General features: G+C 66.6%; 59 protein-coding genes and 3 tRNA genes (1 of these 62 running past the window's edge). 36 read left to right on the forward strand and 26 right to left on the reverse strand.

The window, feature by feature from the left end:
- Nucleotides 1–408: 408 nt before the first annotated feature.
- The 3 genes from AM590_RS18915 to AM590_RS18925 form a co-directional block, all read right to left on the reverse strand.
- Entirely contained in the window at nt 409–840 is a 432-nt protein-coding gene (locus tag AM590_RS18915; protein ID WP_058828827.1) for an SRPBCC family protein, read from the reverse strand.
- A gap of 43 nt (nt 841–883) precedes the next feature.
- On the reverse strand, nt 884–1,108 hold the full coding sequence (locus AM590_RS18920; RefSeq protein ID WP_004043755.1) for a hypothetical protein: 225 nt from the start codon (nt 1,106–1,108) through the stop codon (nt 884–886).
- A 61-nt stretch (nt 1,109–1,169) separates the two neighbouring features.
- Complete coding sequence (locus AM590_RS18925; protein ID WP_004043756.1) at nt 1,170–1,352, reverse strand: hypothetical protein; 183 nt, start codon at nt 1,350–1,352, stop codon at nt 1,170–1,172.
- Nucleotides 1,353–1,504: 152 nt separating this feature from the next.
- Between AM590_RS18925 and AM590_RS18930 the strand changes: the two genes are divergently transcribed.
- Both AM590_RS18930 and AM590_RS18935 read left to right on the forward strand, forming a co-directional pair.
- Complete coding sequence (locus AM590_RS18930; RefSeq protein WP_058828828.1) at nt 1,505–2,689, forward strand: LEA type 2 family protein; 1,185 nt, start codon at nt 1,505–1,507, stop codon at nt 2,687–2,689.
- A gap of 185 nt (nt 2,690–2,874) precedes the next feature.
- A complete protein-coding gene (locus AM590_RS18935) occupies nt 2,875–3,318 on the forward strand; it encodes a hypothetical protein (protein WP_082256464.1) in 444 nt (147 codons plus the stop codon).
- Between the two features lie 56 nt (nt 3,319–3,374).
- Here the strand turns inward: AM590_RS18935 and AM590_RS18940 are convergent, their stop codons facing one another.
- Nucleotides 3,375–4,406 carry a phosphate uptake regulator PhoU gene (locus AM590_RS18940; RefSeq protein ID WP_058828829.1) on the reverse strand — a complete coding sequence of 344 codons (1,032 nt, stop codon included), beginning with the start codon at nt 4,404–4,406 and terminating at the stop codon, nt 3,375–3,377.
- Nucleotides 4,407–4,725: 319 nt separating this feature from the next.
- Here AM590_RS18940 and AM590_RS18945 point away from each other — a divergent pair, with 319 nt between their 5' ends.
- Nucleotides 4,726–5,100 (forward strand): carboxymuconolactone decarboxylase family protein, encoded by a 375-nt coding sequence (locus AM590_RS18945; RefSeq protein WP_082677786.1) that lies wholly within the window; start codon nt 4,726–4,728, stop codon nt 5,098–5,100.
- Between the two features lie 78 nt (nt 5,101–5,178).
- On the opposite strand, the gene AM590_RS18950 is transcribed toward AM590_RS18945, so the two are convergent.
- The 6 genes from AM590_RS18950 to AM590_RS18975 all read right to left on the reverse strand — a co-directional run bounded on the left by AM590_RS18950 (nt 5,179) and on the right by AM590_RS18975 (nt 9,927).
- Nucleotides 5,179–6,243, reverse strand: coding sequence for an ATP-NAD kinase family protein (locus tag AM590_RS18950; protein ID WP_058828831.1), 1,065 nt, complete (start codon nt 6,241–6,243; stop codon nt 5,179–5,181).
- A gap of 306 nt (nt 6,244–6,549) precedes the next feature.
- Complete coding sequence (locus AM590_RS18955; RefSeq protein WP_058828832.1) at nt 6,550–7,242, reverse strand: molybdopterin-binding protein; 693 nt, start codon at nt 7,240–7,242, stop codon at nt 6,550–6,552.
- 88 nt (nt 7,243–7,330) lie between these two features.
- Nucleotides 7,331–8,086 carry a DUF5803 family protein gene (locus AM590_RS18960; RefSeq protein ID WP_058828833.1) on the reverse strand — a complete coding sequence of 252 codons (756 nt, stop codon included), beginning with the start codon at nt 8,084–8,086 and terminating at the stop codon, nt 7,331–7,333.
- Nucleotides 8,087–8,090: 4 nt separating this feature from the next.
- The gene (locus tag AM590_RS18965; protein WP_004977408.1) at nt 8,091–8,768 is read right to left on the reverse strand and encodes a DUF2110 family protein; all 678 of its coding nucleotides are present in this window, start codon (nt 8,766–8,768) and stop codon (nt 8,091–8,093) included.
- Nucleotides 8,769–9,299 carry a transcription factor TFIIE subunit alpha gene (locus tag AM590_RS18970; RefSeq protein WP_004977409.1) on the reverse strand — a complete coding sequence of 177 codons (531 nt, stop codon included), beginning with the start codon at nt 9,297–9,299 and terminating at the stop codon, nt 8,769–8,771.
- An 85-nt stretch (nt 9,300–9,384) separates the two neighbouring features.
- Nucleotides 9,385–9,927 carry a tRNA (cytidine(56)-2'-O)-methyltransferase gene (locus tag AM590_RS18975; protein WP_004970839.1) on the reverse strand — a complete coding sequence of 181 codons (543 nt, stop codon included), beginning with the start codon at nt 9,925–9,927 and terminating at the stop codon, nt 9,385–9,387.
- Nucleotides 9,928–10,068: 141 nt separating this feature from the next.
- On the opposite strand from AM590_RS18975, the gene AM590_RS18980 reads away from it, so the two are divergent.
- The 3 genes from AM590_RS18980 to AM590_RS18990 all read left to right on the forward strand — a co-directional run bounded on the left by AM590_RS18980 (nt 10,069) and on the right by AM590_RS18990 (nt 12,401).
- Complete coding sequence (locus AM590_RS18980) at nt 10,069–11,016, forward strand: NAD-dependent epimerase/dehydratase family protein (protein ID WP_058828834.1); 948 nt, start codon at nt 10,069–10,071, stop codon at nt 11,014–11,016.
- 148 nt (nt 11,017–11,164) lie between these two features.
- Nucleotides 11,165–11,911 (forward strand): DUF2797 domain-containing protein, encoded by a 747-nt coding sequence (locus AM590_RS18985; protein ID WP_058828835.1) that lies wholly within the window; start codon nt 11,165–11,167, stop codon nt 11,909–11,911.
- 58 nt (nt 11,912–11,969) lie between these two features.
- Nucleotides 11,970–12,401, forward strand: a complete 432-nt coding sequence (locus AM590_RS18990; RefSeq protein ID WP_058828836.1) for a hypothetical protein — start codon at nt 11,970–11,972, stop codon at nt 12,399–12,401.
- Nucleotides 12,402–12,429: 28 nt separating this feature from the next.
- Here AM590_RS18990 and AM590_RS18995 read toward each other — a convergent pair whose 3' ends face one another.
- Together AM590_RS18995 and AM590_RS19000 are read right to left on the reverse strand one after the other, a co-directional pair.
- Nucleotides 12,430–13,536 (reverse strand): glycosyltransferase family 4 protein, encoded by a 1,107-nt coding sequence (locus AM590_RS18995; protein WP_058828837.1) that lies wholly within the window; start codon nt 13,534–13,536, stop codon nt 12,430–12,432.
- A 125-nt stretch (nt 13,537–13,661) separates the two neighbouring features.
- The gene (locus tag AM590_RS19000) at nt 13,662–14,723 is read right to left on the reverse strand and encodes a glycosyltransferase family 4 protein (protein WP_058828838.1); all 1,062 of its coding nucleotides are present in this window, start codon (nt 14,721–14,723) and stop codon (nt 13,662–13,664) included.
- A gap of 95 nt (nt 14,724–14,818) precedes the next feature.
- Here AM590_RS19000 and AM590_RS19005 point away from each other — a divergent pair, with 95 nt between their 5' ends.
- The 3 genes from AM590_RS19005 (at nt 14,819) to AM590_RS19015 (ending at nt 16,359) form a co-directional block, all read left to right on the forward strand.
- Nucleotides 14,819–15,094, forward strand: a complete 276-nt coding sequence (locus AM590_RS19005; RefSeq protein WP_058828839.1) for a ribonuclease P protein component 4 — start codon at nt 14,819–14,821, stop codon at nt 15,092–15,094.
- A gap of 111 nt (nt 15,095–15,205) precedes the next feature.
- Nucleotides 15,206–15,454: a YhbY family RNA-binding protein gene (locus AM590_RS19010; protein WP_058567245.1), complete on the forward strand. Its 249-nt coding sequence runs from the start codon at nt 15,206–15,208 to the stop codon at nt 15,452–15,454.
- A complete protein-coding gene (locus AM590_RS19015) occupies nt 15,451–16,359 on the forward strand; it encodes a mechanosensitive ion channel family protein (RefSeq protein ID WP_058828840.1) in 909 nt (302 codons plus the stop codon). The genes AM590_RS19010 and AM590_RS19015 overlap by 4 nt, the downstream gene beginning before the upstream one ends.
- A gap of 83 nt (nt 16,360–16,442) precedes the next feature.
- On the opposite strand, the gene AM590_RS19020 is transcribed toward AM590_RS19015, so the two are convergent.
- Both AM590_RS19020 and AM590_RS19025 read right to left on the reverse strand, forming a co-directional pair.
- Nucleotides 16,443–17,255: an HD domain-containing protein gene (locus AM590_RS19020; RefSeq protein WP_058828841.1), complete on the reverse strand. Its 813-nt coding sequence runs from the start codon at nt 17,253–17,255 to the stop codon at nt 16,443–16,445.
- 78 nt (nt 17,256–17,333) lie between these two features.
- Complete coding sequence (locus tag AM590_RS19025; RefSeq protein WP_058828842.1) at nt 17,334–17,834, reverse strand: redoxin domain-containing protein; 501 nt, start codon at nt 17,832–17,834, stop codon at nt 17,334–17,336.
- A gap of 261 nt (nt 17,835–18,095) precedes the next feature.
- On the opposite strand from AM590_RS19025, the gene AM590_RS19030 reads away from it, so the two are divergent.
- From AM590_RS19030 to AM590_RS19070, 9 genes are all read left to right on the forward strand, one after another.
- Entirely contained in the window at nt 18,096–18,374 is a 279-nt protein-coding gene (locus AM590_RS19030; protein ID WP_058828843.1) for a twin-arginine translocase TatA/TatE family subunit, read from the forward strand.
- 78 nt (nt 18,375–18,452) lie between these two features.
- Nucleotides 18,453–18,525: transfer RNA gene (locus tag AM590_RS19035), tRNA-Arg, on the forward strand.
- A 549-nt stretch (nt 18,526–19,074) separates the two neighbouring features.
- Nucleotides 19,075–22,389 (forward strand): ATPase, T2SS/T4P/T4SS family, encoded by a 3,315-nt coding sequence (locus tag AM590_RS19040; protein WP_058828844.1) that lies wholly within the window; start codon nt 19,075–19,077, stop codon nt 22,387–22,389.
- Nucleotides 22,390–24,432, forward strand: a complete 2,043-nt coding sequence (locus tag AM590_RS19045) for a type II secretion system F family protein (protein WP_058828845.1) — start codon at nt 22,390–22,392, stop codon at nt 24,430–24,432.
- Nucleotides 24,432–24,941 (forward strand): hypothetical protein, encoded by a 510-nt coding sequence (locus AM590_RS19050; RefSeq protein ID WP_058828846.1) that lies wholly within the window; start codon nt 24,432–24,434, stop codon nt 24,939–24,941. The genes AM590_RS19045 and AM590_RS19050 overlap by 1 nt, the downstream gene beginning before the upstream one ends.
- The gene (locus tag AM590_RS19055) at nt 24,935–25,570 is read left to right on the forward strand and encodes a hypothetical protein (RefSeq protein ID WP_058828847.1); all 636 of its coding nucleotides are present in this window, start codon (nt 24,935–24,937) and stop codon (nt 25,568–25,570) included. Before AM590_RS19050 ends, AM590_RS19055 begins: the two co-directional genes overlap by 7 nt.
- A complete protein-coding gene (locus AM590_RS19060) occupies nt 25,558–26,550 on the forward strand; it encodes a hypothetical protein (protein ID WP_058828848.1) in 993 nt (330 codons plus the stop codon). Before AM590_RS19055 ends, AM590_RS19060 begins: the two co-directional genes overlap by 13 nt.
- Nucleotides 26,547–27,053, forward strand: coding sequence for a hypothetical protein (locus tag AM590_RS19065; RefSeq protein WP_058828849.1), 507 nt, complete (start codon nt 26,547–26,549; stop codon nt 27,051–27,053). The genes AM590_RS19060 and AM590_RS19065 overlap by 4 nt, the downstream gene beginning before the upstream one ends.
- Nucleotides 27,050–27,826, forward strand: coding sequence for a hypothetical protein (locus tag AM590_RS19070; RefSeq protein ID WP_058828850.1), 777 nt, complete (start codon nt 27,050–27,052; stop codon nt 27,824–27,826). The genes AM590_RS19065 and AM590_RS19070 overlap by 4 nt, the downstream gene beginning before the upstream one ends.
- 48 nt (nt 27,827–27,874) lie before the next feature.
- Here AM590_RS19070 and AM590_RS19075 read toward each other — a convergent pair whose 3' ends face one another.
- On the reverse strand, nt 27,875–29,386 hold the full coding sequence (locus AM590_RS19075) for a hypothetical protein (RefSeq protein ID WP_058828851.1): 1,512 nt from the start codon (nt 29,384–29,386) through the stop codon (nt 27,875–27,877).
- Between the two features lie 157 nt (nt 29,387–29,543).
- Between AM590_RS19075 and AM590_RS19080 the strand changes: the two genes are divergently transcribed.
- On the forward strand, nt 29,544–30,281 hold the full coding sequence (locus AM590_RS19080) for an HNH endonuclease (protein WP_058828852.1): 738 nt from the start codon (nt 29,544–29,546) through the stop codon (nt 30,279–30,281).
- Nucleotides 30,282–30,687: 406 nt separating this feature from the next.
- On the opposite strand, the gene AM590_RS19085 is transcribed toward AM590_RS19080, so the two are convergent.
- Nucleotides 30,688–30,759 (reverse strand) — tRNA-Ala (locus AM590_RS19085).
- 104 nt (nt 30,760–30,863) lie between these two features.
- Nucleotides 30,864–31,499 carry a VRR-NUC domain-containing protein gene (locus tag AM590_RS19090; RefSeq protein ID WP_082677787.1) on the reverse strand — a complete coding sequence of 212 codons (636 nt, stop codon included), beginning with the start codon at nt 31,497–31,499 and terminating at the stop codon, nt 30,864–30,866.
- A 132-nt stretch (nt 31,500–31,631) separates the two neighbouring features.
- Between AM590_RS19090 and AM590_RS19095 the strand changes: the two genes are divergently transcribed.
- Complete coding sequence (locus tag AM590_RS19095) at nt 31,632–31,844, forward strand: hypothetical protein (protein WP_058828854.1); 213 nt, start codon at nt 31,632–31,634, stop codon at nt 31,842–31,844.
- 497 nt (nt 31,845–32,341) lie between these two features.
- On the opposite strand, the gene AM590_RS19100 is transcribed toward AM590_RS19095, so the two are convergent.
- A tRNA-Ala gene (locus AM590_RS19100) sits at nt 32,342–32,413 on the reverse strand.
- Between the two features lie 244 nt (nt 32,414–32,657).
- On the opposite strand from AM590_RS19100, the gene AM590_RS19105 reads away from it, so the two are divergent.
- The 4 genes from AM590_RS19105 to AM590_RS19120 are packed head-to-tail and all read left to right on the forward strand — an operon-like array spanning nt 32,658 to nt 35,142.
- Entirely contained in the window at nt 32,658–33,125 is a 468-nt protein-coding gene (locus AM590_RS19105; RefSeq protein WP_004977438.1) for a 30S ribosomal protein S15, read from the forward strand.
- Nucleotides 33,126–33,129: 4 nt separating this feature from the next.
- Nucleotides 33,130–34,251 (forward strand): hypothetical protein, encoded by a 1,122-nt coding sequence (locus AM590_RS19110; protein WP_058828855.1) that lies wholly within the window; start codon nt 33,130–33,132, stop codon nt 34,249–34,251.
- Nucleotides 34,248–34,490: a KEOPS complex subunit Pcc1 gene (locus AM590_RS19115; protein WP_058828856.1), complete on the forward strand. Its 243-nt coding sequence runs from the start codon at nt 34,248–34,250 to the stop codon at nt 34,488–34,490. The genes AM590_RS19110 and AM590_RS19115 overlap by 4 nt, the downstream gene beginning before the upstream one ends.
- Nucleotides 34,483–35,142: a 30S ribosomal protein S3ae gene (locus AM590_RS19120; RefSeq protein WP_058828857.1), complete on the forward strand. Its 660-nt coding sequence runs from the start codon at nt 34,483–34,485 to the stop codon at nt 35,140–35,142. Before AM590_RS19115 ends, AM590_RS19120 begins: the two co-directional genes overlap by 8 nt.
- A gap of 120 nt (nt 35,143–35,262) precedes the next feature.
- Here the strand turns inward: AM590_RS19120 and AM590_RS19125 are convergent, their stop codons facing one another.
- Entirely contained in the window at nt 35,263–35,709 is a 447-nt protein-coding gene (locus AM590_RS19125) for a plastocyanin/azurin family copper-binding protein (RefSeq protein WP_058828858.1), read from the reverse strand.
- Between the two features lie 165 nt (nt 35,710–35,874).
- Between AM590_RS19125 and AM590_RS19130 the strand changes: the two genes are divergently transcribed.
- Complete coding sequence (locus AM590_RS19130) at nt 35,875–36,546, forward strand: protein sorting system archaetidylserine synthase (RefSeq protein WP_058828859.1); 672 nt, start codon at nt 35,875–35,877, stop codon at nt 36,544–36,546.
- Between the two features lie 28 nt (nt 36,547–36,574).
- Here the strand turns inward: AM590_RS19130 and AM590_RS19135 are convergent, their stop codons facing one another.
- Entirely contained in the window at nt 36,575–36,850 is a 276-nt protein-coding gene (locus tag AM590_RS19135; protein WP_058828860.1) for a hypothetical protein, read from the reverse strand.
- A 124-nt stretch (nt 36,851–36,974) separates the two neighbouring features.
- Between AM590_RS19135 and AM590_RS19140 the strand changes: the two genes are divergently transcribed.
- Entirely contained in the window at nt 36,975–37,298 is a 324-nt protein-coding gene (locus AM590_RS19140) for a hypothetical protein (protein WP_058828861.1), read from the forward strand.
- Nucleotides 37,299–37,301: 3 nt separating this feature from the next.
- Here AM590_RS19140 and AM590_RS19145 read toward each other — a convergent pair whose 3' ends face one another.
- Complete coding sequence (locus tag AM590_RS19145) at nt 37,302–38,444, reverse strand: acyl-CoA dehydrogenase (RefSeq protein WP_058828862.1); 1,143 nt, start codon at nt 38,442–38,444, stop codon at nt 37,302–37,304.
- A 117-nt stretch (nt 38,445–38,561) separates the two neighbouring features.
- On the opposite strand from AM590_RS19145, the gene AM590_RS19150 reads away from it, so the two are divergent.
- Entirely contained in the window at nt 38,562–39,638 is a 1,077-nt protein-coding gene (locus AM590_RS19150) for a phytoene/squalene synthase family protein (RefSeq protein WP_058828863.1), read from the forward strand.
- Between the two features lie 221 nt (nt 39,639–39,859).
- Nucleotides 39,860–40,708, forward strand: a complete 849-nt coding sequence (locus tag AM590_RS19155) for a heme-copper oxidase subunit III (RefSeq protein ID WP_058567216.1) — start codon at nt 39,860–39,862, stop codon at nt 40,706–40,708.
- 261 nt (nt 40,709–40,969) lie between these two features.
- On the opposite strand, the gene AM590_RS19160 is transcribed toward AM590_RS19155, so the two are convergent.
- The gene (locus AM590_RS19160) at nt 40,970–42,628 is read right to left on the reverse strand and encodes a TrkA family potassium uptake protein (RefSeq protein ID WP_058828864.1); all 1,659 of its coding nucleotides are present in this window, start codon (nt 42,626–42,628) and stop codon (nt 40,970–40,972) included.
- A 53-nt stretch (nt 42,629–42,681) separates the two neighbouring features.
- Here AM590_RS19160 and AM590_RS19165 point away from each other — a divergent pair, with 53 nt between their 5' ends.
- Both AM590_RS19165 and AM590_RS19170 read left to right on the forward strand, forming a co-directional pair.
- Nucleotides 42,682–43,032, forward strand: coding sequence for a hypothetical protein (locus AM590_RS19165; protein WP_058828865.1), 351 nt, complete (start codon nt 42,682–42,684; stop codon nt 43,030–43,032).
- Nucleotides 43,033–43,198: 166 nt separating this feature from the next.
- Entirely contained in the window at nt 43,199–44,020 is an 822-nt protein-coding gene (locus AM590_RS19170; RefSeq protein ID WP_058828866.1) for a CDP-alcohol phosphatidyltransferase family protein, read from the forward strand.
- Here AM590_RS19170 and AM590_RS19175 read toward each other — a convergent pair whose 3' ends face one another.
- Nucleotides 44,021–44,926: a hypothetical protein gene (locus AM590_RS19175; RefSeq protein ID WP_058828867.1), complete on the reverse strand. Its 906-nt coding sequence runs from the start codon at nt 44,924–44,926 to the stop codon at nt 44,021–44,023. It lies immediately after the preceding gene.
- 162 nt (nt 44,927–45,088) lie between these two features.
- Between AM590_RS19175 and AM590_RS19185 the strand changes: the two genes are divergently transcribed.
- Nucleotides 45,089–47,287, forward strand: a complete 2,199-nt coding sequence (locus tag AM590_RS19185) for a hypothetical protein (protein WP_058828869.1) — start codon at nt 45,089–45,091, stop codon at nt 47,285–47,287.
- A 286-nt stretch (nt 47,288–47,573) separates the two neighbouring features.
- Here AM590_RS19185 and AM590_RS19190 read toward each other — a convergent pair whose 3' ends face one another.
- Nucleotides 47,574–47,879 (reverse strand): hypothetical protein, encoded by a 306-nt coding sequence (locus AM590_RS19190; protein ID WP_004043804.1) that lies wholly within the window; start codon nt 47,877–47,879, stop codon nt 47,574–47,576.
- Nucleotides 47,880–48,111: 232 nt separating this feature from the next.
- On the opposite strand from AM590_RS19190, the gene AM590_RS19195 reads away from it, so the two are divergent.
- From AM590_RS19195 to AM590_RS19205, 3 genes are all read left to right on the forward strand, one after another.
- Entirely contained in the window at nt 48,112–49,443 is a 1,332-nt protein-coding gene (locus AM590_RS19195; RefSeq protein ID WP_058828870.1) for an adenylosuccinate synthase, read from the forward strand.
- A gap of 108 nt (nt 49,444–49,551) precedes the next feature.
- Nucleotides 49,552–49,737 carry a methytransferase partner Trm112 gene (locus AM590_RS19200; RefSeq protein WP_049905248.1) on the forward strand — a complete coding sequence of 62 codons (186 nt, stop codon included), beginning with the start codon at nt 49,552–49,554 and terminating at the stop codon, nt 49,735–49,737.
- Between the two features lie 62 nt (nt 49,738–49,799).
- A complete protein-coding gene (locus AM590_RS19205) occupies nt 49,800–50,381 on the forward strand; it encodes a hypothetical protein (protein ID WP_058828871.1) in 582 nt (193 codons plus the stop codon).
- Nucleotides 50,382–50,421: 40 nt separating this feature from the next.
- Here AM590_RS19205 and AM590_RS19210 read toward each other — a convergent pair whose 3' ends face one another.
- Together AM590_RS19210 and AM590_RS19215 are read right to left on the reverse strand one after the other, a co-directional pair.
- Nucleotides 50,422–51,594 carry a DR2241 family protein gene (locus AM590_RS19210; RefSeq protein ID WP_058828872.1) on the reverse strand — a complete coding sequence of 391 codons (1,173 nt, stop codon included), beginning with the start codon at nt 51,592–51,594 and terminating at the stop codon, nt 50,422–50,424.
- Entirely contained in the window at nt 51,594–52,472 is an 879-nt protein-coding gene (locus AM590_RS19215; RefSeq protein ID WP_058567207.1) for a CbiX/SirB N-terminal domain-containing protein, read from the reverse strand. Before AM590_RS19215 ends, AM590_RS19210 begins: the two co-directional genes overlap by 1 nt.
- 190 nt (nt 52,473–52,662) lie before the next feature.
- Between AM590_RS19215 and AM590_RS19220 the strand changes: the two genes are divergently transcribed.
- Together AM590_RS19220 and AM590_RS19225 are read left to right on the forward strand one after the other, a co-directional pair.
- Complete coding sequence (locus AM590_RS19220) at nt 52,663–53,157, forward strand: hypothetical protein (RefSeq protein ID WP_058828873.1); 495 nt, start codon at nt 52,663–52,665, stop codon at nt 53,155–53,157.
- Between the two features lie 66 nt (nt 53,158–53,223).
- Nucleotides 53,224–54,718, forward strand: the 5' portion of a protein-coding gene (locus AM590_RS19225; RefSeq protein ID WP_058828874.1) for a globin-coupled sensor protein. The gene runs 287 nt beyond the window's last position; the window shows 1,495 of its 1,782 coding nt (coding positions 1–1,495); the start codon lies at nt 53,224–53,226; its stop codon lies beyond the right edge, outside the window.

Raw genomic sequence — 54,718 nt, forward strand, 5'->3', positions numbered from 1 at the left:
GGAAAGAAGCGTGCGCTCCGAGACGCGACCGGTATCGGCGACCGACAGCGCCGTGGCTCGGAACGAAGCGGTCGTCAAAAGGCGGAGGCGAATTCGCCTCCCGCCGAATCTCGTGTCACCAGTTGGCGAAGTGAGACGAGGGGAGTGCACCCCCACCGGGCTTGGGGGCGCGAAACGACGTGGCCACGTCGTTTCTGATGCCGCAACGGACCCCGAAACGTTGCGGCGGGTGCGGCGGATGTGGAGTCGCCGACGACTGGCGAGAAAAGCGCCTATTGCGTCGGCGACTTTCGCTTAGGAGCCGCGATGTATAAACCCACCGCAACACGGGTTCCCACGCCCCGTGAGCCCACGGATCTTGGGGTTCGTCGCTTCGGACTCATCGTGAGTGAGCGGTCGTCTTCGGCCTCAGGCGGTCGCTTCGAACTCGCGCCGGAGCGCCGATTCGAGGTTGTCGAGTTCGCGGTCGAGATTGCGCTCGAAGAACGCCTCTACACCCGGCAACCGGCCGTCGACGGTGAACTCGTTGACGAGGCGGCTGCCGCCGTCGCGCTCTTCGATGGTGTGTTCGCCCGTCACCCGCATCACCCGTGACTTGCCGACGAACTTGACGTGCGTCGGCTCGTCGACTTCGATGTCTTCGGTCTCGACGGTCACCGTCGAGCGGATGAGCGGAATCGGCAGTTCGAGGTACCACGTCGCGTGGCGTCCGTCGTCGGCCACGTCGAAGCGGTCGACGACGCTGATAGCCTCCGCTCGCTTGGCCGGGTCGGCGATAAACTCCCAGACGCGCTCGCCGGGAGCGTCGAACTCGAAGGTTCGTTTCACGCGGACGGTCATGGGATACCATCACACCTCCACAGTAAAAAGCCGTGGAATCGCCTCAGCTTCGGGTGACGCGCCACGTCGTCGAGCGGGCGCGCCCCCACTTCTCGATTTCGACGTCCTCGGACTTCTCGGCCAGCCGCGGCAGACGGGACCCGACCTGCTTCGCGGTGAGACCGATGGCTTCGGCGATGTTCTTCGCCCGGAAGTAGCCCTCGCCGCGGCTGACGCTGTCGCGGAGATAGGCGAGAATGCGTTGTTCCTCGTCGGTGTACTCAGTCATCCTCGGGCCGTCTAGGGAATGGGCGTTATTAACGGTTACCCGTGTTCCTCAACGTTGATAGCTACTGGAACAGATGCGCACCGCAAACGGCCAGCGAGGCCGCGATAATCGCTACCATAAATCCGAGCGCCTTCGTCAACTGGTCCGGTCCGGCGACCATCAGCCCTGCGCCGACGAGCGTGAGCACGCCGAACAACGCCGCAAAGCCGATGGACTTGTCGGATTGCACCGTCTTGGTTTCCATGTTTCCGACCTTCGCGGGTGCGCACTTAGTTCATTCGACACCACCTGTCGTGGGGTAGCGTGACGGGGTCCGGGCGTGCGGTGTGGCCCCACGGACCAGTCTCGCGCTCGGCCGTTCGACATATGTACCACCAGTCTCGTGTGTCCACAACGATGGGACTGACATCCGCGTTGTTCGGCGGAAAACTCCGTATCGCACTCGTCGCGCTGGTGCTCGTCGCGGCCGGCGTCGGCGGGGCGTACGCGACCGGCGTCATCGGCGCGCCGAGCGTTGACCGGGTCGACAACCGGTTCGCCGGGGTCAACGAGACGGAGACGGTCATCGAGACCGACCTGTACGTCTCGAACCCCAACCCGCTTTCGGCGAACCTCTCGGGCCTCGAAGTCGACTACGGCGTCGAGATGAACGGGATTCAGATGGCGACGGGCGAGAAGGAAGGCGTCGCTATCGGGCGGGGGACCACGGCGGTCCCGCTCCGGACGACGCTCGAAAACGAGCGCATCCCCGAGTGGTGGGTCTCACACATCCAGAACGGCGAGCACACCGACCTCGTCGTGGACGCCAACGTCTCCTCGGAGACGCTCGGGCGGACCTTCGAAGCGCCCGAGATAACCCGGAGCATCGACACCGACCTGCTGTCGGCGTTCAACTCCACGGAGACCCGCGAGATAGACGCGAACTCGCCGGTCGTCTCGGACCCCGTGTTGTACGTCAACGAGACGAGCGCCGAGTGGGGCGAGTCCACGGGCGAGCGCACGGCGCTCGAACTCACGTTCGTCGTCCACAACCCCAAGCCGTACCCGATTGCGGTCTCCGAACTCGGCTACGATATCTCCATGAACGACGTGGACGTGGGCGAGGGGACGACGAACTCCGAGTACGTCATCCCCCCGCAGTCGACCGAGACCATCGAGGCGACGACCTACATTCAGAACGACAAACTCGACGAGTGGTGGGTCTCGCACCTCGAACGCGACCAGACGACCGACCTGCGCATCGACTTCTACGCGAACCTCGACGCCGGCGGCACGACCCTCCGCGTTCCGCTCGACCCGCTGACCTACGAAAAGACGTTCGAGACGGACATCTTCGGGAACAAGGCGGCGTCGGAGGGGAACGAGACGGCGACCGAGACGACGGCGACGGCGACCGAGACGGCCACGGAAACTGCGACGACCACCTCGACCGCGACTGCAACTGAGACTTCGACAGACACCGCGACGGCGACAACGACGACAACCGAGACGACAACGACGACAACCGAGACGACAACGTCCGCGACAACGACCACGTCGTCAGACGGCGGGACCACCACGACCGACGACGGCCTCCTGTAGCGGCCGCGTTCAGTCCCGCGGCGGAGGAGGGAGTCGAACCCTCGTGTGACCGCCCCGATTCGCCGAGAAATCCTCGGTGATTCCTGACTCAGCCGACAACCCTTTACCGTCGGACGAGATATTCGATGATATGACACGGAGTACCCACGCTCCTGATCGAGTTCTTCTCCCGTAATGAGAACCCTGTGTCCGTCGAGAGCGACGACGAAACCATCGTCGTCTCCTTTGGCGACCAGTCCTGTGAACTGTCCCGAGACGCCGCTGCCGACCTGCAGGAGGCCATCGGCTCGGCGCTGACCGAGAAACGAGAGTTCTTCCGCACGGCCGGTGAGTACCGGCGGGACGGAAGCTACGTCGTCTCCCGCCGTGGTGCGGACTCCACTGGCAACGCGAAGGTGTTCACCAGTTTCGACGAACTGCGTCGACTGTACGACCGCCTACCCGAGCGCTTTACCGCCGAGGACATCGGCCGAACCGGCATCACGGGGTCGCGGCGTCACATGATACTCCGGCACTTCGGCGAGCATCCGGCGTTCGACTGCCGCATCGCCAGCCGCAACCCGCTGACGGGTGAAAAAGAGTCGTCCGAGACCGAGAACAGCGAGGCGATGGAAGTCATCGCCGACTGAGCGCGACGGTACGACGGCGTGCCGCCGCCCTGCCGCCCACAGTTTCTCTCGGGTCCTCAGTCTATCGTGACGTGGTCCGATTCCTCGTTGAGCGCGAGGTTCGACGCGATTTCGGCGTTCCGCATCGCGTACTGCGCGGTCTGCTGGAGGCTCACGAGCACCTCGCGAATCTGGAGGAGCTTCTGGTTTTCCATCTCCGGGAGGTCGTTGAGGATGTCGCGCTCGCGGTCGCTTATCTCACGGAACAGCTCTCGGCACTCGATTGTGAGGTCGTAGTCGCGCTCGACGACGGCCCGCACCGCGGTCGTCGTAATCTCGTCGACGTGGTCCGTGAACTCGCGGATGCGCCGCATCGTCGACTGGTCGACGTCGATGGTGTGTCCCTCGGCGTCCATGACGATGTTGGCGATGTCCTCGGCGTTGTCGGCGGTCAGTTCGAGGTTCTTCGCCACCGAACGGTAGCCGATGAGCGGGAAGCCGGAGTCGAGGCCGACCGCCCGCGCGAGGTTGGGGTTCTGGTAGGACGTGAAGATGAGTCGGAGCAGGAGGACGAAAATCTTGTTCGCCTGTCGCTCGCGGTTGAGCGCCCGCTGGGCGAGGTCGGGGTTGCCGTGGGCGAGCGCCTTGACGGCCTCGCCGCGCATCGTGCTCCCCGTGTTTTCGAGGCGTTCGAGCAGGTTGTCGAGGGTGAAGTCCTCCGCGTCGACCGAGCAGCGAATCGCGATTCGCTCGGGCGTCTCCTCGATGACCCCGAGGCCCATGAGCTGAGTCTCGGCCTTGTAGACGGCGTTGATGTGGTCCGAGTCGAGCGCGCCCTCGCTCTTTTCGATGTGGATGACGCGCCGCCCGAGGACGTACTGTGCCACGATGGCGCGTTCGAGCGCCTCTGCATTCAGATTGTCCGCGCGAATCGTCGCCTTCGAGTCCTCCGTGTTGACCGATTCGGGGAGAACGGTCAGCGTGCCCTTCCCGCTCGTCCGAATGGTCACTTCGTCGCCCTTCTCGACGTTGTGTTCCTTGGCCCACTCCGCTGGAAGCGTCATCGCCAGCGTGGAGGGACCGAGACGCTGGACTTTCCGGGTTTCCATGGTAGTCAGAACCCCTCCAATGACCTTAAACCTCACTATATTACACCCTCTATGAATAATGGGTAGTGGTTCTCATTGCACACAATTCCAAATATTAAATCATTCATGTCGAACCGGCGGGGTGATGGGAGAGAACCATCCCCCAGGCCGGCATATTAACCGCGCATTTCCCCGGAACGTCGTCGATACGGACATATTATAACTACCCAGACGGCTCATAACTTTACTTCTCCAACACCTCGTAGTAAGTACCTCCCCAGCGACGGGACTGCGGAGGTAACGGGGGAAAGAGATGGTATCAGACACCACACGGCAAGAGATGGAGGGAATGCTCGGCCAAGTCCCGAGTTGGATGGAGGACTTGGCAGCACCGGCGAGCGAACACAGTTGGGGGCTCTTCCGCGACCTCAATCTGGGGGAGGAGACCGAACTGTCCGGGCGAGAGAAAGCACTCATCGGTGTCGGCGTCGCGGCCGCGACTAGCTGTCCCTACTGTATCTACTTCCACACTGAGGAAGCGCGGTTGAGCGGCGTCACGGACGAGGAACTCAAAGAGGCAGTCAATCTCGCCGCCGACACGAAGTACTTCTCGACGGTTCTCCACGGGAACGAGACCGACCTCGACGAGTTCAAGACCGAAACGGACGAAATCGTCGAGTACATCACGAAACAACAGGCACCGGCGGACGACTAACGAGGCGGCCGACGGGAGCGGTCTCTCGCTCGATTTTTCTGTTGGCGTGCCGAGTCGGCCGCGACTGACGTGCGACGTTCACTCGATTTTCATCATCCGCCGCTCGACGCGACCCACGCGGACTTTCGTCCACCCGCGGAGGTCGGCGTCGAGGTCGGGGTCGTCGGTATCGACCCGGAGGACCGGAATCGCGTCGAGTTTCGACCGCGAGGCGACGACCGACACGTCGCAGCGGCGAATCACGTCCGGCGAGAGTTGGGGGTTGCCGCGGCCGAAGACGAACCCCTGTCCGCCGATTGGGGTGACGACGATGACGTTCTCCTCGCCGAGACTCGCCAGAATCTCGGCCTCGGTCGCGTCGCGGGCGAGCACCTCGCCGTCGCGGTAGACATCGACACCGAGCGGCGACCCGTCGATGCCCAACTCGGCTTTCACCGCGCCGACGGTGCTTCCGGGGCCGAGGACGTAGGTGACGCCCTCGGTCGCACGGATGTCGTCGGCGACGCCCGCGGCCAGCGCTTCGACGGTGCCGCCGCCGGTCTGTTTCGACGACTGGAGGTCCTCGGCGACGGGGACGTGCGCGACCGCCCGAAGCTCCGGCCTGACCTCGCCCTCGCGGTAGTCGTCCTCGTCGATGTCCATGACCTCGCGAGCCTCGGTCCGCTCGAACGAGGTGACGACGTGGGCGGCGTCTTCGGGCGAGACGGCGAAGACGGAGGAGTAGACCTTCACGCCCGCGGGGACGCCGAGCATCGGTACGTCGGTGCCGTCGAGCGCCTCGGCCACGTCCGCCGCGGTGCCGTCGCCGCCGACGAACAACACGAGGTCCGCGCCGGCGGCGACGAACGCCTGCACGGCGGCGAGAGTGTCGGCCGCGCTCGTCTCGTCGCCTGACGGTTCGCCGAGCACGTCGGGGGCGAAACCGGCCTCTCGGGCGGCCGACGCGCCCATCTCGCCGCCCCACGCGAGCAGTTCCGTCTCGGGAGCGGCCTCGAAGAGCCGCGAGAGCGCCCGTCGCGCCCGCTCGGGCGACCGCGGCTCCGCGCCGCGCGCTCTGGCCTCCTCGACTTTCCCGTCGGTTCCCTTCAGGCCGACCCGGCCGCCCATCCCCGCGACGGGGTTGACGACGACACCGATTCGCATGACTGAACGAACCCGCGCCCCGGGGAAAAGCGACGCGGTAGCCGGCGGTTGAACCGCCCGCCGCGAGCGGCGGTGCCGCGGGCAGCGCGCGTCGGCCACGGCGGCGACGTTCAGTCCGGGCCGACCGTCGCCGGAACCTCACCGTTTAACAAGGGGACCGGGCAATTGTCACCTATGATTCCGTTAGAATCCGCCGGACAGGTGCTGCCGACCTCGGAGACGGCCGCGACCGTGCTTCTCGTGGGTATCCTCATGACCGCTGGGTGGCTCTGGTACCTCCAGCGCTGACCCGTCGGCCGACCGACCCTATTCTTCGTACGACTCGACTCGCGCTTCGAGCCACGCGGCCGCCGATTCGACGGTCTCCTCGTCGGCTCCGGCGAGTTTGATTCTGACGTGGTCGCCGGGGTAGCTCCCGACGGTCACGTCGAACTCTGATTGGACGGCCTCGAACCGCTCGATGAGCGAACTTTCCGGCTCCGACGTGTGGACGAACCGAACGTGAGTCCGCTCGCCGGCGAACTCGTCGGCGACGCGGGCGAACATGGCTTTCATCTCGCCGGGGACGCCGGGGAGCACGTACACCGAACCGACGACCGCGCCGGGCGCGACGCCCTCGTCGTTCGGGAGCATTCGCGACCCGGCGGGGAGGTCGGTCGTCCCCTCCACGAGGTCCGCCGCGGAGTAGCCGCCGTTCGTCTCCAGCCACTCCTCGGCATCGGGGTTCCGCTCCAAAGGGCGTCCGAACGCGGCCGCAACGGCCTCCATCGTCACGTCGTCGTGGGTCGGCCCCAGCCCGCCGGTGACGACGACGGCGTCGTACTCGGCGTGGTACTCGTTTACCACGCGGGCGATGTCGGCGACGCGGTCGGGGACCGTCGTCACGCGCTCGACGGAGACGCCCCGCTCTGTCAGTTCCGCGCACAACCACGCGGCGTTCGTGTTGACGGTGTCGCCGGCGAGGAGTTCGTCCCCGACGGTGACCACGGCGACTTGCATACCCCGAGGTAGCGGGCTGCGAGGCAAAAAAGCGTTCACACCGGCGAGCTGAGTCGGCCGACCGACGCCGCGGTTTGCCGGGCGTTCGTCAGCGGTCGTCGTCTTCGACGTCCAAGCCGAGTTCCTGTCGGCGGTCGCGGAGCGCCTGAATCTGCCGGCGGTAGTAGAGTATCCCCGCGCCGCCGACGAGCACCGAGACGGCGGCGACCGCCGCGAAGATGCCGAGATCGCGCTGGAGGTAGAACTGCACGACGACGTTCCCGTCGGTCACCTCGGGCCACCGGATGTGGACCCGGTCATCGATGACCTCGGTCTCGTAACCGGACGGTCGAACCGCCCCGAATATCGGGAAGTCGACGCGGCGGTCGGCAGGCAGGACGACCTCGTAGCTCCCCTCGACGAAGACGGGAAGCGAGAACCGCTTCGGCGAGGACGACGAACTGAACGCGATTTTGCCGGCGCTCCCGGCGTCAGCGGGGAGCGAGACGTTCGTGATGCGGTCGTTTTGGGTCACGTCGCCGCCGCGGGCCTTCAGTTCAGTCCCGTTGATGACGCTCCCGTTCTCGTAGCGGTAGCGGACCGCCTCGACCGGAAGCGGCGTCCGACTGCCGAAGCCGTCGAAGCGGTAGAGCTCGACCGAGGAGTCGTTCATCTCGTAGACCGCGCGGAACCGGCCGTTGTCCTGAACGGTGATGTGCGCGTCGGTCTCCGCGGACCACGCGTACTCGCCGTCGGGCGCGGCGTCGAGCCGGTCGTTCGAGACGCTAGAGGTGCCGCCGAGACAGCCGGCGGTCACGAGGAGGAGGGCAAGCGCGGCGATACCGACGAGGAGTCGCCTGTTCATCGTCTTACTGGCCGATAACGCACTTCAGTTCGGCCGGCAGGTACGAGCCGATGCTGGCGAGGAGGCCTGGCGGGTCGGTCTCGTCCCGGCAGACGATGCTCTGTTCGAGGAGGCCGAGGCGCTCGACTGTCACGATATCTTTCGCGTGACCGGCGCGGTTGACCGTCGCGCGGACCTCGCCGCGGGTCGCGCTGTTGACGTTGACGCGACCGCTGCCGCGGGTCCAGTCGTAGAGGCGGTCGACCTGCTCGTCGGCCAGCCGTGAGGGCTCATCGTCGCCGCCGTAGACGAACGTCAGGGGCATGTGCTGGACGAGGCCGAAGCGGTCGCGAATCTGGGTCGCGGAGCCGCGGCCGAGGCCGAGTTCCTCGGTCGGGATGCGCACTTCGATGCCGGCGTCGAGGACGAAGCCGTCGTCGTCCCAGTGTTCGAGCGTGCCGACGTAGGTCTCACCGGCCGAGAGGTGCGGCGTGACTTCGCCCCACTCCTCGCGGAGGACGTTGCGCGCGACCGTCTCGTCGTCGCCGGAGACCGTTACGGAGATGAAATCGTCGTCGCGGACGCCGATGTCGTACTCCACGTCGAGGTCGCCGATGTCGTTGGCGACGAGCGAGGTGAGACTGTCGAGCGCGCGGTCGCGGGCGTCGCCGTCGATGTAGCACTTCGTTGCGAGAACGACCATTCAGTTGGTCCCCGTCACTTCGACGTTGAGCTCGTCTCGAAGCTCTTCGATGCGTCGTTCCATCGCGTCGACGAGGTCGTCGTTGTCCATCGGTTCGAGGGGCGCGCCGGTCTCGGGACACTGGAAGCCCAGCTCCATCGCCTCGGAGAACTCGAAGCGAATGCCGGCGGGTTCCGAGAGGTAGAACTCGTGGTCACGCTCGTAGTCGAGTCGTTCCTCGAGCGCCTCAAGGAGCCGGTACATCTCCTCTTCGAGGTTCTCGGGGATGTTTTCGTAGTGGAACGTCCAGAGGTAGGTGAGCCAGCCGGAATCCTCGTCGCGGACGCGACGATACGACGCGAGGTCGTTCTCGTAGAGGATAAAGAGCGCACGGCGCACGTCGTTGAGCTCGAGCCGCAGTTCCTCGGCGAGTTCCTCGTCGGTGACCTCGCCGTCCGGGGGTGCCGCCGCGACCGGCATCCCAGTGGGCCCAACCAACTCGTGGAGGTACTTCTGGATAACAGGGTCGTTCAGTAACTCCTCAAAAGCCATTGTGCGAAATGGCGTCAGGAACGCCATTAAGTCTTATTACTCCGGGGCAGCGGAGAACCGCTGGCGGGCGCGCCGACGCGTCCGATTACTCCTCGTCGGCCGGCACGACTTTCTTGCCCGTCGCCATCGGGACGACCCTGTTTTCGGCGTCCTCCCACTCGCGGTCGAGTTCGCGCCCGTCGAACAGGCGGTCGAGGAACACCGCGAGGCCGGCGACCTCCGAGTGCGGCTGGTTCGTGACGCCGACGTTCCAGTCCGCCCCCTCGTACACTTCGAAGGGAACCTTCTCTCCACCGACGACGACGAGAAGCGGTTCTTCGGCGTGCGCCTCGCGGATGTCGGCCTCCACGTCCTGAACGCGCTCGCCGTACATCGTGAGGTGGACGACCTTGCCCTCCCAGTTGCGGATGACGCCGTTGAGCGCCTCGGTGAGTTCGACCTCGAAGGGGCCGCCGAACCGGCCCGTGATGTCCTCGACGGTCTCCATCGAGTGGCCGGCATTGTCCGGGAGGATGACCCGGTCAGCGCCGAGCGCGCGGGCCGTCAGGCCGACGTGCGTCGTCATCCGGTCGTCACGCCCCGGCCGGTGTCCGTACCGGAGGACGGCGACCTCGGGTTCGTTGTGCATGTCTCTCCGAAGACGGCGGGGGAAAGTGGTGCTTTCGGAACGCCGGCGGCGGTCGCCGAGGACAGGGTGGCGACCATCACCGACGCCCGCCCGCAGCCCGGAGGGGAAACGGACTTATCACTCGGTCGAATCATCTGAGCCATGTCGCTGGAACTCTCCGACAAGCGCGTCCTCGTGACCGGGGGCGCGGGACTCGTCGGCTCTCACCTCGCTGCGCGCCTCTCCGAGGACAACCACGTCGTCGTCGCGGACGACCTCTCGAAGGGGGACCGCGAGCAGGTCCCCGACGGCGTCGACTTCGTACAGGCCGACATGACCGACCCCGACGACGTCGCCGAGGCCGTCACCGAGGACCTCGACATCGTCTTCCACTTCGCGGCCTACACGGACACGAACTACGGCAATCCCCGTCAGCTGTTCGAGGAGAACACCGAGATGACGTACAACATCCTCGAACGGATGCAGGAAGTCGGCGTGTCGAACATCTCCTTTACCTCCTCGTCGACGATTTACGGCGAGGCCCCGCGGCCGACGCCCGAGGACTACGCGCCGCTCGAACCCATCAGTATCTACGGCTCCTCCAAGCTCGCCGACGAGGGTCTCCTGTCGACGTTCGCCCACTCGTACGACGTTACGGTCTACATGTACCGCTTCGCCAACATCGTCGGCCCGAACCAGCGTGGTAACGTCATCCCGGACTTCATCGAGAAGCTCCTCGAAAACCCCGAGACGCTCGAAATCCTCGGTGACGGCCGACAGGAGAAGTCCTACCTCCACGTCGAGGACTGCATCGACGCGATGTGCCACATCGTCGAGAATGCCGAGCGCGACTACAACGTCTACAACCTCGGTACGCGGACGACGACCTCCGTGACGACCATCGCCAACATCGTCGCCGACGTGCTGGACCTCGACCCCGAGTTCGAGTACACCGGCGGCGACCGCGGCTGGACCGGCGACGTGCCCAAGATGCGCCTCTCCATCGAGAAGCTCTCCGCGCTCGGCTGGGAGCCAGACGGGTCGAGCGACGAGGCCGTCCGCCGCGCCGCCGAGGAACTCGCCGAGGAGCTTCGCGCCGAGTACGAATAACGGCTGCCGATAACTGCGGCCGACAGCCGCGGCTAACAACCGCGACCAACAGCCCAGATAACACCGACACCCGGGGCGACGCCCGACAGACCCCGCAGTCCGACCCCGGAGCGAGCCACCTTTCTATCGCGACTCCCTACCACGGAGCGTGCAGGTCGTCGGCTACGATACCGGAACCCCCGCGCTGTTCGTGAGCGCGAGCGGCGGCATCGACTCGGTCGCGCTCGCCCCCGGCACCGAACTCGACTACCGCCTCGGCGAGCGCCACTGCGCGGGTACCATCCACGACGACCGCCACGTCTCCTGCGACAACGACCGCGCGCCGTACTGCTCGGACCACCGCCACACCTGGGTCTGCGCGAAGTGCACGGGGACGTGCCTGAAAGACGAGATGGACTGCTACGAGGACCACGCGGTCTACCTCGCCGCGTTCGCCCCCGACACGTTCAAGGTCGGCGTCACCCGCGAGTGGCGGCTCGACACCCGCCTGCGCGAGCAGGGCGCGGACCGCGCGGCCCACGTTCGGACGTTCTCCGACGGTCGCGTCGCCCGCGAGTACGAGGCCGAACTGGCGAGCGAGATTCCCGACCGCATCCGCGTCCCGACCAAAATCGAGGGGTTCGGTCGGACGGTCGACGCCGCGGCGTGGGACGCCCTCGTCGCCCAGTTCGACCCCATCGAGACGTTCGCGTTCGACTACGGCCTCGACCTCGACGGCTCGCCGGTCGCAGAAACTGTCGCCACGGGAACCGTCCGCGGCGTGAAGGGGCGCGTGCTCATCCTCGACCACCGCGGGACGACCTACGCGGTCGACATGCGCGACCTCGTCGGTCACGAACTCGGCGACGGCGGGACCGACCGCGACCTCCAGTCGAGCCTCGGCGCGTTCGGCTGAGGAGTCACGATTCTCAGAGACCGTCAGCACTTTCCGGGAGGACAGCCAATTCGCTCTCATGGCTGACGATGAACCCGCAGACGAGACGCAGACGCCCGACGAGGGCGACGACGGCGAAGAAGAGAAGTCGTTCCGCGAGCGGGTCGAAGAGATTCGACAGCGCCGCGAGAAAGAGCGCGAAGAAGGCGAGCGTCCCGACCCCGAAGAGATGATGGGCGGCGGCGGCCCCGGCGGCATGGGTGGCGGCGGCGGAAACCCCTTCGCGCAGATGATGAGCGGCATGATGGGCGGCGGCGGCCCCGGCGGTATGGGCGGTGGCGGCGGCATGGGCGGCGGTCCCGGAAGCATGGGCGGCGGCCCGCGCGACCCCGAGCAGGGAAGCGGAAGCGACGAACAGCTCGTCCGCGAGGTCCGACAGCTCCGCGACGAGGTCCGCGATGTCAACCGCGAACTGCGTCGTATCGCCGACGCGCTCGAAGGTCGCGACTAACGCGGTTTCGCAGTCGGTCTCGTACCTCTTATTTCGACGATAGTCGGTCGTAGAGCGCCGCGAGCCGGTCGACGGACCGGTCGACACTCACCTCGTCGCGGCGGTCGAGACACCGCGCACTGAGCGCCTCGCGCTCCGCCAGCGCCCGTCGAATTCCGCGCCGGAAGCCGTCTAAGTCGCCGGATTCGTAGTGGTAGCCGGTCACGCCGTCGAGGACGGTGTTCTCAAGCGCGCCCTCGTTGACGCCGACGACGGGCGTCCCGCAGGCGTTGGCCTCCAGCGCGACGAGTCCCTGTGTCTCGACGGGGCTCGGGAAACAGAACACGTCGAGCGCGGAGTAGAACGCCGGTAGCTCCTCGCGGTCGAGGAAGCCGAGGAAGTGAGCGTCCACACCGAGGTCGTCGGCGAGAGCTGACAGCTCGTCGCGGGCGGGGCCGTCACCGCCGAAGACGAGCGTCACATCGAGGTCGGCCGCGGCCCGGACGAGTTCGTCGAGGCGTTTCTCATAGCCGTGTCGGCCCGTGTAGCCGATGAGGGGACCGTCGCCGAGGTCGTAGCGGCGGCGGAAGTCGTCGCCTTCGACGGGTTCGAACCGCTCCACGTCGATACCGTTCGAGAGGACGACGATTTCGGCCTCGACGCCGACCTCGTCGACCAGGCGGCGCTCGGCGTCCTCGCTCGGGACGATGACCGCGTCGGCGCGGTCGAAGAACCACCGCTCGTACCGCTCGGCGGTGCGCTCGACGCCGCGCTCGATAGCGCCGACGGAGCTGAGGTACTCGGCGTACTCGCCGGTCGGGGTGTGGTAGGTCGCCACGAGCGGGAGATCGCGCCGGCGGGCGAGTCGGAGGCCGGCCAGTCCGAGTCCGAACGGGGTGTGGGCGTGGACGACATCAACATCGCCGACGGCACCCGGAATCCGCGGCGCGCCGATTCGAATCCCCTCGTAGAACGGGAAGGGAAGGCTTCTGACGCCGTACTCGCCCGGTTCGGGGTCGTAGTCGTCGTCCGCCGGGAACACCACGTCCATGCGACCGCCGCGGCGGTGCCACCGCTCGCGCCACGTCTGAATCGTGTAGGTGACGCCGTTGACGGTCGGTAGGTACGTGTCGGTGAACGCGGCGACCGACTGCATGGCCGTTCGTGCGACCCCGACGGGATAAACCGTTGTGACTTCCCGCTGGACTGTCGTGTGTTACCGAACCAATCGGCCGTCTCCTAGGGTCGGCCAATGAGAGTCGCCAGTCGGGCGTCGGTCACTCAGCCTTCGAGTCGTCCGGACAACGCGTCCTCGTACGTCTCGACGAGCCTGTCGCCGACGCGGTCGAGGCTGTGTTCGGCGGCCGTCTCGCGGGCGTTCTCGCCGAGTCGTCGCCGGAGGTCGGGGTCGCGGGCGAGCAGGTCGAGCGCCCGGCGGAACTCCGCGTCGGTCGAGCACTTCAGGCAGTCGTGGCCGTGGGTGTAGAACTCCTCGAACACCGGGATATCGCGGAGGACGACCGCCTTCCCGCAGGCCATCGCTTCGAGGACCGCGATGCCCTGATTCTCGTTTTTCGTCGCGAACAGGTAGACGTCGCCCGCGCCGAACGCGCCGCGGATGTCGTCTATCCAGCCGGTGAACGTGACGTTCTCCGGGGCGTTTTCGACCCAGTACCGCACCTTCTTCGAGGCGTGCGGGCCGGTGTCGTAGGGGCCGAACCACGCGAAGTCGTAGTCGGTCTCCTGTGCGAGCGTGCAGAAGGTCGTGAGGCCCTTGCGCTCGAAGACGTTGCCGACGGTGAAGACGGTCATGCCGTCGAGGTCGTACTCGGTTCGGTACTCGTCGCGGAGGGCTTCGAACCCGTCGAGCGCCTCGGTGTCGACGCCGTTCGAAACCGCCCGTATGGGCGCGTCGACCGGGTAAGATTCGAGGGTTCGCTTCGTGTACTCGGAGGGACAGAGCACCACGTCGGCCTGCGAGTAGAACCACTTGAGGTACTTCCCGAGGGCGGGGGCGACCGCAGTCGACCCGCGGAAGCTCTCGGCGAAGTCTTCGCGGGTGACGTGCGAGTGGAGGACGAGCGGGATGTCGTGTCGCTTCGCGTGCCTGGCCACGGCGAGCGAGCCGGGGCCGATGAGGTTGCAGTGGGCCACGTCGTAGTCGCGGACGACCCCGTCGCCCCGCAGGAGGCTCGCGGCACCCGCGGCGGCCGACTCGGGCCACGGAGAGGTGACGACCTCCACGTCGGTCGTGGCGAGGGCCGCCCGCTGCTGGTCGGTGGCGGTGCCGATACCGCTACGGTCGAGTTGCGAGGCGAACTCGAGGTAGTTCAGGACGCGCACAGTCGCCGTTCTTCCGGCTGGGCTTTCACAGTACCGGCTTCGGCTCCGCGTCGCGGTTCGGAACGTCTTTGTCCGGGCCGCTCGCCCGAACGTGTATGAACATCGCGGAGGAGCGCATCGACCGACTCCACGCCCTCGCCCGCGGGGCGGCGAGCGACCGCGACCACGAGCGCGCCCGGGAGTACGTCCGCCTCGCTCGACGGGTCGCAGAGCGGAACCGCTGCGGCCTCCCGAAGGAATTCCGCCGGTTCACCTGCGACGACTGCGACGCCTACCTCCTCCCGGGCGTCAACGCCCGCGTCCGGACCCGCGCCGGCGGCCACGTCGTCGTCAGGTGCGACTGCGGGGCGACCAAACGCTATCCGTACTGACCGCCCGAGGGCGATTTCGGCAGAATCGGCCTGTTCTCGCGTGTGTACGACAACCAAACGGCCGCCAAAGCCTTACTATTGAAGCCCTCTGGCACATAGTGGAGGCTACGCATGAACACGCAGGAGCTGCGAAAGGAGGCCCACGACGTCGACGTGACCGTCTGGGTGGGTAAGAGCGGAATCGAAGCGGTGGTCGGCGAACTCAACGACCAGTTGGCCGACCGGAACCTCGTGAAAGCGAAGTTCCTCCGGGCGGCGCTCGGTGGCACGACGGTCGACGAGGCGGCCGCCGACCTCGCCGAGCGCGTGAACGCAGAGCTGATAGAGACGAGGGGGAAGACCGCGGTCTACCACCGATGAACGCGCTCGCAGTCCCGCTCCAACTGCAGGGTGACGGCGGCGCTGTCGGCCGGCTCCTCACCCAGCAGAACGTCCCGTACGCCGAGACGCTCGGGACGCTTTTGGGCCTCGTTCTCGGCTTCGCCGTCGTCTACATCGTCGGCAAGGCTGTCGTCTCGTCCGCGCTCAACCGCGTCCTCGACCGACGCGGCGCGGACGAGCACGCGAAAAAGCCCCTGATGAAAATCGCGACCCTCGTCGTGGCGTTCGTCGCTCTCGGCGCGGGGTTCGCGTTCGCCGGCCTCGGCAACATCCTGCAGTCGCTGGCCACCATCGGCGCGGCCGCGACGCTCGCAATCGGCTTCGCGATGCAGGACGTCATCGCCAACTTCGTCGCCGGCATCTTCATCTTCACCGACAAGCCGTTCCGCATCAACGACTGGATCGAGTGGGACGGCAACTCCGGCATCGTCGAGGACATCTCCTTCCGGGTGACGCGCGTTCGCACCTTCGACAACGAACTGCTCACCGTGCCGAACTCGCAGCTCACCGACGGCGTCATCAAGAACCCCGTCGCGAAGGACAAACTCCGCCTGCAGGTGCCGTTCGGCATCGGCTACGACGACGACATCCAGCAGGCGACTGACATCATCCTCGACGAGGCCGAAAAGCACGACGGCATCATGACGACGCCCGAACCGTCGGTCAGGCTGACCGAACTCGGCGACTCGTCGGTCACGCTCAAGTCGCGTATCTGGATTTCCCAGCCCAGCCGCGCCGACTTCGTGAAGACCCGCGGGGAGTACGTCACCGCCGTCAAAGAGCGGTTCGACGAGGAGGGCATCGACATCCCCTACCCGAACCGCACCCTCAGCGGCGAACTCTCGGTCGGCGGCGCAGAGCGCCTCGCGCAGTCGAACGACTGAAGAAAAGCAACGCCGACCGCGGGACTCGCCCGCGACGGTCACCCGTGCGGACAACCGTCTTTTTTCGACTCCCGACGCGCCGCTTAGAGTTCGATGCGCTCGACGAGCCTGTCGTCGGACTTCGTGTTGACCGCAACGATGCGGACGTGTTCTTCGAGGCCGGAGCCGTCGAGTTTCGCCTTCAGGAGGTTGTCGACCTGATAGACGCCCGCGGCGTTCACCATCTCGATTTCGACGAGGACGGGCGAGTCCTCGCCGGACTTCAGGACGACGTTGTTGATGGCGCGGCTGGAGAGCGTGTTGATGCCGCGGCCGCCCTTCTCGTAGGGGATGCGCGACCGGCCGCGCTCCATGTCGAGCGCATCGGCGACGCGGATGACGCCGGCTTCGAGCGTGAGCGGGTCCTCCTCGCGGTGGTGACAGAGGATGGCGTGGAGGACTTCCGCCTTGATGCGGACCGCGTCGGCGACGCCGTAGAACTCGGGCAGGAAGCGGTCGAGCACGTCCGACGCGATCGGGATGGAGTAGTACGCGTGGTTGTCGCGGTGGACGATGTGACCGATGTCGTGCAGTTGCGCCGCGAGGGCGATGATGACCGCCTCGTCGGCCTCGGCGAGCCCCTGTTCGGACGCGCCGTTGAACTCGCAGCCGCCGGCCTTGAGCAGGTCATACAGCCGGAGCGCCCGGTTGCGGACGATTTCGATGTGCTTCGGGCCGTGGTCGTTGTAGCCCTTGCGCGTCACCGCGTTCACGTTCTGCGCTTCGAGGAGCGTCGTCACCTCCTCGTCTTCGAGGAGCGCGGGGAGCACCTCGTTGAGCTTCTCGTCGGGGAAGGCGTGGTCCGCCTCGGGGTCGTAGACGCGGCCGCCGTTCAGGGTGTCTTCGATATCGCTCATGTCCCGCAAGGTGGTCGCACGGAGAGAAAAGAACTTGGGCTCCGAATCAGGTACGCTACCGCATCGCGCGGCGGTCGCCTACGCGGCCTCGCTCGGTTCTTCGAGCTTCGCTGCGGCGGCCTCGACCGCCTCGTAGTCGGGTTCGACGCCGGGGTCGTCGCTGACCCACGCGTAGGTGACCTCGCCGGCTTCGTCCACGACGAACACCGAGCGCTTCGCCACGCGGTTGACACCGAGGCTCGCGAAGTCCATCGCCACGTCGTAGGCGTCGACGAGTTCGCGGTTCGTGTCGCTGATGAGCCCGAAGTTGAGGCCGTTCTGTTCGGCGAACTCCGTCAGCGTGAACGGCGTGTCGATGCTGATGCCGTACACCGTCGCGCCGATGTCCTCGAAGTTGGCCATTTGGTCGCGGAAGGTGCACATCTCGGTGGTGCACGTGCCGGTGAAGGCCGCGGGGAAGAACGCGAGGACGATGGGCGCGTCGTCGAGGTTCTCGGAGAGCGTGAACGACTCGATGTCGCCGTCGATGTCGGTGAGCGGTGCGGTGAAGTCCGGGGCGGCGTCGCCGACTGATACCATACGGATGCCATTTGGCTCCGCACACATTATTTCACCGTCGGCGGAAATTCAGGCGTCGCTGACTCGGCCGCAGACCCGTTGCCGCCGCCTCGGGCGACCGACCGCGACCGACGAGCCGGCCACAAGCTTTTCGTAGGAGTTGCGCGCCGAGACGCGTCGATTCGGCCGATACGGGAGTCTCGTCGCGCCGATATTCCGTCTTTCCAGAACCCGCAGAAGGCAAAAAGCCTATAATTGCCACTAGGTAACGCAGAAATAGCGATGTTCGAGACCATCACCCCACTGTTCCCGGGACTCCCGGGCGGGCCCGAGCTGCTCGTTGTCCTGCTCATCGTGGTCCTGCTGTTCGGCGCGAACAAGATTCCGAAGCTCGCTCGGTCCTCCGGGCAGGCCATCGGCGAGTTCCAGCGCGGCCGCGAGGAGATCGAGGACGAACTCCAGGATATGAAAGGCGACGACGAAGACGAAGACGACGCGACCATCGAGAGTTCGGATGACTCGGTTTCGACCGAGTCCGCTTCGACCAAATCGTCGAACTAATCGCAGCTCACTCTCTCTCTTCTGCCCGCCGAGGGCGAACCACGCGATTTTTGACCAGTCCTGAACGATAGCGCCGTAGGGCGTGTGGCCTAGTGGACAGGGCGAGAGGTTCCTAACCTCTCGATCGCGGGTTCGAATCCCGTCACGCCCGTTTCGCTCACTTCGTTCGCTCAGCGGCCGTTCCTGAGTCCCACTCGCACTGCTCGCGGGACTCCCGCCACGCCCGTTACGCGACGAGCGGAGTGAGCCGTGAAAACGGCACAGGGATTCGAATCAGGGAACAACTCGTAGAGTTGCGACCGAGGTTCGAATCCCGTCACGCCTGATTCGCTCAGTCCCGTCACGCCCGTTGAGGCCCTCGGGCGACAGCGAGCCGTGTCAGGCTGCCTCGTACGGGATTCGCAACCCCCTCGCAAACGCCCTTTCCTCACCGCTCTTTCGTCTCCCCGACGATGAAATACCGGCCCGCAACGGCGATGACCTGTCTCCCGTGCTGCACATGTCAGAAAATCACTACCCTACGGGCGTCCCCCGATTCACCCCACCTCACGCCGCGATAAAGCCCCAATTAAGCCGGCGGTCTGGATGCGCCGTCACGACGTTCACTTATAAAATGGTATAAAAATATAACTTAAAATGGACTTAAACTGTGAATTAGCTGAGAAAAAGACTTTTCCATCGGCCCGGATACCCGGTGACAATGGCAACGGACGACGCCGACGGAGGGGAGCGAAAGGCGTTAACGGGTGATGTAACGCCACCCGAGGAGAGCGACACCGCTCCGGAGCAGGCGTCGAACGCGCGCGTCGGGTCGTACACGTGGGCAGACTTTCTCGACGAGTACGGAAGCGACGGCGACGTCGAAGCGCTCTACGGGACCGACCCGCGGACGCGACGCGACGCGCCCGGCACGTCCCGGTGGGAGGAAGACGACGAGCGGACGGCCTCGACGCCGACCCGGACCGACTGGGACCGCGTCGACCTCGACCCCGAGAAGTACCTCGACTGTCACCCGGTCGACGTGGCGGAGTTCATCGGTAAGCGCGGCGCGCACGCGACGAACATCAACGAGCAGTTCGAAGCCTTCTGCGACCCCGAGACGACGCCCGTCGTCAAGGACACCTGGCTGTGGGAACACTACAAGCGCGAGTACTACTACGAGGGCGACGGTTCCCGCCCGCGGGATTCCGAGGGCGAAATCGTCCGCTTCGACGGCGAGGAGGCGCTCGGTTTCGACCCCGACTACATCGAGAACGCGCTCGCGCGGGCCGGCCAGCGCGCCGAGGAACTCGACGCCGTCGTCGAGGAGCGCACGGTCGATGTCGACCCCGAGTTCGACGAGGACGCGTTCTTCTCCAGCGTCGACGGCACGACCACGTTGTCGAACCGCTACGACCTCGAGAAGGCCGTGCCGATGGAGAAGAAGACGCACTTCCGCGAGGTCGAGCGCTACTGGGTGAACAAGCCCTACGCGTTCGTCATCATCTTCCACTCCGTCAAGGAAAACGAGAAGAAGTACTACGTGGTCGAACCGCACCTGAACCGCATCGAAGACGACCTGACGGAGTTCCTCACGAACAAGCTTCGGACCGCCATCAAGTACGGCGACGACAGCGTCGTCGAGGGCGGCAGCGACAACCGCGGGCGAGTCATCGAGGCCGAGACGTACGAACTGCTCTCGCGGTACGACCTCTACGACCCGCCGGCGTCGGCATCCGCGACCGGCGGAAGCGACGATGGTTCGGCCGCTGACGGGGCGTCGGCTGCCTCTTCGGGCCTCGCGTCTCGACTCGGACTGGGCGGCCTTTTCGGCGGCGGAAACGGCTCGTCGGCCGACGCTTCGACGACCGCTTCGACCCCCGGTCGGTTCGGCGGACTCGGCTCCCGACTCGGGTTGGGCTCAGTCTTCGGCGGTCGCTCACGCGACGCCGACGATGGCGAACCGCTCGGCGGTATCGACGGCATCGCCGCCCGGCCCGAACCGGCCGTCCTCGCCGACGACGCCGACGACCTGAACGACTACCAGGTGCGGAAGCTCCAGTACTACCTCCGCCGCGACTTCATCGGCTACGAGCGCATCGACGGCATCAAACACGACATCAACGTGGAGGACATCTCCTGCGACGGCTACAACTCGCCGGTGTTCGTCTACCACTCCGACTACGAGCAGATCATCTCGAACGTCTACCACGGCCAGGGCGAACTCGACGACTTCGTCGTGAAACTCGCCCAGCGCTCGGGGAAGGGCATCTCGAAGCGACGCCCGCAGGTGGACGCGACGCTCCCCGATGGGTCGCGCGCGCAACTCACGCTCGGCCGCGAGGTGTCGGACCACGGGACGAACTACACCATCCGTCAGTTCAAGGACGTCCCCTTCACGCCTATCGACCTCATCAACTGGTCGACGTTCTCGCTGGAGGAGATGGCGTTTCTCTGGCTCTGCATCGAGAACGACAAGAGCCTCATCTTCGCTGGCGGTACCGCCTCGGGGAAGACCACCTCGCTGAACGCCGTCTCGCTTTTCATCCCGTCGAACACGAAAATCGTCTCCATCGAGGACACCCGCGAGGTCGAACTGCCCCAGCGCAACTGGATTGCCTCCGTCACTCGGCCGTCGTTCGCGGACGACGACAAGGGCGACGTGGACGAGTTCGACCTGCTCGAAGCCGCGCTCCGCCAGCGCCCCGACTACATCGTCATGGGCGAGATTCGCGGCGAGGAGGGCCGGACGCTGTTTCAGGTCATGTCCACGGGCCACACCACCTACACGACGTTCCACGCCGACTCGGTCGGCGAGGTGCTCAAGCGGTTTACGACCGCGCCCATCAACGTCTCGAAGACGATGTTCACCGCCCTCGACCTCGTGTCCATCCAGACCTCGACGCGGGTCGGCGGCAACAAGGTGCGCCGGAACAAGTCGCTCACCGAAATCAACCACTACGACCCCGAGAACGACGAGATAAACGTCCAAGACGTCTACCAGTGGCAGGCCGAGACCGACGAGTTCCTCCAGATGGGCTCGTCGAACACGCTCGAAGACATCAAGTTCGACCGCGGCTGGAATCAGGAGACGCTCGAACTGGAGATTTTCAAGCGACAGGTCATCCTCGCGTACCTCATCGACCGCGGGCTCAACACCTACACGCAGGTCGCGGCGACGTTCCAGGCGTTCATCAACGACCAGGACACCATCCTCGGGCTGATGGCGACCGACGACCTCGAACGGAGCCTCGAAGACCTCCGGGAGATGGAGTCGGTCCACATCAACATCGACCCCGAAAGCGAGGCGATGGTCCCGCGACCCGACCCGCCGGAACACGTCCGAAAGCTGGCGAAAGAAATCCTCCGCCGGGCCGAAGATGAGCTGTTTCCCGAGTACCGCGACCGCGACGTTGGCGAGGTCGCGGAGGCGCTCAACCACATGCGCGACGAGCCGGACGTGGAGGCGACGCCCGGCGAGCGGGGCGAACTCGACTCGCTCGAATCGTCGACCCGAGACCCCGAACTCGACGAGGGAACGGACCGCGACGAACTGGACGCGGGAGACGAGACTCCCGAAATCGAGGGCGACGACGGCCCATCGTCGCTCGACGGCGAGGGCGAGACGCCGGCGCTGGAGGCCGGGCGCGACGAGGTGGACGCGGACCGCGAGGGCGACGAACCGACCGGCTTCGGCGACCCCGACGGACCGTTCGGCTTCGACGACGAGCCCTCGTTCCCCGACCCCAACGACGACGACGTCGACCTCGACGACTTCTTCGGCGCGTTCGGTATCGACGACGAGGCGAAGGCAAAGTCGGACGGCAGGGCGGGCCGAGACGGACGCGCCGAGACCGGAACCTACGGTGGCGAAACTGACGCGGCCGGAACCGACGACGGTGAACCCAACGACGCCGACGACGCAACCGACGAGACGTGGGGCGGGTTCGAGGCCGCCGAGGCCGACGACCCGCATGAGGACGACAAGGACGACGATGCGGGCGCTCGCGGGGCCGACTCCGGAGAGGGCGAGTAGATGAGCAACCTCGATTCGAAGACCTCTGGCGGTCTCGACCGCAGCACCGACACCCTCGGCGACGCCTTCTACCCGCTGTTTCAGCTCCTCTTCGACGAGGACGGCGAGTTCGTCGCCGACATCGAAGAAAAGCTGCAGCAGGCGCGGATGCCCGACACCGTCGAACTCTATCTCTCGCGGGCGCTTGCCGTCGGCGTCCTCGTCGGCCTCGCGCTGTGGCTCGTCGGGATGCTCGTCGGCTACGGCGTCTTCGCGCTCGGCCTCGTCTCGGCGGACTCGGTGAGTCTCGGGATTCCGGTCGGGAGCGAGGCCACGGCGGCCACGCTCCGGTCGCTCGCGATGCCCGCGGCCGTCGTTCTCTCGGGGCTCTTCTTCGGGTCGCTCGGCTTCGCAGGCGGGTTCGGGACGCTCGTCGCGATTCCGTACTCGACTGCTTCGGCGCGCAAACGCGAGATAAACATGCTCCTGTCGGACTCCATCTCGTTCATGTACGCCCTTTCGGTGGGCGGGCTGAACCAACTGGAGATTCTGGAGGCGATGGCGCGCGCCGAAGACACCTACGGCGAGGTCTCCCGGGAGTTCCAGAGCATCGTCCAAGAGACGGAGTACTTCGGCACCGACTACCGAAACGCCATCCGCCAGCAGGCGATTTTGACCCCCTCGGACGACCTCTCGCAGTTCCTGACGGACATGCTCTCTATCGTCAACTCCGGCGGCAATATGCAGGGCTTCCTCGACGACAAGAAGGACAAACACCTCCGGACCGCGAAACAACAGCAAGAACAGACGCTGGAGACGATGGAGCTGTTCGGCGAGATGTACATGACGCTCTCGCTGTTCCCGCTGCTTCTCATCATCATCCTCGTCATCATGAGCATGCTCGGGGAGGCCCAGTCGAGGCTGTTGTACGCGACCGTCTACGGGCTCATCCCGCTGACCGGCGTCGGCTTCCTCGTCCTCGTCTCGACGGTCAAGCAGGACGAAATCGGCGACGGCTTCCTCAGCCCCGAAGACGAAAGCGACCGCCTGCAGGGCCAACAGCGCGAGGGGCTCATCCACATGGGGCTCGTCGAGAGCTACGTCGGCGAGTTCAGCCTCTTTTCGCGCATCAAGGACCGCGAGGGGACGTTCAAGACAAAGGAACTCCTGCGCCGCCCGCACCTATTCTTCAAGCGACACCCGCTTTTCACCCTCGCGCTGACGGTGCCTGCGGCCCTCTCGCTCCTCGCCGTCTCCGTCGTCGAAGGAGCCGCCCCGACGACGTGGGACGGAATGATAGCGAACCCCGTCTGGGGGACGTTCATCTGGTTCTACGTGCCGGTCTACCTCATCGCGGTGCCGCTGACCGTCTTCCACGAGTGGAACGTCCACTCGCGGTCGGCCATCACGGGGAAACTCTCGGACAACCTCCGAAAGCTGTCGAGCGCGAACGACACCGGCCAGACGCTCCTTGAATCCATCAAGACCGTCTCCGACACCTCCTCTGGGAAACTCGCCGACGAGTTCGAGGTGATGTACGCGAAGGTCCACTACGGCATGAGCCTCAGAGAGGCGCTCGTCGAGTTCAACAACAAGTACCACATCCCGCGGCTCGCCCGGACGGTCAAGCTCATCACGAAGGCCCAGGAGGCATCGAGCCAGATAACCGAGGTTCTGACGACGGCCGCGCAGGCCTCCGAGAACCAAGACGACATCGAGCGCGAGCGCATCTCGCGGACCCGGATGCAGGTCGCCATCATCCTCATGACCTACGTGACGCTGCTGGCGGTGATGGCCATCCTGAAGACGCAGTTCCTCGACGTGATGGCCGGCCTCTCCTCGCAGGCGTCGAGTTCCGGCAGCGCGACGACCGGCGGCCCGAGTTTCGGCGGCGGCATCGACCCCGACCTGCTGTCGCTTCTGTTCTTCCACGGCGTCACTATCCAGGCGATGCTCTCGGGGTTCATCAGCGGCTACATCCGCAACGCGGACCTCCTCTCGGGGGTCAAGTTCGTCGTCATCCTCCAGACGCTCTCGCTCGCGGTGTGGATGGTGGTCGGCTGATGCGGCGACGCGACCGCGGTGACGGCCGACGCAGTGACGACCGACGCGGGGCGACCGGCCGGAGCGCCCGCGCCCAGACGACCATCGACTTCGCCGTCGGCGTCGGCATCTTCCTCCTGGCGGTCGCGTGGGTCGTCGGCACCATCCCGCAGATTCTCGACCCCTTCGAGGCCGAACAGGACCGCCCGCTCGTCGCCAACCGCGCCGCCGACTCACTCACCCAGCGCCTGCTCGTCGACGACGAGAATCCGGACGTGCTCGATGCGGCCTGCACCCAGGCGTTCTTCGACGGGGACCCGCCGCCCGGCGACTGCGACTACGGGAGCGCCGACCCCAACGCTGCGACCGGCATCGACGCGTCCTACGGTCTCAACGTCACGCTCTCGCGAGGGGGAACCGTCGTCGGGACGACCGGCGAGTCGGTCCCGACAACTCGGAGCGTCGTCGCCGCTCGGCGGGCCGTCCTCCTCGACGGCGAACTCCATGAGCTATCGGTGAGGGTGTGGTGACCGTGTCTCGCGCACAGGCCCACGCGCTCGAAGCCATCGTCGCCGCGATGGTCCTCCTCGCCAGCGTCACGTTCGCGCTGCAGGTGACCGCGGTGACGCCCCTGACCGCGAGTACGTCGAGCCAGCACATCGAGAACCAGCAGGCCGCCGTCGCCGACGGCGTGCTGACGGCTGCCGCCGAGACCGGCGCGCTGAAGCGGACGCTCCTGTTCACGCACCCCGAAAACGGGAGCTTCTACGACATCGACGCGCGAGGCTACTACGTCGACGGCGGCCCGCCGACCGCCTTCGGGGCGATGCTCGACGAGTCATTCTTGGACCGCGGCATCGCGTTCAACGTCTACCTGCACTACCTTCGGGACCGGGAGGTCCGCCGGACGACTCGCCTCGTGTTCATGGGCGAACCGAGCGACCACGCCGTCTCGCGGACGCGACTCGTGACGCTCGCGGACGACGACGTGCTGACCGAACCGGGCACGTCGCCGAGCGGCGACCCCCGGGCGGCCGAAACGTCGAAGACGCTCGAATCGGTCGCCGCTGCGAGCGACGAGACGTATTTCATCCAAGACGGGAACGCGGGGCCGCTCTACGGCGTCGTCGACGTGGAGGTGGTCGTATGGCGGATGTGACCGACGCGTTCGACGGCCCGAGCGACGAGGCGACGGGAGCCGCGCGCTTCGCCGGCGACGACCGCGGCCAACTGATGCTCGTCGCCGCGCTCGCAATCGCAGTCCTCCTCGTCGGGCTCGCGCTGACGCTCAACACCGCGATTTACACGGAGAACCTCGCCACGCGGACGACCGATACGAGCCTCGACGGGGCCGTGAGCCACGGCCGCACGGTCGAAGCCGGTGCGGGAGTCCTCCTCGACGAGACCAACCGCGGGGGCGGAACGTACGGCGAACTCACCGGCTCGTTCGACGAGACGTTCGGCAACTGGAGCGACGCGGCCGCGACGCTCGCGGCGGTCAGGGGAGCCGCGACGAACGCCTCGCGCGTCGACCACGTCGAGGGCACCCGAATCTCGCAGTCCGACGCGGCACGGAACTTTTCGGACGCGAACGAGTCGACCGACTGGACGCTCGCCAGCGGCGTTGGCGTCCGCGGCGTCCGGTTCAACGTCTCGCGCGACTCGCTCGCGACGAGCAGCGGGTCGGCGTTCGAACTCGTCGTCGACGGCGGGACGAACGCGGTCGAGACGGAAGTCTACCGGAATTCGACGCGGGTCTTCGTGACCGTCGAGGACGCCGGCGGGACCCGGACGACCTGTAGCGTGGCGGCCGATGCGGGCGATTCCGTCTCTATCGACATCGCTGAAGGCCGACTCAACGGGACCGCCTGTGACCCGCTCGACGCGGTCCACTCCGACCTCGATGGCACGGTCGCGGTGTCGTACCGGAACGCCGTGCAGGCCGAGGGGACCTATGAACTGTACGTGAACGAGACGAACGCGACGGTCTTCGACTCGGAGAAATACGCGTCCGCCGAGAGCGGGTCGTCGCCGGTCGCACAAGAGGCGCTGTACGCCGTCACCGTCTCGTACGTCTACGAGTCGGGCGAGACGTACGTCTACCGAGAGCTTCGGGTCGCACCGGGTGAGATTGCGTGACGCCACCGATAGCCCCGGACGGACGTGAGGGTCGCGTTCGGCGCGGGAGCCGCGAGCGGTCCCGCTCGACCGACCGCGGCGTCTCGACGGCGCTCGGTTACGTCCTCACGCTCTCTATCACGGTCGTTCTTATCTCGGGGCTGTTGGTCGCCGCCGGCGGCTTCGTCTCCGACGAGCGCGAGCGAGTCACGGAGACAGAACTCGACGTGGTCGGGAATCGGCTCGCGGCCGGCATCGAATCGGTCGACCGAATCGGGGCCGCACCGGGCGAGTCTCGGGTCGAGGCGACGGTTCGACTGCCCCCGAGAGTCGCCGGCACGACCTACACCATCGAAGTGGTGTCGGGGTCGCCGAACGAACTCGTGCTCACTTCGACCGACCCCGAGGTGACGGTTCGTGTTCCTGTAAAGACGGAGACCTCGCTGGCCGCGAGCCGGGCCGACGGCGGCGACGTGGTCATCAGCTACGATCCGTCGGTGGGGGCGCTGGAGGTGGACTCGTGAGCGACCGCGCGGTGAGCGACACGCTTGGGTTTGTCTTCGTCTTCGCCATCGTGCTCTCGATGGTCGGCCTCGTTTCCGCCGTCGGCATGACTGGCCTCCAAGACGCCCGCGACGTAGAGCGCGTCAACAACGCCGAGCGCGCGCTGGACATCCTCGGCGACAACATGGAGGACATCGCCGACCGCGGCGCGCCGAGCCGAGCCACGGAGGTGAAACTGCAGGACGCCAGCCTGACGCTCGACCGCCCCGTCGAGTTCGTCGTCTCCGGGGAGTTGACGACGAACTCGTCGGTCAACTTCACCAACACCTACGAGGTCTCGCCGGTCGTCTACGCGGCCGATTCCAGCGACGAGCGCGTCGTCTACGTGTTCGACGCGCTTCTCAGGACCCGCGGCGACAGCGGGACGTTCGTCCGGCGACCGTCGTTCGTGCTCACCCAAGAGCGGGTGTTGATTCCGGCGTTCGTGACGCGGCCCGACGAGGAGGCGACGACCTCGGTCGGCGGGTCGGGGACGTTCCTCATCCGCGCCGACAAGGCCGCAAGCGACGTGCTGGCCGCGCGAACCGACGGGCAGTACGACGTGAACCTAACCGTTCGCTCCCCGCGGGCGGCGCTCTGGCGCGAGGAGCTATCGAGCCGCCCCGACGTGACCTGCGACCCGGTCGAACCGGCCGCGACGCCGGACGGCTATCCGAGCGTCTCGTGTTACGTGAACGGGGCCGAGCGCGTCTACGCCGTCTCGACGTCGGTTGATATGACGTTCGCGGACTGAGGATGAGGTCGTGTGAGGACGGGACGCCATTACGACCGGTCACGTCGCTCACTCGACGTCGACTTCGACCTCGTTTTCGGTGATGTGCAGGAAGGTGATGAACTGGCCGCCCTCGGCCTGGTCGTAGTCGAGGTTGCCGTGCGACCCGGACTCGTCGACGCTCTGGCTATTGCCCGGGCCGTCCGTGACGGTCAGTTCGAACTGCGGCGCGGCCAGCGAGAAGTAGTGGTTGATGACGAAGTCCATCCGGGCGGTGTCGCCGGCGGCCTTCGAGAACGTCTGGCCGCCGTCGACGTCGTGTTCGTCGAAGGTGACGCTGTCGTAGGCCTCGCCGTCGACGATTTCGGGGGCGAACTGCCACTTGTTCTGGTTGCCGAAGCCCTTGTCCGACTGGATGTCGCCGTAGGTCATCGTCTCCGAACTGGTGAAGTTGACGGTGAGTTCAGGAGTGCTGGCCGTGCAGTCGATGCTCACCGCGTCGCTCGTGTCCGGGTCGAGGTCGGTCGCCTGCCAGCCGTGGTACTTGCCGTCCTCGGTGGCGTAGTACAGCGTCAGGTCGAACGTGCCGTCGTAACTGCCGCTCTTGCACTTGTCGTCCGCCTGCACGTGGAGTTCGAGGTCCTTCTGGTCGCCGTCGTAGTACATTCCCCACTCCATATTCTGGAGGTGCTGGTCGTTCGAGAGCGTGAGCGTGAACGTCGAGACGTTGTGGTTCGCGGCCATTCCGCGCACGTCGACCGACGTGCCCTCGTTCGGCATCTGGAACTCACCGACGAGTCCGAGCGTCTCCAGTTCCACGTTCGCGGTCTGATTGGCGTCGTCGACCGTCACGGTGCCCTCACTCCGCGACTCGAAGAACGAGGCCCAGCCCCGGTAGTGGTCGCTGTGGACCGTCACGACGACCGTTCCGTTGCTGACCGGGTTGTCGTAGCTGGCCGGTATCGTGTCGTAGCTCGCGGTCTCGTTGGGGTAGACGCGCCGAGCGCGCTCGGTCGCAGAGATCCGCGCGGACACGTCGCCCGACGCGGACCCATCGCCGGCGACTCGGACGACCGGAAGTGTCAGCGTCGCACCGCGGTAGTGGAACTCCGGCGGCGAGACCATGGTCGTGCCGCCGTCCTGCGTGCGCCAGACGCTGCCTCCTTCGTAGGCGATTCGGGCGTCGCCGTCGCGGTACTCGACGCTCCCGAGCGACTCGTTGTAGAGCACTTGGTCGTCGCCGGCGTCGGTGTAGTTTTTGTGCGTGACGCGTAGCCACCCGGTGTTGTCGTCGACGACGTAGGTGCCGCCGCCGGTCCCGCCGAGGTCGACGAACTGCGTCTCTCCCTCGCCGAGCGCGGAGATGGCGACTCGCGAGTCGAACAGCGTCATCGAGTGCTCGGCGCGCGTCAGTTGGGACTCCTGTTTCGTCTCCTCGAGGGCGACCCCGCCGAGCGCGACGACGGCGGTCGTTCCGGCGACCGTAATCGCCAACAGGAGAACGACCGCAATCGGCGAGGTCTGCGCCGTCCGGTCTCTGACGACGCGATAGACCAGTGGAACACGGGGACGACCGCTCATTACCTGACTGAAGGCGACGCGGGGTGAAAACCTCGCGGGGTACCTGACAGTCAGGTAAGTGGAATCGTTCGCTGGGGCTGACCTGCGCCGCGTCGACCGGTTCCGTGTCAAGGAAAACGAATTTCACCGGGATACGAGACAGACAGACGAGTGACCGATGCCGGAGGACGCCGAGACGACGACCAGGCAGACGACGCGGAGGCGGAGAACCATCGACCGCGAGCGGATATTTCGCCGCGACGACTACACGTGTCAGAACTGCGGCCGCGAGTACGACGAGGGGTCGAACATCTTGGAGGTCGCTCACGAGCGCCCAGCACGGGACTTCGAGAACTCCAACGACGCCGACGACCCCGAGAACCTCGTCGCGCTGTGTCCGAACTGTCACCGCCGGTTCGACATGGGCGAGCTCGGCGACAGAATCGCGTCGAGCCTCCAGCGCGACTTCCGCGAGCGGGCGAAGGTGCGGAACCACGCGAGCACGGTGGAGGCGTTCGCGGGCGACGCCATCGAGATAACGAAACTGAATGTGCTCATCGCGAGCGTCTTCGGGACGGGCGTCACGGTGCTCCTCCAAGCGGACATCGTGACGGACATCTCCGCGCTAGCGAACTTCGGCGTCGGGTTCGGCGCACTCGCGTGGGTGCTCTCGACGGGGTTCATCCTCGGGTCGTACATCTCGTGTCGCACCTCGGGAGCGAGTTCCAGCGCCATCGAGGAGGTACTGGAGGGTGACGACGACGAACTCCCCGAGGAGACGACGGAGATATACTACCGAAACGCCAGGCGAATCGGCATCGCAATCGGCCTGACGCTCATCTGCGTCCTCTTGCTCATCGCGGGCATTGCCCTCGCGGCGACGGGAGGTGGCGGATTCGCCGGACTCGTTGGGTAGAATGGTGTCATCGGGCGAGAGAGCGCTCACCGACGAATCGCAATCGATTCAACATCACCAGTTCGATTTCCGGACTCGCCGGGAGTCCCGCGAGCAGAGCGAGACGGCACTGCCGTCTCGCATGCCATGCGGGCGACTCGCGGGTCGCCCGCAGACGCAGCGAGCGGGGCGTCGGCGAGTCCACGGACGACTGAAGGGAACGAAGTGACCGAAAGGAAGTGAGTGGACTCACCGGGACTGAGCAAACCGGAGGTTTGCGAAGGTCGTGAACGAAGTTCACGGGATTTGAACCCGGAGGAAGACGTGCTCGCTCACGATGTTCGCTCCGCGCGACTTCCAGGGCTTCAAATCCACGCGCTCGCCACGGCGAGCGCTCGTCTCGTCATTTCTTCACTTCGTTCAGAAATGGACTCGCCGGGATTTGAACCCGGGGCCTCTCCCATGCCAAGGGAGTGATCTACCCCTGATCTACGAGCCCTCAAACGCAATCATCCATTTCCCGGTCGGATAAATAAGGGCTTCGAATCGTTCGACGGCTGTGGGGTGCGGACACAGATCGCAGTCCGTTGTGGTGTCCCTTGTCTACGCGGGCCGAACTTCACAGACGTACACATCCGTGAACAGGTTTCGGAACGTCCCCATCCAATGCGCTTGGGTGTCCTGAAACTGGTCGGTGTGTGCCTTGACTTCCACGAGAACCGGGCCGCCGAACAGCTGTTGGTCGATACCAACGAGGTCCGGTGCGCCGGAGAATCCGAGTGCCTCTCGTAAGCGCTCGATGGGTTCGGTTCGGTCGAATATTTCGGCGAGAACCGTTTCAGACGCGTCGGTCCGCATCGGTCCGGCGATCTCGCGGAGGCCGCGTTCAATCGCGTCCGCGAATCTGACATTCGAAAACCGAGCATGTTCGTCCAAGTTATCGGTCTCCCACGCCGATTCTACGAACTGTCTGCCGTCGAGGACGGGATGGTTCCGCGTGCTGTCGATATTGATGACGAGGCCGCCGACGTGTTCGGTGAGGTAAGTCGAAACCAAGTCCTCGGCGTTGACTGCGTCGCCCTCGTAACAACACTCGTAGGTCACCGGCGATTCGAACGACCCCGGATACGACGCCGTGTCGCTCGCCCAATCCAGCTCTAAGTAGGTTCGACCCGCTATTGTGTCGGTTTCAGGTAGCCGTCTGAAAACCAACTCGTACTCGCCAGAGCCGTATCGCATCGTGTAGTCGCTGTCGCCGTAGTCCCGTATCGGTTTATCGGAACAGGTGCCCCGGTCGAGACTCGTGCGAAGCTCTTGCGCTTCGAACGACGAACCGACTCGTTTTTTCCGTCGCTGACGGAACGACTCGGTATGACTGACGACGACGCTCCCGAAGTCCCGGTCGTGTGCGAGGCCTGCGACACGACCACGCGCGTTTCGCTTTCCGAGGTCGCGGACGCCATCGAGCGACACAACGAACAGGTCCACGACGGCGACGACATCGCGCAGGTCGACCCGGAGATCGTCAAACACGTGACCGACCTCGCGGCGAAGGACATGAGCGTGTTCGAAGACGAGGGGTGAGTCGCCGAGAGGTGCTGGCGCGTCGAATCGGCTCTTTTCAGCCACGGTAGTCGGACACGAGTGCCGGACTCGTGGGTGCCCATAGCGGGGCAAACAGTTGGCTCAGAAGCCGCCAATAGCTCGATTGCGATTGCTGGGGACTCGCCGGGAGTCCCGCGAGCAGAGCGAGTGGGACGTCGGCGAGTCCACGAACGACTGACGGAGCGAAGCGACGGAAGAAGTGAGTGGACTCGCCGGGACTGAGCAAACCGGAGGTTTGCGAAGGTCGTGAACGAAGTTCACGGGATTTGAACCCGGAGGAAGACGTGCTCGCTCACGATGTTCGCTCCGCGCGACTTCCAGGGCTTCAAATCCACGCGCTCGCCACGGCGAGTGCTCGTCTCGTCATTTCTTCACTTCGTTCAGAAATGGACTCGCCGGGAGTCCCGCGAGCAGAGCGAGTGGGACGTCGGCGAGTCCACGAACGACTGACGGAGCGAAGCGACGGAAGAAGTGAGTGGACTCGCCGGGATTTGAACCCGGGGCCTCTCCCATGCCAAGGGAGTGATCTACCCCTGATCTACGAGCCCGCACCTTCCAATAGCCGTCGCCCGTTTAGAAGCCCTTCGATTCCGACCGGGTTGAGTTGGGGTCGAGTCAGGGCCGAGTCGAAACGGTTTAACCCGGCGCGCGTGGACAACCCGATGGGAATCCAGCACGGCCGCAAATCTGACTCGCCCGGTTCGGGCTTGGGATTGCGGTAGTGCCCCAGCAGTCGGTGAGACGACTGCGGGGTACTCGTTTCTGCGGTCAGTGCGGTTCCAACCCGCAACAATGGCACGAATGCACACCCGCCGCCGTGGCTCGTCCAGCTCGGACAAGCCGGTGGCAGACGAAGCACCGGAGTGGAGCGACGTCGACGCGGCTGACATCGAAGCCCGCGTCGTCGAACTTGCAGAACAGGGCAAGGACCCGAGCCAGATCGGCCTGTCCCTGCGCGACGAAGGCGTCAAGGGCGTTCCCGTCCCGGACGTCAAGCTCGCCACGGGCAAGAAGGTCACCACCATCCTCGAGGAGAACGACGCCGCAGGCGACCTCCCCGAGGACCTCCGTAACCTCATGGAGCGCGCCGTGCGCCTCCGCGAGCACATGGAGGAGAACCAGCAGGACAAGTCCAACCGTCGCGCCCTGCAGAACACGGAGTCGAAGATTCGCCGCCTCGTCTCGTACTACCGCGGCGACAAGCTCGACGACGACTTCACCTACAGCTACGACGTCGCTGTCGAACTCCTCGAAGAATAACTGAATGTCCGTGAGCCCCGCCGAACAGACACCCGCCGCCGACGCCGCCGCCACGCTCCGCGAGGCGACGTTCGTTCGCCTTCGCGTCAGCGCGAGCGGTGCCGCTGTCGCGGCCGCCGGTGTTATCGGACGGGCGCTCAGGACACTCGACGTCCCCTTCCGCATCCGCGCGACCGACGCCCCGGACACTGTCGCAAACGACGACGTTGTGGCAGTCGTGGGCCTGTCGAACGCCGATGCGGACCTCGAACTCGACCCGACCGACGCCGTCTCGGTCGTCCGCGAACTCGGAGTCGACCCCGACCCGGCAGTCGCGCTGGCCGGCTTCCACGCCGCCGACGTGACGCCGGACGACGACACCGAACTCGCGAACGCCGCGGCCGACGCGGGCGTCGAAGCCGGACCCGGCGTGGCCGTCCCGACGGGCGACCTCGCAGACGGGCTGGCGCACTCGACGCTCGTCCACGCGTCGTTTTCGGCCGACAGGGAGCGCGCGCAGGCGACGCTCGCCGAACTGTCGCTCCCGGCCGAACTCGACGCGGACGCTCGCAGACGAGTCGCCTCCCTCGTCGCCATCGACGCGACGACTGGCGAGGCGACCGCCCGAGCGGCGACCGCCGTCGAGCGCGTCTTGCGCTCGGAGGCGACCCCGAACGGGCCGTTCGAAACCGTCGGCGGCTTCGCCGACGTGCTCGACGCGACCGTCCGGGAGTCGCCCGGAACCGCCGTCGCGCTGGCGCTCGGACACGACGTTCGAGACGCCGCGCTCGACGCGTGGCGCGACCACGCGCAGGCGACCCACGCCGCGCTCCGCGGGGCGACGACGGGCCGCTACGAGAGCCTCTACGCGCTCTCCTGTGACCTGTCGTCGCCGGGGCGACTCGCCACGGTGGCGAGGCTCGCCCGCGACTTCCGCTCGCCCGAGCCGACCGTTCTCGCGGTCGGCGTCGGTGCCGCGGCCCTCGTCTCGACCGGCCCTGCCGGACTGGACGAGGACCTCGCCGCGGCCGCGAACGAACTGCCGGACGCGTCCGCGACCGGGTCGCCGTCGGAGGCGACGATGACGTTCGACTCCGCGGCGGAGCCGAGCGACGTCGTCGCGGCCGTCAGGGAGGTGCGCCGATGACGCGGCGTGCGACCCTGCGAACGACCCACAACGACCCCGGCATCATCGCCGGCGCGCTCGAACCGGACAACACGGAGTCGATGCGCACCCGAGTCGAGGGGGACGAACTCATCACCACAATCGAACGCGATTCGACCGGCGGCCTGCACGCCACGGTCGATGACTACGTCGTCAACGTGACGGTCGCGGAGACCGTCATCGAAGCCACACGAACGCACACAGACACTAACCATGAGTGAACGATCCGTCTCCAAGCAGAAGCGCGGAAAGCGATGGTACACCGTCATCGCTCCCGAGAATTTCGACCGTAAGGAACTCGGTTCGACCTTCGCGGACGAACCCGAGAAGATCAACGGTCGCACCGTCGAGTCCACCCTCGGCGAACTCAACGACGACCAGGGCGCGAACAACGTCAAGCTCACGTTCAAGATTACCGACGTGGGTAGCGACGCCGCCTACACCGAGTTCATCCAGCAGGAGCTCACCCGAGACTACCTCCGTAGCCTCGTCCGCCGCGGCGCGTCCAAAATCGAAGCCAACGTCACGGCCATCACCAAGGACGACTACCGCGTCCAGCTCCAGCCCGTCGCCTTCACCACGAAGAAGGCCGACCGCAGCCAGGAACACGAAATCCGTCGCATCATGACGAAGCTCACCCGCGAGGCCATCACGGGTCACACCTACGACGCGCTCACCGAGAGCGTCGTCGAGGGTCGCCTCTCGTCGGCCATCTACGGCGACGCGAAGGTCATCTACCCCCTGCGCCGCGTCGAGGTCAAGAAGTTCTCCCTCGAAGCCCGCCCCGAAGAGGTCGAGGCCGAAGAGGAAGCCGCCGTCAGCGTCGACGAAGACGACGTCGCAGTCGACGTCGACGAAGAGACCGAAGCGTAAGCCCGTCTCGCCGACGGCCCGACTTCGAATTTCGACTTTTTACGCGCCCACGCGCAGAGCGAGAGCCACGTCGCTCTCCGGTCAGGTGCGAAAGCTCGAAGCCGACGCTGCGCGCCGAGCCTACTCCTCGACGACGATGGTGCCGACCATGCCGGCTTGCTCGTGGGGGATACAGAGATACTCGTACTCGCCGGGCACGTCGAAGGTGTACGTGTAGGTCTCGCCGCTTCCGATGAGTCCACCGAGCGAGTTGGAGTACGCGTCGCGGGCGGCCTGCTCGGTCTCGTAGTCCCCGCTGGCGAAGAACGCGGCGTCCTCGGGAAGTGTGCCCTCGTAGGCGGTGACGGTGTGGCCGCGCGAACTCGTGTTCCGCCAGACGACCTCGTCACCGACTTCGACGGTCAGCGCCGGCGGGTCGAACGCGACCGCGGTCATTCCGATGTCGAACTCGTCGCCCGAAGCCATCAAGGTCGCACAGCCCGCGAGGCCGGCCGTCGCAGCCGCTCCGGCCGCCGCGAGGAACTGACGCCGCGTCCGACCGCCGTCCGAGGACCCGTGGTCTCGCATGGTCGCCTCTCGGGACGCGACCGATAAATGTCGCATGGTTCGCTCGGCGAACCGCCGAATCGACCGAGACCGACCGGAACGCCGCCGGTTCGGGGTCGGTGCGCGAAGCCACCCACCGACGGACGGAACGTAAGAGGGAAAGGGAAGGTACGCAATCGCATCGGTATGAGACCCCGATTCGTCGGCCGGTTGGGCCCCGCCGACGTGGTCACCGCCGGGAACGCGGCGCTGGGATTCGTCGCGGCGGTGCTGACCGCGGTCGACGTGCGCCTCGCGGCCAAGGCCATCCTGCTCGCCGCGATGGCCGACGGCCTCGACGGCGTGGTCGCCCGACGCTACGGGGGAACCGACGCGGGGCCGTACCTCGACTCCCTCGCGGACGTGGCCTCCTTCGGCGTCGCTCCCGCCCTGCTCGTCGTCACCGTCGTCCGCGAGATGTGGGGCTTCGACCGGCTTCGGGTCGTCGCCGGCGTCGCCGTCGCCGCGCTGTTCGTCGCGGCCGCGGTCGTCAGACTGGCGCTCTACACCGCCTACGACAGCGGCTCGGACGAGACGGTCGGCGTGCCGACGACGCTCGCCGCGACGATTCTGTCGGCGGGCGTCCTCGTCGGCTTCGTCGAGCCGATGTTGCTCGTCGCCCTCTCCGCAATTATGGCCGCGCTGATGCTCTCGGACGTGACCTACCCGGACCTCCACGCGCAGGACGCGCTCGTCATGGGCGTGGTGCAGGGCCTCGCAATCCTCTGCTCCGGGACGCTCGGCGAGGGGTTTTCGTTCGGGCTGCTGTTCTTGGCGCTCGGCTACCTGTTTTTGGGCCCGCGCTTCTACTGGGGCTAATCGGTGCGGCGCGCGAAACGCGTCCGGGCTACATCCCCATGTCTGCCGCGTCCTCCGGGACCGGCAGGTCGTGCGGCGAGACGCCGAGGAGCTCCGCGGCGTGGTCCAGCGCCATGTCGAAGCCGTAGTAGCGTTCGAGTTCGTCGCCGTCGGCGGTCGGGCGGACCTTCAGCATGGCGTAGCCGTCGATGTTCTGAGCCACGGCGGCGGTGCGGCCGTCGCGGTCGAATTCGAGGACGCGCTCGGAGTCCGTAACGTAGTATTGCGCGGTGACGCCGTTCGCTTCTGCGGTTGCGTCGGTCATGCGAGGCGCTAGGGAGTAGGGGCTGTCTAAACTACCGGTTCCGGCGGGCGGGTCGGCGCGGTGGGCCGGCGTGGAAGGCCGCCGGAACGAAAGTGACGTGTGTGTCTCCACCGAGGGGTGAGCTATGTGGTTTCAGAGCGGCCGCCGGCGCGACCTTTGTGCCATCCTCTACGACGCGGGCGAACTCCGCGGGCAGAAGCTGAAGACCCGACTGGAACGCTACTACGACCTCCGAATCGACCCTCAAGCGTTCTACGGCACGCTCGACGCGCTCGTGGAGGCGGGCCACCTCCAACGGCGAACCGAGGGCATCTACGACGTGTACGGCCTCACCGACGCGGGCGCAGACCGGGTCGAATCGTACCACGCGTGGCTCGCAGAGCGGGTCGAAAACGGGGCACTCCGGGCGGACGACACAGCCAACGCGGACGAATCGGTCGTCGACTGACGGTTACTTCTGGAGCCAGTCGCCGATGGTGTTGCGGAGAATCTCGCTCGTCCCCTCGTAAATCTCGTTGAGCTTCGCGTCGCGGTAGTAGCGCTCCGCGGCGAAGTCTTTGGTGTAGCCGTAGCCGCCGTGAATCTGGATGCCCTCGTTCGCGACCTCGCGACTGATTTCGCTGGCGTAGAGCTTCGCCTGCGCGGCCTCCTTGATGAACGTCTCGTCGCGCATCTTCAGGTCCGCGGCCTTGTGCATGAGGAGCTTTGCGGCCTGAACCTTCGTGTCCATGTCGGCGAGTTTGTGCTTGATGGCCTGGAACTCGCCGATAGGCTGGTCGAACTGCTCGCGCTCGCCGGCGTACTTCACGGCGTCGTCGAGGGCGGCTCGGGCGATACCAATCGATCGCGCCGCGATAGTGATGCGGCCCCCGTTGAGCGTCTTCAGCGCCTGCACGAAGCCGTCGCCCTCGTCGCCGAGAAGCCGGTCTTCGGGAATGCGCATGTCGTCGAAGCGGAGTTCGGCGGTCGGACAGCCCTTGTCGCCGAGTTTGTGCTCCGTGCCCTCGACGACGAAGCCGTCGTCCTCCTCGGGGCGGACGACGAACGACGAGATGCCCTTGTTGCCCGCGTCGGGGTCGGTCTTGGCGAAGACGACGACCGTGTCGGCGACCGAGCCGTTCGAAATCCAGAGCTTCCCGCCGTCGACGACGTACTCGTTGCCGTCTTTGACGGCCGTGGTCTCCATGGCCGGCACGTCGCTTCCCGCGCCGGGTTCGGAGAGCGCGAACGCGCCGATGTCGGTGCCTTCGTTGACCGGCGTCAGGTAGGTCTGCTTCTGGTCCTCGTTCCCGAACTCGTAGAGCATGTTGCCGGCGAGGCTCGTGTGGGCGGCGACGATGGTGCCGAGGCCGCCGGAGCCGCGGGAAATCTCTTCGAGACCGATGGCGTAGGAGTGATAGTCGAGGCCGGCACCGCCGTACTCCTCGGGGAAGGGCATGCCCATCAAGCCGAGTTGCCCCATCTCAGCCACGAGGTCGGCGGGGAACTCGTCGGTCTCGTCTATCTCCGCCGCGCGAGGTTTGACCTCCTCGTCGACGAACTCCGAGACCATGTCCTTGATTTGCTTCTGCTCCGCAGTGAGCGCGAAGTCCATACGTGAGTCTGTCATCGACTATGCTTATGATTTTCTCCTGCGCCGTCTCGGCTGTCTGAGAGTCGTCGCCCCCACGAGACTTTTTATCCCCCCTTCCGTAATACCGGTACGCTTCGAATGTCTCGACACGCCGATGCCCGGCCACCGGCAACTGATGACGACCTCGATTGGTGTCACGATGCAGTTCAGGGGGTCTCTCGGACCTTCGCCCTCACGGTCGACGTCCTCGACGAACCGATGGCGTCGCACATCTGTATCGGATATCTCCTCTGTCGAATCGCCGACACCGTGGAGGATTCGTCTTCAATCGCGCCCGACGAGCAGGCACACCTCCTTCGACTCTACGACCGCGCGCTCGACCCCGACGACGACACCACCGTCGACGAGTTCGTGACCGCAGTACAGCCGCACCTCCCCCCGGAGGGCGAACAGTCCGACGACTGGATGGTTGTCGCCAACACCGCTCGGGTCTTCCGGACGTTCGAGGCGCTTCCTGAGGACGTGCGAGAGGCGGTCACGCCGCCGGTCCGCGAACTCGTCTCGGGTATGGCGATGTTCGTCGAACGTTACTCCCAGACCGGCGGGCTCCGCATCCAGTCCCGCGAGGAGCTAGAGGAGTACTGCTACTACGCCGCCGGCACCGTCGGCAACCTCATCACGAACCTCGTGACCCGCGGCAACGTCGACAGTGAGCGCCGCTCGCGGCTCTACGACACCGCCGAGGAGTTCGGCCTGCTCCTCCAGCTCGTGAACATCGCGAAGGACGTTCACGACGACTACACGGCGGAGAACAACGTCTACCTCCCCGCCGACTGGCTCGACGACGCGGGCGTTCCCCAAGAGGAGGTCGTCGCCCCCGAGCACAACGACCGGGCGGCCTCGGTGGTCAAGCGGACCGCCGACCACGCCAAGTCGTTCGTCGACGACGCTCAGACCTACTTGGAGACGGTGCCGCTCCGCGAGGGCAACACGCTCGCCGCGTGGGCGATTCCGTTCCTGCTCGCGGTCGGCACGCTCCGGGAACTCGTCGCCAACCCCGAACACGCGGTGACGGGTGAGGGCGTCAAAATCTCCCGACAAGAGGTGTTCGCCGTCGTCTCCGAGATGAACGGCGCGGGCGCCGAGTCGCTCGCCGAGATGCGCGAAATCATCTCGCGTCAGCCGTTCCACCGAGCGACGACGAACGCCGACTGAACGACGCAGAGGCGCTGTCGGTCGGGCCCGGTTCTGTTTCGCTTCTCTTCTCGCATCGCTTCGTGCCGAGCGCCGCCGAGCGCGCCGGCAGCTTCGGTCTCGCGAGCGACGTGTTTCGCACCCACCGCGGTCGCCGTCGGAACCGCGGTCCGAGGCCCATGCGGTCCCGTGACGAACGCAGTTTGGGAGGATTTTTAGTAACCCAAGCATAACGGGCGTCTATGAGTACCGAAGAAGCACACGACGACCACGGCCATCACCTGCCGGCGGTTCAGGACTGGCCGCGCGGCTTCGGCGAGGCGAGCTGGTGGCCGTTCGTCACCGCCGTCGGGGGCGCGGGCATCTACGCCGGTGCCGGGCTGTACGTCATGGGACAGGACGGAATCGTCGGCCAGACGGCGGGCCCCGCCGTGTTCATCGGCAGTATCTTCCTCTTCCTGGCCGGGCTCTACGGCTGGTTGTACCACGCGTTCGTGAGCCACTTCTGGTCGCGCGACGCGAGCCAGAAGAGCGCATCGAAGCTTCGCTGGGGCATGATTGCCTTCCTCGGCTCCGAACTCGGGACGTTCGGCGCGCTGTTCGCGTACTACTTCTTCATCCGCGCGGGGACGTGGCCGCCGCAGGAACTTCCACACCTCACAGGCTCGTTGGTGTTAGCCAACACCGCCATCCTCATCGTGTCCAGTTTCACGCTCCACTGGGCGCACGTCGCCATCCGCGAGGAGAACCACCGTAACTTCATCCTCGGCCTCGCCGTCACGCTCCTGCTCGGTGCGGTGTTCATCGGCGGGCAGGTGTACGAGTACTACGAGTTCATCGTCCACTCGAACTTCTCCATCACCGACGGCATCTTCGGGTCGGCGTTCTACGGCCTCACCGGCCTGCACGGCCTCCACGTCAGCCTCGGCGCGGTGCTTCTCGGTATCGTCTTCGTCCGCGCGCTCCGCGGGCAGTACTCCGCCGAACGCCACGTCTCCGTCAGTACGGCCTCGATGTACTGGCACTTCGTGGACGTCGTCTGGATCTTCCTCGTCGTCGTCCTCTACGTCGGCGCGGAAGTCGGCGCGTAACTCTCGTCGCCGCGCCGCGACGTAACCGATTCTTTTTAGCCGACTCATCCGAGAGCCACGGACGCCGGCACGTCCTGTCGAGGGATGGAAACGGGCGTCCACTGCCATGGGTTGTTCGGACCACGTCCTCGGACGCGACGTGGACGTGTCGGACTTCTCGACCGTCGAGCGGCGGGACTGCCACACCGACCGAGAGTTGCGTCCGCGTCCGAATCGCCGTCCGCGTCCGAATTCTCACCAGCGTCCCGCGCCAGCGACCGCTCACCCGAACTGTTCGTTGAACCGGTAGATGTCCTCGTCCACGCCGGCGACGATGAGGTCGTCGTCGGCTTTGACCCGGAACTCCGGGGCGATTTCGGTGACGAGCGTCCCGTCTCGCTCGACGGCGATGACGGTGCAGTTCGTCCGGGCGCGAACGTCGGCCCCGGCGAGCGTCCGCCCTACGAGCCCGGGCGCGTGGGTCCGGACGATTTCTATCTGCGACTGCGGCGCGATGACCTCCTCGTCGAGCACCGTCGAGGCGAGCATCCGCCCGGCGACCGTCGAGAGCGCGAGGACGTAGTCCGCGCCAGCGCGGTAGAGTTTGGCGATGCTCTCGGTCTCGTTGGCGCGGGCGATGACCTCCGTCTCCTCGGAGACGCGCTCGGAGACGAGCGTGGCGAAGACGGCCGTGGTGTCGTTGTCGAGCGCGAGGAGGACGCCGCGGGCCTCGGTGACGTTCGCCTCGGAGAGCGTCTGGGGGTCGGTGATGTCGCCCACGAGGTCGACGCCGGGCTTGTCCTGTTTGTCCACGACGAGATGCGGGACGCCGGCGCTCGCCAGCGTCTCGGCCGCGGTCGACCCGACCTCCCCGTACCCCGCGACGATGACGGTCCCGCGGCGGAAGCGCCGCGCCGACGACAGCGTCAGCGCCCGGAGCTCTTCGAGTTGCTTCTCGCGGCCGACGACGAGCAGGATGGTGTGCTCGTCGATGACGGCGTCAGGGGCGGGCGGGGAGACGAACTCCCCGGTGAACCACGCACCGATGACGTTGGCACCCGTGACCTGGCCGATGCCGCTCTCGGCGATGGTCCGCCCCTCGACGGAACTCCCGCGCTGGACGAGCAGTTCCGCGACCTTGAAGTCCTCGCCGATTTCGATGGCGTCGCCGAGTTCCGAGGAGATGGACGTGGTCGCCTTGCCGGCGAGGCTCTCGCCGAGGAGTCGGCGCGGCGAGACGACCCGGTCGGCACCGGCGTAGCGGTGGTAGTCCGCGACCTCGGGGTCCTCGATGAGGCTGACGACGCGGGCGTCCGGGGCGGCCTGCTTCGCGGCGAGGATGATGCTCGCGTTCGTCTCGTCGTCGTCGTCGGCGACGATGGCGAGCGCCTCGGCCGCGTTCGCCGCTTCGAGCGACTCGATGGCCTCGGGGTCGCCGTGGACGACCTCGTAGCCCTCGCCGTACAGTTCCTCGGCGCGGTCGCGGTCGGCTTCGAGAATCACGTAGGGAACGTCCATCGAGTCGAGTTCGTCCACGAGGGCGTCGCCGCGGGGGGTGAACGTACAGATGACGACGTGGTCCGTGTGCGTCGAGGTCGTCGGCGGCGCGGTCCGCAGGGCGTCTTCGACGAGGGGGACGAGAAACAGCGGGAGCGTGAGGAAGACGGTCGTGACGCCCGTGAGTTGCATCAGAATCGACAGCGCGAGCAGCGGCGGGTGGTCGACCCAAAACCGGGTCTGCTCGCCGTAGCCCGTCGTCGTGAACGTCTCGACGACGACGTGGACCGCCTGCAGGAACGTGACGTCCTCGCCGGCGAAAAAGCCCGCCGCCCACTGGTAGGCGATGGAGAACGCGAGCATCAACAGCCCGGCCCCCGTGAGATAACGGCCAAGTCGTCGCTTCGCCTTCGACAACCCGGGGCCGTCGCCCGAAATAGACATAGTCGGGCTATGTGCGCCGGTGGCTAAAAGCGTCCTGACGCGGTAGTGCTCTCATGACTCGCCGACGGGACGCCGCGCTCGCGGGGTCGGTGCTCGTCCCCACCGCGCTCGCGGCGGCCCTCCTACGGACGCCGGTGACACCGGTGCCGGTCCTCGTCGGCGTCGTTGGGGCGCTCGCGCTGGAAGCGGCGCTGTCGCTTCGGGCGTCGAGCGTCCGCGCGCTCTGGGAGCGACGGGTCGTCCGAACCACGTCAGTCGCGACCGCCGTCGTCGGAATCGTCCTCGGCGTCGTCGTCTTCGGACGACAGACGCTACTCGCCGTCGCGGTCGGGCTCTCGACCTATCTGTTCCTCCTCGCCGCGGTCGAACTCCGGAGTCGTCGCCGAGGAGATAACCCCCCGTGAGTCGGTCCCGCGGACCTGTTACGCGAGGAATACTTAACCGCCGTCCGTCCTCCGGTACGTGTATGTGTAGCACACCGTCCGACCGCCGAGCCGACAGTCCGCGACCGTGACGCTCTCAGGGAGTAGCGGGGCGACTGCTCGGACGACCCGCCGGACGAGACGCCGCGTGCTCGAAACCGGCGGCGCGGCGGCAGCGGCCACGCTTGGGTTCGGCGTGCTCCTCGCGACCGACTGGGTGTGGCTCGTCTCGCGCGCCGCCCCCTCGCCCGAGACCGCCGCGGCGACGTGGGCCGCCGGAACCCTGCTCGTCGTCGTCGGACTCTGCGCGTACGCCTACGCGAACGCGGACGAGAACGTCGCACCCGAGGGTGGTCGCGCGTCCGGGTCGACGGAACCGGGCCACCCTTACGACGGTCTCGGCGTGCCGACCGCCGTCACGCTCGTCCGAGGCTTCCTCGTCGCGGGCGTCGCGGGCATCGCCGGCGTGGCGCTCTACGGCCCGCTGAGTCCGTCGTGGGCGTGGGGCGCTGCCGTCGGTTACGGGGTTGCGGCCGCGCTCGACGCCCTCGACGGGGCGCTCGCCCGCCGACTCGACCGCGTCAGCCGACTCGGCGGGCGACTCGACACCGCGGTCGATGCCTTCGGCCTCCTCGTCGCCCCGCTCGCCGGCGTCCTCCTCGGGGAACTCGCCTGGTGGTATCTCTCGGTCGGGGTGGCGCGGTACGTCTTTCTCGCCGGGATCGGACTCCGCGAGCGAGCGGACCGGCCGACGTTCGACCTCCCGCCCCGCGCCTCACGGCGCGTCCTCGCCGGCATCCAGATGGCTGTCGTCCCGCTGGCGCTCGCTCCGGGCGTCTTCGACCCGTGGATGCCCCTCGTGACTGGGGTCGCGGCGGCGGCGCTCCTGCTCGGCTTTGCTCGGGACTGGGGCTACGTCTCGGGCCGGTTCAGGAGAGATGACGACGGAAACGCGTCCGTTCCGGAGTAATCAGTCGAGTTCGGCCAACACGTCGAGGTTGTGGGCGACGTACACGAGTTCGTCGCCCGCGAGCGCGTCGTGCCGGGCCTCGAGCCACCCGTCGAGCGTCGCGCGGTCGACCGCAGTCGACTCACCGACCGACTCCTCGACGAAGCCGAGGACGCGGTCGAGGAAGATTCGCGCCTCGTCGTCGTGCGGCGGGTGGACGACCCAGTCCGAGCCGCCGGCCGCGACGACCGGCGCGTCGAGGTCGGGAAGGACCGAAAGGAGGTCGGAACCGGTGTCCGGTCCCGCGCGTTCGCCGCCGCGCATTGTCCCGTGATACGCGCCGAGAACCGCGTCGTCGTCGGGGTGGCTCGGTCGGAACGCGGTTCGGCCGTCGAACGTGATGGGCGCGTAGAAGAGGCCCTCGTCGGTCAGCCGCGAGAGAAGCGCGTCGACCGCGCGGCGGAGCGGGAGCACGTCGAGGACCGCGTGCGCGACCACGAGGTCGATGGCCTTCGGGAGGACCGTCATGGCCTCGAAGAGGTCGCTCGTCACGTAGGTAAGCGAGACGCTTCGGCCGTGGCGTTCGATGCGGAACCCGTCGGGTGTCGGCTCGGCGGTCCAGCCGGCGGCGCGTGCCCACTTGGCGAACGCCGCGGCCGCGTGGTCGGCCATCCCGCGCGTCCTGTCGACCATGACGTACTTTATCTCGTCGTGCGCGTCGAAGACGCCCCACGAGAGGAGCCGGCGACACATCGCGCCCGTCCCCGCGCCGACCGAGACGACGCGGAGCGGCTCTCCCGACCGCGACTCGGCGCGCGCCTCCAGCCGGTCGATGAGACTCGCGAGCGTCGGTCGGTGGAGCGCGCGGTCGTCCACGGACTCCTTCGCGCGGAGGTAGTGGACGAACCGGTCGTCGTGGCTGGTCACGACCGCCCCGTCTCGGCGGACTCGTATAACCGTTCTCCCGAGGCCGACCCGACGGGCGCGAGCGAATCGGTCACAGCGGGCACGCTGAAGTGTGAACTGAGCGAAACGTTCGCTCGATTCGCCCGGAAAGTATTTGATTCGGTTCCGGTGATGTAACCCCAAATGGATAGCGAGATTATCGACGCGGTGACCGGGTGGGATTCCGCGCCCGCCGAACGAGGCTACGGTGGTCTCCGGTCGCTCGCGGACGACGGCTTCACAGGTGCCGTCGTCGCAGGCATGACGTGGGGATTCATGCTCAACGGCCGTCTCCTCGGGGTTTTCGACGGGACGGTCGCCGATTTCGAGGGTGAATCGTTCGAGGCGCACCGCGCACCGGACCCGGCGCTGCCGCTTCTGTACGCGATGCGGGAGACCGGCGGCGACATCCGCGCGCAGTACTACACCGAGGAGACGCCGCTGGGGGACGCCGACGGAACGCTCTCGGCGGGTGGCTTCACCGGCTACGTCGAACTGTCCGAGAACGTGCTCTCGGGCGACTACTACGTCGTCTACCACGGGGGGAAGTCGATGAGCGCGGCCTTCGTCGGCAACAGCAAGCGACTCGTCACCGGCGACGACGCGTTCGAGCGTGCGAGCGACGAGGTCGGCATCTACAAAGTCTACGACGTGGACCTCGACCTCGTCGATATCCCGGAGCCCGAGCCCGACGAGGAGGAGGACGAGGACGCGGCGGGAGTCGCCGCGACGGGTGGCGAGGCCGATACGACGGGCGCGTCCGGAAAGCCGGAGACGCCGACGACCACAGACGAGACGAGTACGACGGGGGCGGCCGACAACGAGTCCGAGCGCGCCGCCGCCGCCGACCCCACCGACGGAGAGCCGGCGACGGCCGACGCCCCGGTGAGCGCGGAACCGCCGGCCGAAACTGCGGCCGACCCGGAGCCGCCGACGTCCGACGACGACGGCACCGAGACGACCGACGAGCCGTCCACGGGCCCCTCCGAGTCACAGTCCCCGGAGCCAGCCGGGACAGAGGCGGCGGCAGCGACGGACCGGCCCGCGTCCGACGAGCCGGCCTCACCGATGTCCGAGGGGCCCGTCGTCGCCGACGCCCCGCAGAAGAACGGAGAAGCGCCGTCTCCGGACCCGCTCGCGGAGGACGGTGCGACCGGCGACGACGTGTTCTCCGCCGAGGCACAGTGGCGAAACGCCCGGTCGATACCCTCCTTGGACCCCCGCGACGCAGCGGGCGAGTCGGTGGATGACCGCCCCGGAACGCCTCGAAGCCATCAGGGCAACACGACGCAGGCGACGCATCACCGCCCGTCCCGGGGCGGGGCGGGCGACAAGGGGCGACCGTCGCCGAGAGACCAGTCGAACCAGCAACAGTCCCAGCCGACCGAGCAGACGCCCGACGAGCCCGACGTCGACCCGGCGGAAGCCGAGTCGCTGAAAGAACGAGTCGAGTCGCTGGCATCCGAGCGCGACCGGCTCGAGTCCGAGCGCGACGCCCTCCGCGAGGAGCGGGACGAACACCGCTCGCGCGCCGAGGAGCTCGAAGACCGCGTCGCCGAACTCGAATCCGAGGTCGACCGGCTCCGCGACCGGCTCGACGAGGCGGGCGTCCGGTCGACCGACCGGTCCATGTCGGCCGACGAGGCGCTCCGCGGGACGAACCTCTTCGTCCGCTACGCCCAGAAAGGGCAGGCGACGCTGGAGAAGGCCCACGACGGGCAGGCCTCCCGTGAGGAGGTCATCGAGAACCTCCGGCTGGAACACCACACCACGTTCGACACGGAGGGGCTGGGCATCGACGGCCAGCCATACGAGGCGTTCCTTCACGAGACGCCCGAGTACGGCTTCGCCAAGTGGGTCGTCACTGACCTGCTCTACGAAATCGGCGAGACGGGCAACCGGTCGAGCCTCGCCGGCGTCTTCGACTCGATTCCGAAGGCCGACCGCATCGAACTGTACGGGAGCGTCTCGGTGCCCATCGGCGACGATGAAAGCGAGTCGCGGCAGTTCGACGTCATCGTCCGCGACCAGATGGGCGAGCCGCTGTTCGTGGCGAACCTGAACGACTCGCGGGACCCGGCGACCCAGCCGATGGTCACCCAACTCATCAAGGACTCGAAGGCCGTCGCCGACGCGAAAGAGACGCTCGGCTCGGCGTTCGTGGTTACGAGGAGTTTCTTCGAGCCGGAGGCGCTCGAAGCCGCCACGGCCGAGACCGGCGGCGGCCTCCTGAGCCGGTCGAAGCGCAAGAGCTTCGTGAAACTCTCGCGGAAGCAGGGCTACCACCTCTGTCTGGTGGAGGCCCGCGGTGGCGAGTTCCACCTGAACGTCCCCGACCTCTGAGTCGGCGACGCCTCGCGTCGGGCGGCGCCGTCGCTGCGCTGTCGCTTGTTACTTTGCGTTCCGCCCCGACGGTCGCGTGGAGCGCCGCGGCTGTCGGGGTTACTGAACGATAGTGAAACGACCGCGGCGCTCGGAGCGCGTCCGCGGCGAGTGTCCGTGGTGTCGCGTCGGCACCGTCCGGTACCAACCGCATCGAAGCACGGCTAACGCGGTCGGTCCGATGTCGTGCCCGGAAAGACTCGTCGGACGAAACAGGATAGAACGACCGCGTGCGCCTGAAGTGTGGTTAGTTCTCGATTTCGGCCGCTTCCTCGATCTTCATCGATTCGAGCTTGCCGACGATTTCGTCGAGCTTGTCGTCGAGTTCGTCGACGAACTCCTGGGTGCGCTCGGTGGTGATTGCGCCCTGGCTGGAGGGTTCGATGAGGTTCTCTTCTTCGAGAACGCGGAGGGAGTAGCGGACCTTGTGGTGCGGGTAGCCTGTCTCGTTGGACATCTTCACGATGCCGATTGGCTCACTTTCGATGACCATCTTCAGGACCTGGAGATGGCGCTCCAACATATCGACTTCCTTCTCAAGTCGGTCTATCATGCCATTTGTTAACTCTTCTTGGGAGGCTTTAAGCCTTGCCCTCCGGGTCGGCGAATAATGAGATAACGCGACCTTAACGAGGACACTAATTAACCGTTGTGTTATCCGTCGCCACGCTAATGCGTGTTCATGGCGTATTCTTCGGCAACGATTCGGTAATTAGGCACAAACGTGTATTGCTCGTCGGCCGCGACCGTAATCTGTTTAGTGCGGCGCGGGGAACGGCCGACGTATGACTGTTACCATCGTCGGTTCGCAACTCGGCGACGAGGGCAAAGGCGCGCTCGTCGACCTGTGGGGCGGCGACGCTGACATCGTCGTCCGCTATCAGGGCGGCGACAACGCCGGCCACACCGTCGTCGAAGACGGCGAGGAGTACAAGCTTTCGCTCGTCCCGAGCGGGGCCGTCCGCGACAAGGTCGGCATCCTCGGAAACGGCTGCGTCATCAACCCCCGGACGCTGTTCTCCGAGATCGACGACCTCCGCGAGCGCGGCCTCGAACCCGACGTGCGCCTCGCCAAGCGCGCGCACGTCATCATGCCGTACCACCGCCGCCTCGACAACATCGAAGAGGAGGCGAAGGCCGACTCGGACCTCACCGTCGGCACGACCGGTCGCGGCATCGGCCCCACCTACGAGGACAAGGCGGGTCGCCGCGGCATCCGCGTCGGCGACCTGCTCGACCCCGACGTGCTCCGCCAGCGGCTGGAGTACGTGGTTCCCAAGAAGAAGGCGCTCATCGAGGACGTGTACGGCCTCGAAGCCGGCGAGGAGTGCGACGTCGAAGCGCTCGTCGAGGAGTACACCGAAATCGGTCGCCGCCTCCGCGAGGACGACATGGCCGTCAACTGCGGCGACTTCCTCGCCGAGCGCCGCGAAGCCGGCGACAACGTGATGTTCGAGGGCGCACAGGGCACCCTCATCGACATCGACCACGGGAGCTACCCGTACGTGACCTCCTCGAACCCGACCGCGGGCGGCGCGGCCACCGGCACCGGCGTCGGCCCGACCGTCGTCGGACAGGGTGAGGTCGTCGGCATCGTCAAGTCGTATCTCTCCCGCGTCGGCGAGGGGCCGATGCCGACCGAACTGAAAGACGACGAGCGCGAGGAGGAACTCGCGGACTTCATCCGCGAGAAGGGCGGCGAGTTCGGCACCGTCACCGGTCGCCCGCGCCGCATCGGCTGGCTCGACATGCCGATGCTCCGCCACGCCGCCCGCGTCAGCGGCTTCACCGGCATCGCCGTCAACCACCTCGACGTGCTCGCCGGCCTCGACGAGGTCAAGGTCGGCCACGCCTACGAACTTGAGGGCGAAGAACGCCTGACGATGCCCGCGACGACCGAGCGCTGGGGCGAGTGCGAACCCGTCCTCAAGGAGTTCGACACGTGGCCGGAAGTGGACTGGGCGGCCGTCGCCGAGGAGGGCTACGACGCCATCCCGGACGCCGCGCAGGACTACCTCGAATACCTCTCGGACGAACTCGACGTGCCGATTTACGCCGTCGGCGTCGGTCCGGGCCGCGAGCAGACCGTCCACATCGAAAACCCGTTCGACAACTGAGCGCCGAGCGGTCGGCCGACCGATGACGGCCCGCCGCCGTCCGCCGACCACCGCCGCGACGGAGCCGAACCCGTACGCTTTTACTTCGCGCAATCCACCGTCACGACAATGAAAGAATCCCTGATGGACATCCTCTGTGACCCCCTCGACAAGAGCGAACTCGAGCTGGAAGTCGACGAGCGCGACGGCGACGAAATCCTCGAGGGGCGGCTCATCGGTACGGTCACCGGCGAGGTGTACCCCATCGAGGACGGCATCCCGAACCTCCTGCCGCCGGACATGCGCGACGACTGAGGCGCGGCACCGCACCGCATCGGACCTGAACGTTTTTCTATTCTCGTATCGACGGTGAAGCCGTGTCGAACGCGCCGCTCACCGTCACGCTGAACGACGAGCGCCCCCACGACCTCTCGGTAGCGCCGTCGTTCTCAACGAACGGCCCGTTCTCGGTCGAACTCGTGAACAACGGACAGGCGGTGCACGTCCACCTCCACATCGACGACGAACTCTCGCGTGCGGCGAGCCTGTCCGAAGGAAACCACTTCGTCGACGGCGGCCAGACCAAGACCGTCGAGGTGTTCGTCACCCCGCCGCCCGAACCCACCTCGGGGAAGCTCAAAATAGTCTCCGGCCACGGCACGGAGACGAGGTACGTCGACGTGACCGTCGAACCCGGCGAGGGCGGCAAACCGCCGGTCGACGTGGACGAGACGCTCTCGAAGCCCAAGCAACCCGACCCCGAGCCGAGCGTGACCGAGAGCATCGCGGACGTGTTCCCAAGCGTCGACCCGCGGGCCGCCCCGCTTTTCGGCCTCGCGCTCGTCGCGCTCGTCCTCGCGGTGGCGGTCGCCTCGGTGTTCGAGAGCTTCGCCATCACCCTCGGTGCCGGCGTCGTCGTCGGCGGCGTCCTCGCGGCGCTGGTGCTGACGATGCGGTGATGGCGTCCGAAAACGGAACGCAGAGCGCTCGCGGCGCGACCTACTCGTCGTCGGGCGCGTCGGTCGGAACGCCACCGAGGTTGCCCTCGTCGTCGAATAACTTCGCGCGCAGGAACCGCGCCCGGTAGCGGTTCGCGCCCTCGTACACGTCGGCCTCGCGGATGTCGTCGGTGCGGTCGTCCGCGACGGCCTCGATGATATCTTCGACCTGTTCCTTCTCCGAGGGCGTGAGTTCGAACTCGTACGTTTGGGTCCCCTCGCCCTCCAGCCGCGTCCACTTTCGGGACGCCGCGATGACGAGCGAACACGGCTCGCGGCACGGGAACGCGCCGTCGCCGCCGTCCACGTCGAGGTCGGTCTCGTCGTCGTACTGCCACTCGCGGCGCTTGACGCACTGGCTGTCGTCGCAACAGGTCTCCGCGACCCAGTTGACGTGCTCGTGGCCGTCGCCGCGGTTCCACGTCTTCACGACGCTGTACATCCCGGTCTGGCGGCCGATGGCGTCCTTCCAGTGGGCCACGTCGAGTTCACCCCGGCGCTCGCGGTACCAGTTCGGCACCGACGCGGGGTAGAACGTCTCGACGGTCTCGACGAGGTCGCGAGCGTCGAGGTCGGGGAACACCCAGCCGCCGGCGAGGTTGTTACCGGTCTTCAGCGGGCGGTACCGCCCTTTCTCATCGTAGGTCGCTAACTGGCGGGCCGCGAGCGGTTCGTGGTAGGGGTCGAGGTCGTCGCGGTCGGCGTCGGCCTCGTCGGCGTGGCGGAGTTCGTAGGAGCGCTCGCCGTGGTCGTCGACGGTAACCGTGACGAGCAGTTGGCCCCACTCGCGACTGAACGCGTCTCGGAGGGCGTCGTAGCGCTCGGGGACCGAGGCGGCGTCGCCGTCGTCTCCGAATCCATCGTTGTCGCCGTCGTCTCCGTCCCCACCGTCGTCGCCTCCCGAATCGACTGGTGCGCCCTCGACCCAGCGGAGGAACGCCCGCCGCTGGGGGCTGGACTCGCCGACGACTTCGGACCAGAAGTACCAGTTCGTCGCGTAGTCGTCGTAGTCTGTGAGGGCCTCGCGGAGGCCGCCTTCCGTGAGTCCTTTCAGCGTCGATTCGGGCGTTTCGAGGCGGAAGCCGTCGTCGCCGTGGACGACGGAGAGTCCGTCGAGAGAGATTCCGTCGCCGGTTGCTGCGGCGTCGACGAGGGCGTCGAGGTGGTGCCCCATCAGTTCGCCTCCTGCGGCGTCTTCCGGGTGCGTTCGCGCACGACTTCGAGGCTGTTACCGATGTCGGCGCCCGCGTCGGCGGCGCGTTCGAGCACCACGTCGGCCATGAGCCCCTCGGTTCCGACCGCACCGGCGTACCAGAGGCGGTGGCCGTCGACCTCGGCGGGCACGTCGTAGCCCGTGCGGTAGTCGTCGGTCAGACCCATGTCCTCCGGGATGTCCTCTTGGGTGTGGAAGCCGTCGGCGATAAACAGCGGGACGACGACCACGTCCTCGGAGTCGAAGTAGTCCGTCACGTCGTCCACTTCGGGTTCCTCGTCCATGTAGAGCGCCTGTACCTCGTCGAAGCGGTCCATCTCCCGGATGCGGTCGGCGTGGTACTCGATGGCCTTCGCGGAGTTCTCGTTGCGCTCGGTCCCGTGGCCGACGACGGCGAGGCCGAACCCCTCGCCGACGTTCGGGTCGCCGGTGACCGTCTCGGCGCGGCGGACCAACACGTCGGTCATCGCCGCGTGGGTTCCGACCGGCCCGCAGTAGTGAATCGTCTTCTCGGGCACGTCCGTCGCGGTGAGCGTGACGTGCGACGCCGACAGGCCGTCGGAGTCCCAGTCGGCCACGTCCCACCCTTCGAGGCGGAGTTCGCGCGGGATGACCTGCTCCGTGAAGTAGCCCTCGCTGATGAAAAGCGGGACGACGTACACCTCGTCGGCCTCGACGGTCCGGAGCACCTCGCGAATCGACGGCTCTTCCTTCCAGAAGCCGGTTCGCACCTCGTCGAACGCGCCCACCTCGCGGACCGTGTCCGCGTGGTCGTAGGTGGGGGCGCTCGAATCCGGGTTCAGGTGCGACCCGTGCGCCACGATGACCAGGGCTTGCATGTCCGGGGGTTACGAGGCGACTGTCTTATGAACTTCGCATCGAAGAAAGGAATCTTCGGATTCGGACAACTCGCGTTCACCACTCGTTCAAGGAATACGACGCGGCACGCGGAGAGTCGCGACTCGGGGACGACCGCGACAGCGCCCAGCGAGCGGCGCTTTTTTGCGCGCGCCCGACGACCCGGCAGACATGTCCCTCGCCGCCGACGCGCGCGACGCAGTCCGCGAACGACCGTACCTCCTCGCCGCGCTCCGCGCGGGCGTCGTCAACTACGCCGCCGCCGCGGCCGAACTCGACCTCGGCGACGACGAGGCGGTCGCGGCCGCGCTCCGCCGGTTCGCCGACGACCTCCCGCCGCTCGAAGCCGACCCCCGAGACGCCAGCGTGACGATGCGAAGCGGCGTCGGCCTCGTCGGCGAGGATGTCGAGGCGACCGACGAGGACCCCGTGCTCTCGGTCGCCGGCGTCGACCTCGCGAGCGGCGGTCCCCTCACGGCTATCATCGCTGAGGGCGAGGTGGACCCGACCGTTCTCACCGCCGTCCTCTCCCGACTCGACGCCGAGTCGGTCGTCGTCGACGCCGCGGGCGTCGCGGGCGACACGCTCGCCGTGGTCGTGCCGCGTCGACAGGGGGCCGCCGCCCTCCGCGTCGTCGAAGCGGCCGTCAGCGATTTATACGCCTGATTTTCGGATATCACGGTTGATAGCCGGCGGCCGGCGCTTATTACGTCGGAGCCGGTGAGTACGTCAATGGTTTCGCCCAGCCCCCGCGACGACGACGGCAACATCTCGCTTTCATCCACGGAACTCCTCGCCGAACTCGACCTCGACGCCGACGAGTTGGGGTGGCGGCAGTCGTTCGTCGGCTTCGACGACGAGGACGCCGCGCGTCTCGCGGACCTCCGGGGCGTCGTCGAGGCCCGTGACGAGGCACTCGTCGACGGCTTCGTCGAGCCGATTCTCGCCAACGAGCGGACGACGGACGTCATCGACCGCTCGAAGACCGACCTCGACGGCCTCCGCGCGGTCGTCTCCGGCTACTACCGCTCGTTCACCGACGGGAACTACGACCAGAACCACTACGCGGCGCGCACGCGAATCGGCCTACTCCACGACAAACTCGACATGCCGCTGCACTACTTCGGCGGGATGTTCGCCAACGTCACCGGCATCTTCGCGGACGAACTCCGCGGACGCGCCATCGACGACGCCACCGAGTCGCTGTCGGGCGAAGACGCCGACCGCGTCGAACGCGTCGTCGACGAGGCGTTCGCTGACATGATGGCCGTCGTCCGCGGGCTCAACCTCGACCGACAGGTCGTCAACGCAACCTACCTCTACTCGTACTCGCTGGACGTTCGCGAGGAGGTCCGCCGGGCCAGAGAGAGCCGCGGGGATCTGGAGTCGGTCGCATCCCAGCTCCACGAGGAGACCGCCGGGACGAGCGAGAGCATCGCGGAAATCGAGGGGCTGGCGGCCCGACAGGCCGACATGACCGAGGAAATCGCCGCCGAGCTGTCGAACCTCAGCGCGACCGTCGAGGAGGTCGCGGCCACCGCCGACGACGTGTCCTCGCGGAGCGACGAGGCCACCACGCGGGCCGAGGAGGGACGCGCCGAGGCCGGCGAGGCAATCGGCGCGATGCGGCAGGTCGGCGACGACCGCGACGAGATAACCGTGAACGTCGAGGCGCTCGTGGCCGCCATCGACGAGATTCAGAACATCGTCGAGGTCATCGACGAGGTGGCCGACCGGACGAACCTGCTCGCGCTCAACGCCTCCATCGAGGCCGCCCGCGCCGGCGAGGCGGGGTCCGGCTTCGCCGTCGTCGCGGACGAGGTGAAGTCGCTCGCGAACGAGTCGAAGTCGCAGGCCGAGCGCATCGGCCAGATGATAGAGGACGTGACAGACCACATCGAGGACACCGCCGAGGCGCTGTCGTCGGCCGACGAGAACATCGACCACGGCATCGAGCGGGTCGAATCGACCGTCGAGAGCCTCGACGAGATCACCGACTCGGTCGCCGACGTGACCGACGGCATCGACGAGGTGGCGCGGGCGACCGACGAGCAGGCGACGCTCACCTCCGACATCGCCACCTTCGTCGACGACGCGGCGACGCAGGTCGACGAGGTGACCGCGGAGATAGACCGTATCTCCGAGAGCGTCTCCGAGCAGGCCGAACAGGCCGCCGACCTCGACACGGCCGTCGAGGAGTTGGACCGCGAGGCCGACCTCGAATCGT

The sequence above is a fragment of the Haloferax sp. Q22 genome (genome assembly GCF_001482285.1).
GTDB lineage: Archaea > Halobacteriota > Halobacteria > Halobacteriales > Haloferacaceae > Haloferax.

Bases quoted from the DNA above. Each gene is read 5' to 3' on its own strand.
- AM590_RS19045 (WP_058828845.1), top strand. From the start codon at position 22,390: ATGAGCAACCTCGATTCGAAGACCTCTGGCGGTCTCGACCGCAGCACC.
- AM590_RS19220 (WP_058828873.1), top strand. From the start codon at position 52,663: ATGTCCCTCGCCGCCGACGCGCGCGACGCAGTCCGCGAACGACCGTAC.
- AM590_RS18940 (WP_058828829.1), bottom strand. From the start codon at position 4,406: ATGGAAACCCGGAAAGTCCAGCGTCTCGGTCCCTCCACGCTGGCGATG.
- AM590_RS18930 (WP_058828828.1), top strand. From the start codon at position 1,505: ATGGGACTGACATCCGCGTTGTTCGGCGGAAAACTCCGTATCGCACTC.
- AM590_RS19120 (WP_058828857.1), top strand. From the start codon at position 34,483: ATGAGTGAACGATCCGTCTCCAAGCAGAAGCGCGGAAAGCGATGGTAC.
- AM590_RS19210 (WP_058828872.1), bottom strand. From the start codon at position 51,594: ATGGGGCACCACCTCGACGCCCTCGTCGACGCCGCAGCAACCGGCGAC.
- AM590_RS19140 (WP_058828861.1), top strand. From the start codon at position 36,975: ATGTGGTTTCAGAGCGGCCGCCGGCGCGACCTTTGTGCCATCCTCTAC.
- AM590_RS18950 (WP_058828831.1), bottom strand. From the start codon at position 6,243: ATGCGAATCGGTGTCGTCGTCAACCCCGTCGCGGGGATGGGCGGCCGG.
- AM590_RS19030 (WP_058828843.1), top strand. From the start codon at position 18,096: ATGTTCGAGACCATCACCCCACTGTTCCCGGGACTCCCGGGCGGGCCC.
- AM590_RS19190 (WP_004043804.1), bottom strand. From the start codon at position 47,879: ATGATAGACCGACTTGAGAAGGAAGTCGATATGTTGGAGCGCCATCTC.
- AM590_RS19020 (WP_058828841.1), bottom strand. From the start codon at position 17,255: ATGAGCGATATCGAAGACACCCTGAACGGCGGCCGCGTCTACGACCCC.
- AM590_RS19015 (WP_058828840.1), top strand. From the start codon at position 15,451: ATGAACGCGCTCGCAGTCCCGCTCCAACTGCAGGGTGACGGCGGCGCT.
- AM590_RS19150 (WP_058828863.1), top strand. From the start codon at position 38,562: ATGTCTCGACACGCCGATGCCCGGCCACCGGCAACTGATGACGACCTC.
- AM590_RS18960 (WP_058828833.1), bottom strand. From the start codon at position 8,086: ATGAACAGGCGACTCCTCGTCGGTATCGCCGCGCTTGCCCTCCTCCTC.
- AM590_RS19165 (WP_058828865.1), top strand. From the start codon at position 42,682: ATGACTCGCCGACGGGACGCCGCGCTCGCGGGGTCGGTGCTCGTCCCC.
- AM590_RS18955 (WP_058828832.1), bottom strand. From the start codon at position 7,242: ATGCAAGTCGCCGTGGTCACCGTCGGGGACGAACTCCTCGCCGGCGAC.
- AM590_RS18980 (WP_058828834.1), top strand. From the start codon at position 10,069: ATGTCGCTGGAACTCTCCGACAAGCGCGTCCTCGTGACCGGGGGCGCG.
- AM590_RS19195 (WP_058828870.1), top strand. From the start codon at position 48,112: ATGACTGTTACCATCGTCGGTTCGCAACTCGGCGACGAGGGCAAAGGC.
- AM590_RS19185 (WP_058828869.1), top strand. From the start codon at position 45,089: ATGGATAGCGAGATTATCGACGCGGTGACCGGGTGGGATTCCGCGCCC.
- AM590_RS19145 (WP_058828862.1), bottom strand. From the start codon at position 38,444: ATGGACTTCGCGCTCACTGCGGAGCAGAAGCAAATCAAGGACATGGTC.
- AM590_RS19215 (WP_058567207.1), bottom strand. From the start codon at position 52,472: ATGCAAGCCCTGGTCATCGTGGCGCACGGGTCGCACCTGAACCCGGAT.
- AM590_RS18945 (WP_082677786.1), top strand. From the start codon at position 4,726: ATGGAGGGAATGCTCGGCCAAGTCCCGAGTTGGATGGAGGACTTGGCA.
- AM590_RS18915 (WP_058828827.1), bottom strand. From the start codon at position 840: ATGACCGTCCGCGTGAAACGAACCTTCGAGTTCGACGCTCCCGGCGAG.
- AM590_RS19135 (WP_058828860.1), bottom strand. From the start codon at position 36,850: ATGACCGACGCAACCGCAGAAGCGAACGGCGTCACCGCGCAATACTAC.
- AM590_RS18995 (WP_058828837.1), bottom strand. From the start codon at position 13,536: ATGCAGTCGGTCGCCGCGTTCACCGACACGTACCTACCGACCGTCAAC.
- AM590_RS18970 (WP_004977409.1), bottom strand. From the start codon at position 9,299: ATGGCTTTTGAGGAGTTACTGAACGACCCTGTTATCCAGAAGTACCTC.
- AM590_RS19025 (WP_058828842.1), bottom strand. From the start codon at position 17,834: ATGGTATCAGTCGGCGACGCCGCCCCGGACTTCACCGCACCGCTCACC.
- AM590_RS19105 (WP_004977438.1), top strand. From the start codon at position 32,658: ATGGCACGAATGCACACCCGCCGCCGTGGCTCGTCCAGCTCGGACAAG.
- AM590_RS18920 (WP_004043755.1), bottom strand. From the start codon at position 1,108: ATGACTGAGTACACCGACGAGGAACAACGCATTCTCGCCTATCTCCGC.
- AM590_RS19050 (WP_058828846.1), top strand. From the start codon at position 24,432: ATGCGGCGACGCGACCGCGGTGACGGCCGACGCAGTGACGACCGACGC.
- AM590_RS19075 (WP_058828851.1), bottom strand. From the start codon at position 29,386: ATGAGCGGTCGTCCCCGTGTTCCACTGGTCTATCGCGTCGTCAGAGAC.
- AM590_RS18925 (WP_004043756.1), bottom strand. From the start codon at position 1,352: ATGGAAACCAAGACGGTGCAATCCGACAAGTCCATCGGCTTTGCGGCG.
- AM590_RS18965 (WP_004977408.1), bottom strand. From the start codon at position 8,768: ATGGTCGTTCTCGCAACGAAGTGCTACATCGACGGCGACGCCCGCGAC.
- AM590_RS19095 (WP_058828854.1), top strand. From the start codon at position 31,632: ATGACTGACGACGACGCTCCCGAAGTCCCGGTCGTGTGCGAGGCCTGC.
- AM590_RS18975 (WP_004970839.1), bottom strand. From the start codon at position 9,927: ATGCACAACGAACCCGAGGTCGCCGTCCTCCGGTACGGACACCGGCCG.
- AM590_RS19040 (WP_058828844.1), top strand. From the start codon at position 19,075: ATGGCAACGGACGACGCCGACGGAGGGGAGCGAAAGGCGTTAACGGGT.
- AM590_RS19010 (WP_058567245.1), top strand. From the start codon at position 15,206: ATGAACACGCAGGAGCTGCGAAAGGAGGCCCACGACGTCGACGTGACC.
- AM590_RS19155 (WP_058567216.1), top strand. From the start codon at position 39,860: ATGAGTACCGAAGAAGCACACGACGACCACGGCCATCACCTGCCGGCG.
- AM590_RS19060 (WP_058828848.1), top strand. From the start codon at position 25,558: ATGGCGGATGTGACCGACGCGTTCGACGGCCCGAGCGACGAGGCGACG.
- AM590_RS19115 (WP_058828856.1), top strand. From the start codon at position 34,248: ATGACGCGGCGTGCGACCCTGCGAACGACCCACAACGACCCCGGCATC.
- AM590_RS19125 (WP_058828858.1), bottom strand. From the start codon at position 35,709: ATGCGAGACCACGGGTCCTCGGACGGCGGTCGGACGCGGCGTCAGTTC.
- AM590_RS19080 (WP_058828852.1), top strand. From the start codon at position 29,544: ATGCCGGAGGACGCCGAGACGACGACCAGGCAGACGACGCGGAGGCGG.
- AM590_RS18990 (WP_058828836.1), top strand. From the start codon at position 11,970: ATGGCTGACGATGAACCCGCAGACGAGACGCAGACGCCCGACGAGGGC.
- AM590_RS19090 (WP_082677787.1), bottom strand. From the start codon at position 31,499: ATGCGATACGGCTCTGGCGAGTACGAGTTGGTTTTCAGACGGCTACCT.
- AM590_RS19200 (WP_049905248.1), top strand. From the start codon at position 49,552: ATGAAAGAATCCCTGATGGACATCCTCTGTGACCCCCTCGACAAGAGC.
- AM590_RS19130 (WP_058828859.1), top strand. From the start codon at position 35,875: ATGAGACCCCGATTCGTCGGCCGGTTGGGCCCCGCCGACGTGGTCACC.
- AM590_RS19005 (WP_058828839.1), top strand. From the start codon at position 14,819: ATGAACATCGCGGAGGAGCGCATCGACCGACTCCACGCCCTCGCCCGC.
- AM590_RS19110 (WP_058828855.1), top strand. From the start codon at position 33,130: ATGTCCGTGAGCCCCGCCGAACAGACACCCGCCGCCGACGCCGCCGCC.
- AM590_RS19160 (WP_058828864.1), bottom strand. From the start codon at position 42,628: ATGTCTATTTCGGGCGACGGCCCCGGGTTGTCGAAGGCGAAGCGACGA.